Consider the following 49,232-nt stretch of genomic DNA (forward strand, 5'->3'; position numbering starts at 1 on the left):
GGGGGGGTGCGGGGGTGTCGCGGGTCGGGCGGTCCGCCCCCGGGTGCGTCCCCACACACCCCCGCCTCCCCCGCGTCTGTGTTGGTCTCGACACGCCTCCGCCCAGCGGCTACGGCGGCTCGACCGGCGTGGTCCGGCTCGAGCGTGTTGAACAACGCGTTAACGGGGCGTCACAGCGACTCGCTGATTCCCGGGATACACCGCGGTCGCGGCTAGTCTGGATCCGTGCCAGGGAGCAATCGTGTCGCCGCCGTCGTGGTGACCTTCAACCGTCTCGAGCTGCTGCAGCGACTGCTGGAGCGGCTCGACGTGGTCGACGGCCTCGACGAGGTGATCGTCATCGACAACGCCTCCACCGACGGTACGTCGCAGTGGCTCGCCGAGCTCGACGGCGCCGAGGAGCCCGGCCAACGCCAGGTCCCGGTGGTCGCCCGCACCCTGCAGCGCAACAGCGGCGGCGCCGGCGGATTCCACGACGGCCTGGAGCTGGCCATCGAGCGCGGCGCCGACCTGGTCTGGCTGATGGACGACGACGGCCTGCCCGACCCCGACTGCCTGGGGCTGCTGCTCAAGCAGACCGACCTCGACTTCTGGGGGCCGCTCGTCGTCGACGAGGGCGACCCCGGCCGCCTGGTGTTCCCGATCCGGCTCCCGGGCCGCTCCAAGGTGGTCCACCAGCTGCGCGATGTCGAAGAGGCCGCCACCGACGGCCTGATCAAGGACATCGTGATCCCGTTCAACGGAGTCCTGGTCACCCGTGACCTGGTGGAGCGGATCGGCTACCCCAGGGCGGAGTACTTCATCTGGGGCGACGACCACGAGTACCGCCTCCGGGCGGAGAAGGCCGGGGCTCGGATCGCGACCGTCGTCGGCGCTCAGGTGCGCCACCCCTCCGTCGGCGATCTCGGCACCCCGATGGCGTGGGGGCGGGCGACGTACAACCACACGCCGAGCGACCTGAAGCACTACTGCATGGCGCGCAACAACCTGCTCAACCTGCGCGACTACCGAGGGTGGCCCTTCGCTTTGGCTTTCGTGGCCAAGACTCTATGGTTCTACCTGCTCACCAAGCCGCAGCCGAAGCGGATCCGGCTCTCTGCACAGGCATGGTGGGCGGCTGTCCGGGGGGACTTCAGTGGACACGAGAGGTTCCTTCGTTGAGCACCACCCGTGAGACGGTCGCGATCGTCGTCGTCACCTACAACCGCGCCGACATGCTGCGTGGGCTGCTCGACGGGCTCACCAAGCTCGACCAGCCCGCCGACGCCGTGATCGTCGTCAACAACGCCTCCACGGACCACACCGCGCAGGTCCTCGCCGAGGCGATCACGCCCAACCTCCAGGTCATCGACAGCCCGGAGAACCTCGGCGGCGCCGGTGGCTTCCACCTTGGCACCAAGGCCGCGGTCGAGCAGGGCTGGGACCGTCTCTACCTGATCGACGACGACGTCGTCCCGGCCCACGACTGTCTCGAGGTGCTGCTCGCCCAGGACGAGGACTGCCTCTTCTCGGTGCGCGAGGACCGCAACGGCAACCTGATCGAGCTGGCCGCGCTGAAGTTCGACCTGCGCAACCCGCTCGCGATCAAGCCCAAGACCGCCGCGGTCATGGACACGTACCCGACCCGCGACGCCATGCCGGAGCGGGTGCCGGTGGAGAACGTCGCCTTCGAGGGCTTCATGATCCGCCGCACCGTCCTGGAGGAGATCGGTCTCCCCGACCCCTCCTACTTCATCTTCTACGACGACGTGGATCTCGCGATCCGCGCCCGCCGCTCCGGCCGCACCATCTGGGCCGTACGCGACGCGGTGCTCGTGCGACAGCTCGACTTCAGCCAGCAGCACGACCTGGCCGGCTGGAAGGGCTTCTACATGTACCGCAACCTCTTCGTCGTCCACCTCCGCTACGGCGAGAACGTCCTCGTACGTCTCAAGCCCTGGCTCATCACCGCGGCTGTGGTCCTCCTCAGCCCGCTGCGTGGCGGCAAGCACGAGGCCGTCAACGTGATCAAGGCCCTGCGCGCCGCGCGGGGCATGCGAACGCTGCCTGTTTCAGCACCCTCCACCTCCTCCTGACCGACCCCTTACCCACAGAGACCTAGACTGAGCGATCGTGTCCTTCCCTGAAACCACTCCTGACCTCGTCGTCGTCGGCTCCGGCCTCTTCGGCCTGACCATCGCCGAGCGCGCCGCCACCGAGCTGGACAAGAAGGTGCTCATCATCGAGCGCCGCCCGCACATCGGTGGGAACGCCTACTCCGAGTTCGACGAGGAGACCGGCATCGAGGTGCACAAGTACGGCACCCACCTCTTCCACACCTCCAACGAGAAGGTGTGGAACTACGTGCGGAAGTTCACCGAGTTCACCGACTACAAGCACAAGGTGTTCGGGAAGTACAAGGGGCAGGTCTACTCCCTGCCGATGAACCTCGCGCTGATCAACTCCTTCTTCGGGAAGTCGCACACCCCCGACGAGGCGCGCGCGCTGATCGCGGAGCAGGCCTCCGAGTTCAACACCGAGGACGCCAAGAACCTCGAGGAGAAGGCGATCTCGCTGATCGGCCGCCCGCTCTACGAGGCCTTCATCAAGGGCTACACGGCCAAGCAGTGGGAGAAGGACCCGACGGAGCTGTCGCCCGACATCATCACGCGCCTCCCGGTCCGCTACACCTTCGACAACCGCTACTTCAACGACAAGTACGAGGGTCTCCCGGTCGATGGCTACACCGCGTGGCTGCAGCGGATGGCCGACCACCCCAACATCGAGGTCCGGCTCGACACCGACTTCTTCACCGTGGTCGACGACTTCAAGGGCAAGGTCCCGATCGTCTACACCGGTCCGGTCGACGAGTACTTCGACTTCTCCGCGGGCAAGCTCTCCTGGCGCACCGTGGACCTCGAGTCCGAGACCCTCGACGTGGACGACTACCAGGGCACCGGTGTGGTGAACGCCAACGACCCCGAGGTCCCGTTCACCCGCGAGCTGGAGTTCAAGCACCTCCACCCCGAGCGCGCCGACCGCTACAAGCCCGGCAAGACGATCGTGGTCAAGGAGTACAGCCGCTTCGCCCAGGAGGGTGACGAGCCGTACTACCCGATCAACACCGCCGACAACCGCGAGAAGATCCTGGTCTACCGCGACCTGGCCAAGAAGGAGCCGATGGTGCTCTTCGGCGGCCGCCTCGGCACGTACAAGTACCTGGACATGCACATGGCGATCGCGTCCGCGCTCACCATGTTCGAGAACAAGCTCCGTCCCCACTTCGAGGACGGCACCCCGCTCACCTCCGGAGGCGTTGACGAATGAGCGTGACCCGACTGCTCCAGCGGCAGATCCTGCCCCTGGACCGTGACTCCGACGTACTCCCGCTCTACGTCGACAACCAGGCCGCCATCCTCGACGCCGACAAGTACGAGGTCGGCTCCGACAAGACGGCCCAGGCGCTGAACAACGCCCAGATCCGCCAGTCGATCAACGACGGGACCCAGATCCACCCCGACCAGATCGAGTCGCGTACGACACTGCGGATCCTGAAGAGCGAGCGGCTCTCGCTCGGCACCTACTTCAACGCGTTCCCGGCCAGCTACTGGCGCCGGCACACCGTGGTCGACAGCGTGAAGCTGACCGTCGCGCTTCAGGGACGCGGCGCGAGCGTCATCGTCTACAAGTCGATGGCCAACGGCCGCTCGCAGCGCGTCGACGCGGCGGACACCGGAACCAACCCCGAGGGCACCTTCACCTTCGACCTGCCGCTGAAGCCGTTCGTCGACGGCGGCTGGTACTGGTACGACGTCGTCGCCTCCGACGAGGACGCCGTCATCACCTCGGCCGAGTGGACCGCGGAGGTCCCCGACGACCGTGCCGAGCACGGCACCGTCGACATCTGCGTCACCACGATGAACAAGCCCGACTTCTGCGCCAAGCTGCTCGCGCAGATGGGCGAGGACGAGCAGCTTCGCCCCTACCTCGACACCGTCTTCGTGATGGAGCAGGGCACCAAGAAGGTCGCCGACGACGTCGAGTTCCCCGCGGCCGAGAAGGCGCTGGGCGACCTGCTGCACATCATCGAGCAGGGCAACCTGGGCGGCTCCGGCGGCTACGCGCGGGGTCAGCTCGAGTCGCTGCGCAAGGGCACCGCGACGTACGCCCTGATGATGGACGACGACGTCGTCTGCGAGCCCGAGGGCATCATCCGCGCGATCACCTTCGGTGACCTCGCCAAGCGGCCGACCATCGTCGGCGGCCACATGTTCTCGCTCTACGCCAAGTCGCGCCTGCACTCCTACGGCGAGATCGTCCAGCCGTGGCGCTTCTGGTGGCAGTCGGCCCCCGGCGTCTACGGCGACTGGGACTTCGGCGCCCGCAACCTGCGCTCGACCCGCTGGCTGCACAAGCGCGTCGACGTGGACTTCAACGGCTGGTTCATGTGCCTGATCCCGCGCAAGGTGATCGAGGAGATCGGCCTCTCGCTGCCGGTCTTCATCAAGTGGGACGACTCCGAGTACGGCCTGCGCGCCAAGGCGGCCGGCTTCCCGACCGTGTCCTTCCCGGGGGCGGCCGTGTGGCACGTCCCGTGGACCGACAAGAACGACGCTCTCGACTGGCAGTCCTACTTCCACCAGCGCAACCGCTTCGTGGCCGCGCTGCTGCACTCGATCTACGACGACGGCGGCCGTATGGTCACCGAGTCGTTCTCCCACCAGATCAAGCACCTGGTCTCCATGCAGTACTCGACGGTCCTGCTGCGCCACCAGGCGCTGCTCGACGTGCTCGCCGGCCCCGAGAAGCTGCACGAGACCCTCGCGACGCAGCTTCCGGTCGTACGCGAGATGGTCAAGGAGTACCCGGACGCGCAGCTCAAGGCCGACCGAGACGAGTTCCCGCCCGTACGCCGCCACAAGCCGCCGCGCAAGGGCAAGGAGGACACCGAGGTCCCGACCAACCGCGAGGTCAAGCTGGCCGCGCTCAAGGCGCCGATCCGGCAGATCATGAAGCCGCGCAAGCTCTCCACGGAGTTCCCCGAGGCCGAGCTCGCCGCGATGGACAACCAGTGGTACCGGATCACCAAGTACGACAGCGCCATCGTGTCGATGAACGACCAGCAGGGCGCCGCCTTCTACCGCCGCGACAAGAAGCTCTTCAACCAGATGCTGAAGGACACCATCAAGGTGCACCGGCGCCTCAAGCGCCAGTGGCCCAAGCTCGCGGAGGAGTACCGCTCCAAGCTGAGCGAGTTCACCTCGCCCGAGGCCTGGGAGAAGACCTTCGAGCCGTGGCAGGCCGCTGAGGAGAAGGGGACCGATGGCAACCGGAGTTGATGAACGCCCCGTACGGATCGTCGATGCGCCGCTGGCGCCCCCGGCGGAGAACCTCGGGCTGCTCTCGGTCTTCAAGCGCCGCTACCTCCTCAAGCTGCTCGTGCAGCGGGAGATCAGCGGTCGCTACTCCAACTCGATCCTGGGCGTCTTCTGGTCCTACATCAACCCGCTGACGCAGTTCTGCGTCTACTGGCTGTTCATGGGCAAGATCATGGGCGCCGACAAGGGGATGGACAACTATCCGGTCCACCTCTTCGCCGGGCTCGTCATCGTCCACTTCTTCACCGAGACCTTCGGCGCAGGGACGCGTTCCCTGCTCGGCAACAAGGGCCTGCTGAAGAAGATGGCGATGCCGAAGGAGATGTTCCCGGTCGCCTCGATGCTGGTCTCGCTCTATCACCTGGTGCCGGCGACCCTCATCCTCGTGGTCGTCTGCCTGTTCAGCGGCTGGACGCCCACCTGGGAGACAGTGCCCTCCTTCCTGCTCGCGCTCGGCATCGTGATGGCGCTGGGCACCGCTCTGGCCCTGGTCTTCAGCCTGGCCAACGTCTTCTTCCGGGACTTCGGCAGCGCGGTCAACATCCTGACCAACTACATCCGCTTCGGTGTCCCGATGATGTACCCGTTCTCGATGATCGAGGGCGCTCTCGGGGACAAGGCCTGGATCTACCTGCTCAACCCGATTGCGGACGCCGTACTGCTCTTCCAGCAGGCTTTCTGGGTCGGGGTGACCCCGAATCCCGAGGAGACCGCCGCCACGCACCTGCCGGAGAATCTGTGGATGTGGGGGCTGGGTGCGTTCGGTGTCTCGCTGGTCCTGCTAGTGATCGCCCAGGTGGTCTTCAGCAAGCACGAGAACAAGATTCCGGAGCGACTGACATGACCCTTCGACAGGCTCAGGACACCGGCGCCGCAGACTCGATCGTGGTGGACGGAGTCACCAAGAACTTCACGCTCCGCTACCACCGCAGCATCAAGGACATCACCGTCGCCAAGATGAAGGGGCGGGCGGTCTCCAACACCTTCAAGGCGCTGGACGACGTCACCTTCACGATCAAGCAGGGCGAGTCGGTCGGCCTGATGGGCCTCAACGGCTCGGGCAAGTCGACGCTGCTGAAGCTGATCAGCGGCGTGATGCGTCCCGACCAGGGCGTCGTGAAGACGCGAGGACAGATCGCCGGCCTGATCGCGACGGGCGCGGGTTTCCACCCGCAGCTGTCCGGTCGGGAGAACATCTTCCTCAACGCGGCGATCTACGGGCTCTCCGAGGAAGAGACGGCCGCGATCTACGACGACGTGGTGAACTTCGCCGAGCTCGGCGACCACCTCAACTCCCCGGTCGGCAACTACTCCTCGGGGCAGTACTCACGCCTCGGCTTCTCCGTCGCCGTCCACATCGACTCCGACATCTTCCTGGCCGACGAGGTCCTCGCCGTCGGTGACAAGCCCTTCAAGAAGAAGTGCATGGAGAAGATGGAGGAGATCCGTGACAGCGGCCGCACCGTGGTCTACGTCAGCCACGCTGCCGGTTCGGTCAAGCGGATGTGCGACCGCGTCATCTGCCTGGAGAAGGGCCGCCTGGTCTTCGACGGCGACGTCGACGAGGGCATCGAGTACCTCCACTACGGTGAGGACGACGCCAAGGGATCGGCCAAGCTCAAGCAGCTCGAGGCCGCCGATAGCGCCTTGGGCGCGGAAGTCTGAGCCAATTCTGGGCTGGGAGCCCGCGAGGAATTACAGATATGTAGTTCCTCGCGGGCTCTTCCGTCCTCTGTGGCTGATGTGAAAGATGTTCCCTGGTGTTACGGAACCAGGGGGTCCAAGACGTGTCTTCGCAGGCCGGAGGAGAGCAGCCGAACGAGGTCCAGCGCGCCCGGTCGCGCTATGTCGCCTCGACCCAGCAGCTGCTCGTGCTCGGGGTCGTCCTGGCCGCGCTGGTCCCGGCGAGCACCGTCGTCGACCTGAAGGTGGTCCGCCCCGGAGACGTCCCGGTCGCCGGGACTCAGACCGTCGAGCCGTCCGCTGCGCAGGTGCCTGCGGGCTCCGTCGACGCCCACCTCGAGGAGATCTCGCTGACCGCGCCTCGGGTCGGCAGGGTCACCGCGCAGGCCAAGAGGGCCGCTTCTCCGGGCGAGGCGGTGACGGTCACCAGTCTCCCGCAGCCGGTGGACGGCTTCGGGACGGTCGGACTCACCTGGGCGCCCGGGGCAGCCGTTCCGGAGGAGGCGGTCGGGGCCGACGTACGCACGCTGGTGGACGGGACGTGGAGTGACTGGCAGGCGCTGGACGTCCACCTCGACGACCATGCTCCCGACCCGGGCTCCGCGGAGGCGGACGGGTCGAGGCCGGGCACCATGGAGGCGGTCGTCGGCGAGGTCGACCAGGTGCAGACGCGGCTGCGGCTGACCGGTGCTCAGGTGCCGGCCGACCTCAGGCTGGCGGTGATCACGCCGGGCGAGGCGACCTCGAGCCGCAGCGAGTCACCCGAGATCGAGACCGGGGCCGATGACGCGCCGGAGCCGGCCGAGGGCGCCGAGAGCGCCGAGCAGGGGGAGGCCGCGACGCTGTCGGCGGCCGCGTACACCTCCAAGCCCAGCATCTACAGCCGCCGCCAGTGGGGTGCCGACGAGAGCGTCCGCGAGGCCGGCCCGCCCGACTACCAGGAGGTCCGCGGCGGGTTCGTGCACCACACCGTCAACACCAACTCCTACACGAGGGCACAGGTGCCGGGGATCATCCGGAGCATCTACCTCTACCACGTGCAGAGCCGGGGCTGGCGCGACATCGGCTACAACTTCCTGATCGACAAGTTCGGCCAGATCTGGGAGGGCCGCTACGGCGGCGTCGACCGCCCTGTCGTGGGTGCTCACACCTCGGGCTACAACAGCTACGGCTTCGGCGCCTCCGCGATCGGCAACTTCGACAGCGTCGCGCCCCCGGCCGCGCTGGTGAACGCCTTCGGGACGCTGTTCGCGTGGAAGCTGTCGCTGCACGGTGTCCGCGGCAACAAGGGCTCCACCAAAATGGGCGACCGCACCTTCTCGCACGCGATCATGGGCCACCGTGACGCCGGCTCCACCGCGTGCCCGGGCCGCCATCTCTACGCCAAGCTGAGCACGATCCGCTCGCAGGCGGGCTCGAAGCAGGCGAGCTGGGCCGCGCGTGAGCTGCAGTCGCAGATCAGCGGTCGTGGCTACCCCGACCTGGTCGCCCGGCGGGTCACCGACAAGCGGATCGTCGTGCTCCGCACCGACGGCACCGCCCACTTCGGTACGCCTCGGGCGACCAACCTGATCGGCGGCACCTCGGCGACCTTGATGAACGCCGGTGACTGGGACCGCGACGGCGACGGCGACATCCTGATCCGCCACACCGACGGAACGATCCGGGTCAACCGCGGCAACGGCACCGAGACGTTCGCCACCGGCGTCATCATCGGGCGCAACTTCCAGTCCGTCTCGGCCATCGACGTGGTCGGTGACATCACCGGCGACGGCTGGCCCGACCTCCTGGGCAAGCACTCCTCCGGCGAGATCCGGGTCTGGCCCGGGCGCGGCACCAGCACACTGGGCACCTCCTACCGGATGCGCAGCGCCGTGAGCGGCTCGACCCAGGTCATCGGCGCCGGCCGCTTCTACGCCGACGACGGCTCGCCCGAGGCGATCTTCAGGGTCTCCGACAAGCTGCTGATCTTCCGCACCAACGGCCCCGGGGGCCTGACCTCCTACTCCGACCCCGGGATCGACGCCAGCGCCTTCGACTTCATCCTCGCGACCAAGGACCTGCGCGGCGCCTCCACCGGTGGTGACCTGCTGCTGCGTCGCAAGTCCGACGGGATGTGGTTCGGCTACGAGCACAACCAGGGCGGCGGCTGGGACCGGAAGACCCAGATGGGCGTCGTGCGAGGCTACGACCAGTTCGGCTGAGCCCGCTCGGACTCGGCGAGGGCTGCCAGCCGGTCCTCGGTCGCGTTGGTGACCAGCACCAGGGAGCCGCCGCCGGCGAGCAGGGCGGCGAGGAGCTCGGCGCCGGCGGGGGAGGCCGAGGGGACCGTGGAGAGCAGCCGGGCCGCCTTCCCGTCGCCGCCGAACAGGTCCGCGTGGCTGGTCTCGACGCCGGCCCACGAGGTGGCCGCGTCCTCCGCGGTGGGCGGGTCCCAGGGGGTGAAGGCGTCCGGTTGTCCCCACACCTCGATCCCGACGTCGTGCACGCCCTGGGGGAGCGGGTCGGCGAAACGTACGCCGAAGGGGAGCAGGGAGCACGCCAGGGTCGGCCGCTTCCCGGCGTCCTCCGCCCAGGCGGGCAGCGTCTCGGGACCGCACACGACGGCGTCAGGGCCAGAGGAATCGGAACCGTCGGAGTCGGTCACCACGAGCCCGGTGTTCCAGGCGGCGCCGAGGAACACGGTGGCCAGCCAGTGGGTGGGCAGGTCGATCCGGATGCTGTCGCCGCGCTCGAGGCCGTGCTCGTCGAGGAGAAGGCCGGAGGCCTTGGCCACCCAGTTGGCGTACGTCGTGGTGGACAGCTCCTGGCGCTCGCCGCTCGCCTCGTCGTAGAAGGTCACGAACGGGCCACCGGGGTTGGTCCGCAGCGCTCGGGCGAGGGTCTCGGGGAAGCTGGTCACACCGAAACCCTAAGGTGTGCGCCATGAGCGAGCGCCAGCGAGCGACCAGCGGGTCCATCATGCCGCCACTTCCGTATTCTTCGACGTGCCCTACGGAGGTGGCGGCATGACGTTCTGGGCAGTGATCCCCGCCGGTGGTGCCGGCACGCGGCTGTGGCCGCTCTCGCGGTCCTCTGAGCCGAAGTTCCTGCGCGACCTCACCGGGCGCGGACGCACCCTCCTGCAGGAGACCTACGACCGCCTCGAGCCCGTCTCGGACGGCGTCATGGTGGTGACCGGCGCGGTCCACGAGCGGGCCGTGTGCGAGCAGCTGCCCGAGGTGCCGCACGACGCGATCCTGGCCGAGCCGAGCGGGCGCGACTCGATGGCGGCGATCGGCCTGGCCGCGGCCTTCCTGGAGCAGCGTGACCCGGAGGCGGTGATGGGCTCCTTCGCGGCCGACCACGTGATCCGCAACCTCGACAACTTCCACGAGACCGTACGCAGCGCCGCGGCGATCGCCGCGGACGGCTGGCTGGTGACGATCGGGATCTCGCCGACCTTCGCCTCGACCGCGTTCGGCTACATCGCCGAGGGCGAGCCCCTGGACGCTCACCTGGGGGCCTACCTGGTCGACGAGTTCGTCGAGAAGCCGTCTGCCGAGGTGGCGGCCGGCTATCTCGCGACCGGCCGCTACCGCTGGAACGCCGGGATGTTCGTGGTCCGTCCCACCGTCCTCCTCGATCTGCTCGCGGAGTCGGACCCCGGTTTCACCGACCGGCTGCGTGCCATCGCTACCGAGCCGTCGCGGCTCGAGGAGCTGTGGGAGACGCTGCCGAAGATCGCGGTCGACCATGCGGTCGCCGAGCCCGCTGCCGCCGCGGGCAAGGTCGCCACGGTGCCCGCCGACCTCGGCTGGGACGACATCGGCGACTTCGACTCGCTCGCGACGCTGCTCCAGGCCGCTGCCACGGCCTCGGCCGAGGGACCCACGATCCTCGGCGACCACTCGCTCGTCCACGCCCTCGACTCCACCGGCCTGGTGGTGCCGTACTCCGGCCGCACGATCGCCCTCATCGGTCTCGAGGACATCGTCGTCGTCGACACCGACGACGCCGTCCTGGTCACCACCCGCACCCACGCCCAGCAGGTCAAGAAGATCGTCGCCGCCCTCAAGGACTCCGACCGCACCGACCTCACCTGAGCCCGTCGGTCGAGCCGCCGGAGCCGCTAGGCGGAGGCGTGTCGAGACCAAGACGGTCGCTGTCGGCGCTCGACGGGACTGTGTTGGTCTCGACACGGATTCGTTCGTTCCTCACGAATCCGGCTCGACCAGCGGGGAAGATGAGAGACGGCCGCCTCCCCGGAGGGAGACGGCCGTCTCGTACGTCCGGAGGGCCAGGTCACATGGACTGGGCCTCGGGGCTGGAGGTGTAGGGGTACTTCTCCATGAAGTCCTTGATCGCCTCGCCGGAGACGCCTTCGCAGTACTGGAAGACGCCCTTCTGCGTGGAGGCCTCGGTCGGGTTGGCCGGATCGGCGGACCAGTGCGTCATGGCGATGTGGGTGCCCGAGGGGAATTCGGTCTTCTTGTCGCCGGCGACCGCGGTCTCCTTGGCGTCGGCAGCGGTCCACGGGGCCGCGATGAACTTGTAGCGGAAGTTCGAGGTGCCGGAGAACTTCTTCCCGATGGCGAAGAGCAGGTCCCGCTCGTCCTTGGAGACGGTCTCGTCGTACCAAACGATCGTGTAGCCGTGCTCCAGGTTGTGCACCAGCGCCTCGAGCTCCGGACGGTCCGCGGCGGTGTAGAACTTGCGCGACATGTCGGCCGGGGCGACGTTGGCCTCGTTCCAGTGTGGGCCGAAGGCCGGGGGAGCGGTGGTATAGGTCTGCTGGGTGCCGGTGGCGATGTGGTTCTGGTTGCCGTCGGCAGCCATCTCGGTCACCTTCTGGCAGCCGGCGGCCTTGGGGCTCTTGCCGATGTCCTGCAGTGCGACCGCGTTGTATTCACGGTCCTTGAAGAAACCGGTGATCGGGCCCCACGCGGCGGCACCCACGATCACGAGGGCGATGACGACGCAGACACCGACGATCGCCGCACCACGGACGCGCTCTGCGCGGCCCTGCTTCTTGCGGATGTCGTTGATGACCGCTTTGCGGTCTTTGTTGAGCGACTTGTTGGCCACTGTTCGGCGTACCTCGGGTCTTTTGTCGGGACGCGCAGATTCTAGGTGGTCACTGGTAGCAGAAGGGAAGTTGCCCCGTGATTATTCTCCTCGCGCTCGCTTCGCCAGCCGTGGGCGAACGCCAGCGCGGCGATCACCGCGGGGTCGGCTCCGGCGACCCGAAGCCCGTTCTGGTGTGGCACGGGAACGGTCCCGGTCACCTCCGCGACGGCCGCGGAGATCTCCTCCACGCTCGCCGGCGCACCGAACGGAGCCTGGTCCTCGGCGGCACCCTTCAGGGCGCGTACGACGGCCTCCCGGGCCCCGAAACCGAAGAAGTCCGACCCCTCGGGGCGGATGAGCGCGCTCGCTCCCGGCCCGTCGTCACCGGGCTCGCGGACGAGGTCCGCCCGGCCGCGCAGCACCGCGAACGGCCGCGCGCCCAGCTTGCCCTGGGAGATCTCGGCCGCTGACGCGATCTCGTCGACGACGGCGGGGGCGGTGACGACGAGGTCGTTGCCGTAGGCGTCGACCTGGCCGGCGAACCTCTCGAGCACCTCGAGACCGGCGGCGCCGATGGCGATGTCCGTCTGACCGTCGCGCCAGGCGCGACCGGCGGTGTCGGTGATGATCACCCCGACGTTCGCGCCGGTGCGGTCGCGGAGGGTGGCGCGCAGGGCGTGCGCCGAGGCGTCGGGGTCGAGGGGGAGCAGCACGATGTGGCCGGCCTCGACGTTGGAGGCGTCGATCCCGGCGGCGGCCATCGTCAGCCCGAGCCGGCTTCGCACGATCTGGGTCGGCCCGCGCCGGGCGACCACCCGCGTCGTCTCCCCGGGGAGCGCGTCGTCGCGGTTGCCCTCGCGCACCTGACCCTCGGCCTTGGAGACGACCTTCGAGGTGACCACCACGATGTCGCCGTCGACCAGAGGGGACTCGGGGCCGGAGTCGAGTGCAGTGAGGAGCAGGGCCGCGAGGTCGTCGCCCTTACGCACCTCGGGTACGCCGCCGGGGGCGATGACGGTGATGCCCTGCCCGCTCATCGGCCCGGCCGTGTGCCCCGTCATCGCGTGACCAGCTCGACCGCGGCGGCGGCGATGTCGGCGGTCGCGTCCTCGGAAGACATCCACAGCGGGACGGCGGCCGCCTTCAGCCCCGACTCGGTGAGCGCGGGGACCGCGGCGGCGTCGGCGGTGTCGACGAGCCAGCCGTCGAGGACCCCGCCGGAGCCCCGTGTCCCATGGTGCAGACCGACTCCGGCGGCGGTCGCGTCGACGCCGATGGCGGCGAGCATCTGCTCCGCCATGCCGCGTACGTGATGACCGCTGATGATCGGGGAGATCCCCACGACGGGAGCAGAGGTGGCGACCAGGCCCTCGCGGATCCCGGGTACGCCGAGGATGGTGCCGATCGAGACGACAGGGTTGGACGGGGGCACGATCACCAGGTCGGAATTCAGCAGCGCGTCCATCACCCCGGGGCCCGGCTTCGACTCGTCCTGCCCCACGAAGATCAGTTTCTCGACGGGAACGCCGGCGCGCAGGCGTACCCAGTATTCCTGGAAATGAACGACAGCGAGTCCACTGGGTGAATTCTCGTCCTTGATCGCGACATGGGTTTCGACGCGGTCGTCGGTCATCGGCAGCAGGCGCACACGGTCGCCCCATACAGGCTTCAGCCAGCGCTCGCACAACGCTGCGGTGACCTGCGACAACGGGAATCCGGCCTCGAGCATCTGGGTGCGCACGAGATGGGTGGCGATATCGCGGTCGCCGAGCCCGAACCACGTGCCGGGCACGTCATAGGCCTCGAGCTCCTCCTTGATCGACCAGGTCTCGGCCTTGCGGCCCCAGCCGCGCTCATGGTCGAATCCGTTGCCGAGGGTGTACATCACCGTGTCGAGGTCGGGGCAGACCTTGACGCCGTGCATCCACAGATCGTCGGCGGTATTGGCGATCACGGTGACCCGGGCATCTTCCCCAATGCCTGGGACGCGGCCGGTGGAAATGCCGTGGAGGAGCCCGGAGATGAACTTCGAGCCACCATGGCCGCCGGAGAGAACGGTGATGTCACGCATGGCTCTAGCCTCTCAGACTGGGGCCAGCACCCCTGCTCCAGCCGGTGCGGAAAGCCTGTGTTAATGCGGCCCTAGCAGATTTGAGGGTTGACTTGTGGCATCGACAGGCATGTAATTTCATCAGTGTGATTCGAAATTGAACCGGGGACCGGCAACTGTGAAGACAGTGCTTGGAAATCTCGGGAAAATTTCAGCAGGAAACTGCATCAAAGTGACGGCCTAGGTCGTAACAAGAGGCAGTTCCCGCAAAAAACGGGGGGATCGGTTACCTGCCGATGGCGTGAGGTGACTGGCCCGAGATGGGGTCACGGTCCCGAAAATAAGCTGAATAGGGTCGAAAGGTCGGAAAGACGATGAGAGAGCTGTTTCTCCTCGAGCCGGACACCGACGAAGGGGGCTGGCAGGAGCGCGCCCTGTGCGCGCAGACGGATCCGGAGGCGTTCTTCCCTGAAAAGGGTGGATCGACTCGGGAGGCCAAGAAGGTCTGCCAGACCTGCGAGGTGCGCCAGGACTGCCTTGAGTCTGCTCTGGGCAACGACGAGCGTTTCGGAATCTGGGGCGGACTCTCCGAGCGAGAGCGCCGCAAGCTGAAGAAGCGCGCAGTCTGACGCAATACCAAGCGCGAGCCAGCAAGGCCCGGACTGTCAAGGTCCGGGCCTGCTGTCTTGCTTTGCCGATTGCTCCGCAACCCATGCCCGCAGGCCCATGGGACGCCGTTCATGCCCAGGGGGATATCGCCGATCGCTCGACAGGTCCATTCGGTCTATCACCAGATGGGCACTAGGGTTGCCGATCGTGCAAGCGTCGGTCGCCCTCGTCCTCGTCTCTCATAACGGCGCCGGCTGGCTTCCGACCGTCATCGACGGGATCAGGAACCAGCAGGCTCCGGTGAGCTTTGCCGTCACGATCGACACCGGCTCGACCGACAGGTCGGTCGAGATCCTGGAGGAGACCTTCGCCCAGGTGGTCAAGCTCCCGGCGTCGACGACGTTCGCGGACGCGGCCAACGAGGCGCTCGCCATCCTCCATCAGGCGGCGCAGCCGCCGGAGTGGATCTGGTTCCTCCACGACGACTCCACCCCCGACCCGCACGCGCTCGCCAACCTGCTCAACGCCGCCGAGGAATACCCGGAGGCCGACATCCTCGGCCCCAAGATCCGGGAATGGCCCTCGCTGCGCCGGATGCTCGAGCTCGGTGTCTCGATCTCGGTCACCGGAAACCGGGAGACCGGCCTGGAGCGGGGTGAGTACGACCAGGGCCAGCACGACGAGGTACGCCGCGTCCTGGCCGTCAACACCGCCGGCATGCTGATCCGCCGCGAGGTCCTCGAATACCTGGGCGGCTTCGACAAGCACCTCCCGGTCCTCGGCACCGACATGGACCTCGGCTGGCGGGCCGCCAACGCCGGCTTCACGACCATCGCCGTCCCGGACGCGGTCGTCTTCCACGTGGAGGCGGCCCACCGCGGCGTACGCAAGACGCAGCTGACCGGACGCCGGATCCACTATCAGGAGCGCCGCGCCGCGCTCTACACCCTGCTGGTCAACAGCCGGCCGGGGACGCTGGCGCTGTGGATGATCAGGTTCTTCTTCCAGACCCTGTGGCGGATGCTCGGCTTCATCCTGGTGCGCGACCCCGGGACCGCACTCGACGACCTGGCCGCGCTGGGCTGGATCTACGGCCACACCGGCCAGATCATGCTCGCCAAGCGGCGGCGCCGGAAGCAGGCGCACGCCGACAAGGACGTGGTCAAGGCGCTGCTGCCTCCGCCGTGGCTGCCCTACCGTCACGGTCTCGACTTCGTCTCCGACGTCGCGACCGCGGTCACCCTGCAGGCCTCCGACATCGCCGAGCGACGCCAGATGGCGCAGGCCGAGGCCGATCCGGCCTCCTTCGCCGCCAAGCGGCAGGCCGAGCGGGCCCAGCTGGAGGAGGACGAGATCCCCGCCGAGACCGGGTGGCTGGTGCGTCTGTTCACCAACCCGGTCGCGGTGCTCCTGGTCGTCGTCGGCATCCTCGGCGTCATCGGGGCGCGGGCGGCGCTCGGCGGCGTGGCCGGCAGCGGCCTGGGGCCGACGCCCCAGAACGTGGGCGACTGGTGGCAGCTGCAGTTCGAGTCGTGGCACGCGATCTCACAGGGCACCGGCGTGCCCGCGCCACCCCACGTCTTCCCGCTGGCTGTGCTCGCGACGATCCTCGGCGGCAACCCGAGCCTGGCGGTCACCGCCGTCATGCTGCTCAGCTTCCCGATCGCGCTCGGCGGCGCGTGGCGGCTGCTGCGGGTCGCGGGCCGGCTGATCAGCCACCTCGGCGCCCCGCGCTGGCTGCTGCTGTGGGGGGCGACGGCGTACGCCCTGGTTCCCTACGCCAGCGGTGCCTTCGGCGACGGCCGGATCGGTGCGGTCGTCGTCGGCGCGCTGCTGCCCTGGCTGGCCCACGCCGCGCTCGGGTTCAGCGATCCCGTCGCCGACCGCCGCTGGCGCGCCGGGTGGCGCACCGGTCTGCTGCTGACCGTCATCACCGCCTTCGCGCCGATGGCGTTCCTGGTCGCGGCCGTCTTCGCGGCGGTCATCTTCATCGTCGCCCGCCGGCTGATGCCCGCCGTGCTCAGCGACCGCGACCAGTGGGGTCCGCCGGCCGCGGCTATCGCGACACCGGTCGGGCTGCTGCTGCCGTGGTGGCTGCCGTCGCTCTTCTCCGGCGGCTGGGCCGCGCTCCTGCTCGACCCGGGCCGGCTGCCCGCTCCGGCCGCGGGTGGGTTCGACCTGCTCGTGGGCCGTCTGACCGGGCTCGACGGCGCCGACCTCGGCGCCCCGTGGTGGCTGGGCCTGGCGCTGCCGCTGCTGGCCGTGCTCGCGCTGATCCCGAGCCGCACCCGCATCCCGGTCATGGTCTGCTGGATCGGCGCGGTCGCGACGGCCGTCGTCACGATGCTGCTGTCCTGGATCCCCATCCACCTCGATGCCGGCATCGCCCGGGTCGGCTGGGGCTTCCCGCTGGTCGCCATCCAGGGCTTCGCGGTGGTCGCGGCGGTGCTGGGCGCCCAGGGGGCCATCCTGGACGGCCTGAGCGGGCTGCGGAAGGTCATGGTCGGTGCGGCGGCTGCGGTCGCGGGGATCGGCGTCGTCGGGAGCCTCGGCTGGTTCGTCTACGCCGGCACCGGCGACCTCGCCGACAACACCCGGGCCCTCGGCCATACCGGGGTGCCCTCCTACATGCTCGACCCGACCTCGACCACCCTCGGCCCCGAGGACGGCGTCCTCGTGCTCCGCGGATCGGTCGACGAGGGCATCCGCTACGCCGTCCTGCGCAACGACGGGATCACCCTCGGTGAGGACGAGATCGCGCAGGTCGCCGGTGGCGCGGATGAGCTCACCGGCGTCGTACGCCGCCTGGCTGCCGACCCCGACGACGCGGTGATCGGTGATCTGGCAGCCCAGGGCGTTGCCTACATCGTGATGCCCGGGCCGGCCGACTCCTCGGTCGCCGAGGGGATCGACGCCTCCGGGTCGGTGACCCAGGCGAGCACCGTCGAGCGCTCGACGCGTGCCTGGTTGCTCGACGCCGAGCCGAGCGACCCGGGCGTGACCGAGTCGCAGTCCATCATCCGTACGATCCTGTTGGTCCTGGCCGGGATCGGGCTGTTCGTGGTCCTGGTCCTGTGCCTGCCGACGCTGATCCAGAGGAGGGAGTCGGCATGAGTCGCTCACGTGACCCCTACGACCGCTCGCACGAGCAGTCGGCCGAGGACGTCTACGGCCAGGAGCCGTGGATGCTGGACCCCTACGCCGACCCGTACGCCGGGCAGACCGCCCAGAACCCGCCGGAGGGTTACACCCCGGAGCAGCTCTACGCCCAGGAGCCCTACGTGCCGGGTCCGGAGACCGGGCAGATGCTGGCTCAGACTGGCTATCCGCCGCCCTACGAGGGCGACTACCGTACCGGCGAGTTCCAGCCCGCCTACGAGCCCGAGCTCGAGGCCTGGCCGACCGCCGATGAGATGCGGGCGGGGGAGCCGGAGCCTCAGCAGGAGTCACAGCCGGAGCGCGCCAAGGGTGGGCGGATGGCGGCTGCCGCCGCGGCAGCGGCCGCCGCGCGACCCCGGCTGCGCCGCGTACGCCGGCAGCGCGGCCGCCGCCTGGACAACACCGTGCTGGTGGCGCTGGGCCTGGTCGGCGCGATGGCTGTGGCGCTGCTCCTCAACCGGCCCCACCAGTGGGAGCAGCCGAAGCTGGCCGCCGACAGCAGCGCGCCGACGGCGGCTACCGTGGTGTGCCCCGGCAAGCCGAAGTCCGGCGCTGACCAGGTGGCCGTCACCAACGCCGCCGACGGGTCCGGCAAGGTCACGCTGAGCGGTCCGGGCGCGGGCGACGGGGCGCAGGCCACCGTCGGGTCCGGCAAGGTCACCAGCGCGTCGGTCAAGCCCGGCTCGGTCGTGGTCAAGGCGGGCAAGGAGGTTGCCTCCGGCCTGGTCGCCGGACGTTCGACGACCAAGCCGCTCGCGGCGACGGGATGCGTGCCTCCGCAGGCCGAGGCGTGGTTCCCCGGCGTCGGTGCGGGTGCCACCCACAACTCGATCCTCGAGCTCACCAACCCCAACAGCGGTGCGGCCACGGTCGACATCTCGCTCTACGACGAGAAGGGCGTGGTGGCGGTCCCCGAGGACCTCCGCGGCGTCGCGATCCCCGGCAACACCACCCGCACCTTCGACCTGCTGCACGTGATCCCCCGCAAGGGCGAGCTGACCCTGAAGACCACGGTCGTACGCGGCCAGGCCGGGGTGATGGTCCGCGACCGTGCCGTCGCGCTCGAGACGCAGGGTGGCAGCGAGGACTACTTCCCGGGCCAGTCGGCACCGGCCGAGACCAACCTGCTGGTCGGCTACCCCAACAAGTCCGCCAGCCGCATGCTCACCGTCGCCAACCCGGGCGATGCCCAGGTGAGCGCGGAGCTGCGCCTGCTCACCCCGAAGAACGTGCTCACCCCGGAGGGCGCTCCGGAGATCAGGGTGCCGCCCAACGGGCAGACGCAGGTCGACCTGACCAAGCTGCTCGGCAAGGACAGCGCCGACGACGCGTACGGCGTCGAGATCGTCGCCTCCGGCCCCGTCGCCACCGCGATGCGCTCGGTCGACCGCGGCGACGTCGTGGTCACCACGGCCACCGAGACCATCTCGGAGCCCACCGCGGTGGTCGTTCCGGCCGGCGCAGCCGTCGGTAAGAAGCGAGTCGTGATCTCCGGCCCGGTCGCCAAGACCGGGGCCAGCGGCACCGTCAAGGTGGTTCCGATGACCGCGAAGGGCAAGGCGCTCAAGGCCAAGTCCGTCGAGGTCGGCCCGGGGGTGGGCGCCGAGGTCGAGGTGCCCGCGGAGGCAGCGCTGATCCAGCTCGTGCCCGAGGGGGTCGAGGTCGATGCGGCCGTGGTGATGAGCGGGGATGGCGATGCGGTCGTGCCGTTCCGGCCGTTGCGCTCGGAGGTGCGCACCGCGGGGGTTGCTCCGGGGTTGCCGTTGCCGTTGGAGCCCTGAGTCTTTTCAGCTCGCATCGGTCGATGTGTTTTTGTGGTTGGTGTTTGCCGCCGACCCTTGCTTGGAGGGTGTTCTCGGCGGCGTCCGGAGTAAAGGACGGCCTTCGGCCGCCGGCTGACGCCGGTCGCCTTCGGCGATCATCTCGACAAGCTCGATACATCGCCTTGACACCGGGATCCGCCGAGAAAAGATTGGCTGGCTATCGGGCCGGCGGCAGGGGTTTGGCGCGGCGATGTGGGTTGGGCACGGGCTTGGGGTCTGAGGGTGAACGAATTTTCGTTCATGCCGATGCCGCTGTGGGCCGGTGTCTAGCTGGGGTGAACGAAAATTCGTGCGGCGAGGTGGGGTGAAGAAACTTTCGTTCACCCCAGGGAGCGTCTACGTCTGCGGGGGTGAAGGAATTTTCGTTCCCCGTGGGGCGTCCACCTCCCGAGGAACGATTGCCGCGGCCTACCCCAGCCCCCAAAATCCAGCACCAAAGCGCCGGCAAAAGACGACCAGCCTCAGGGCTGATACCGCGGATCGACATCCTCGGCATCGATCCCGAGCAGATCGGCAACCTGCTCGACAACGACCATGAGCACCATCGCCTCGACCTCGGAGCGCGTGTGGCAGCGGTGCTCGATCGGCCGCCGGTAGATCACCAGCCGCGCGGGTTTCGCACCTGAGCCACGCTCGAGCGACCCGAGCGGGATGTGGTCGTCGACGGTCCAGTCCTTCGGGATGTCCGGCGACTCCTCCACCGCGTACTCGATCAGACCCAGCCGTGACTGCCAGCGACTGTCGATCTCGGTGACGATGGCGAGCGCGATGTCGTCGAAGCGCTCTCGGCGGGTGCGCAGGACCGGCACCTTCGGGTCGGTCGGGACGGCCACCGGGCCACGTCTGCCACGGCCGTGCCGATCCCTGTGCCTGGTCATGTACGCGAGCCTAACTGCGCGGCCGGCCTCAGGGGAGTACGGTTCACTCGTGACTGCTCGTCGTTGTTCGCGTACCGCCTGCCAGCGTCAAGCCGTCTGCACGCTCACCTATGTGTACGCCGACCAGACGGCCGTTCTCGGCCCGCTGGCGACCTATGCCGAGCCGCACGCCTACGACCTGTGCGAGGAGCACGCCGAGCGGCTCTCCGCGCCCAGGGGCTGGGAGGTGGTCAGGCTGGCCCGCGAGCCCGTCGACCCGCAGCCCAAGGGCGATGACCTGCTCGCGCTGGCCGATGCCGTCCGTGAGGCCGCGAGGCCGCCGGCTCCGTCCCCGCGAGGACCCGTCGGGGCCTCTGGGAAGGACGACGCCGAGGAGCCGGGGGCGAACGACGGCCAGTCCCGCCCCGGCGGCACTCGCCGCGGGCACCTCCGCGTGCTGACCTCGGAGTAGGACGACTAGAGTTCCGGACATGCCGGAGAGAGTCGACCCCGACATCGCCAACGCCGTCTTCAAGGCGTACGACGTCCGTGGCACCGTCCCTGACCAGATCGACGAGAACCTCGCCCGACTCGCCGGACGCGCCTTCGTGCACGTCGTCGGCGCCCGCGGAGGGGAGATCGTGGTGGGCCACGACATGCGCCCCAGCTCCCCGGCGCTCTCCGGAGCCTTCGCCGAGGGTGCGACCGAGGCAGGCGCTGACGTGACGATGATCGGGCTGGCCTCGACCGACGAGCTCTACTTCGCCTCCGGCCACCTCGGCCTGCCGGGTGCCATGTTCACCGCCAGCCACAACCCGGCGCAGTACAACGGCATCAAGCTGTGCCGGGCCAACGCGGTCCCGGTCGGTGCCGAGAGCGGCCTCGACGAGATCCGTGACCTGGTCATCTCCGGTGACGCCCCGGTCGCCGTGGTCGCCGGCAGCATCAGCGAGACCGACGTGCTGGAGGCGTACGCCGCGCACCTGCTCGGTCTGGCCCCGGTCAAGGGCCGCCGGCTCACCGTCGTCGCCGACGCCGGCAACGGCATGGCCGGCCACACCGCGCCCGCTGTCTTCGGTCGTCTGGGCGAGGAGGCCGTCGAGCTGATCCCGATGTACTTCGAGCTGGACGGCACCTTCCCCAACCACGAGGCCAACCCGCTCGACTCGACCACGCTGGTCGACCTGCAGGCCAAGGTGCGCGAGACCGGCGCCGACGCCGGCCTGGCCTTCGACGGCGACGCCGACCGCTGCTTCCTGGTGGACGAGAAGGGCGAGGTGGTCAGCCCGAGCGCGATCACCGCCCTGATCGCCGAGCGTGCTCTGGCCCAGGAGCCGGGCGCGACGATCATCCACAACCTGATCACCTCCCGCGCGGTTCCGGAGATCGTCACCGAGCTCGGTGGCACCCCGGTACGCACCCGCGTCGGCCACTCCTACATCAAGGCCGTGATGGCCGAGTCCGAGGCGGCCTTCGGCGGCGAGCACAGCGGCCACTTCTACTTCCGCGACTTCTGGCGCGCCGACTCCGGCATGCTCGCCGCTCTGCACGTCCTCGGCGCCCTTGCCGAGACCGAGAGGCCGCTGAGCGAACTGCTGGCCGCCTACGCCCGCTACCCGATGAGCGGCGAGATCAACTCCACCGTCCCCGACCAGGCTGCCACCGTGGCCGAGATCGAGAAGGCGTACGCAGGACGTGAAGGTGTCACCGTCGACAAGCTCGACGGCCTGACCCTCTCCCACGCCGACTGGTCCTTCAACGTCCGTGCCTCCAATACGGAGCCGCTGCTGCGGCTCAACGCGGAGGGCAAGGACATACTCACCATGGAGCGAGTGCGTGACGAGGCGCTCGCCATCATCCGAATGACCGACCCCAACGAAAGGCGGCCCTCAGCATGAGCGCCCTTGGCCTGAGCGAGAAGCTGCTCGAGATCATCGTCTGCCCGCAGTGCCACGGAGATCTCCTCCCTGTCGAGGCTGCTGCGCCCGACCAGGATGGCGAGCTGGTCTGCCAGGGCGAGTGCGGCCTGGCCTACCCCGTCCGAGACGGCATCCCCGTCCTGCTCATCGACGAGGCCCGTCCGACCAAGAGCGAGTGAGGCAGCGATGACCTGGTTCGACGAGTCCAGGCTGGACGACGAGCGGGCGCTGGCCGGGATCGACCTGCTGCTGCGGTCGCTGGCCGAGTCCGGAGCCCGGGTCCGCCGGGAGGCGGCGGGAGCCGCAGAGCCGCTGCACGAGGCCGTACGCCGCGCCGCAGAGTCCGGCCGACCCCGAGCCGTCGTCGCCGCAGGTCCTGACTCGCGCCTGCTGCGCGCTGTCCTCGAGCCGTTCTGCCCGGTGCCGTTCGTCGCCTGGCCCGCCCCGGGTCTGCCGGGCTGGGCCGGGAGCCTCGACCTCGTGGTCGTGCTGGCCCCGACCGGCTCCGACCCGGGCGAGGCCTCGGCCGCCGCCGAGGCCGTCCGTCGTGGTGCCCAGCTGGTCGTGGCCGCTCCGGAGAGGTCGCTGGTCGCCCAGCACGCCGAGGGTCGAGACAGCACCCTGCTCCCGGTCGAGGGCGGCGACACGCTCGCGATGGCGATCCTGATGCTCACCTACCTCAACTCGGTCGGTCTCGGTCCCGAGGCCGACGCGGACAAGGTGGCCGACGCTCTCGACGACGTCGCCACCGCCTGCTCGCCGCATCGCGACATCTCGGTCAACCCGGGCAAGATCCTGGCGATCTCGCTGGCCGACTCGCTCCCGGTCGTGTGGGGTGGCTCCGTGCTCGCCGCCCGCGCCGCCCGTCGTGTTGCCGAGAACCTGCGCCGGGCCAGCGGCCGTGGTGCCATCGCCGGCGACGCCGATGACCTGCTCCCGGTCCTCGAGGCGGCCCGGCCCCGCAACGTCTTCGACGACCCCTTCGCCGAGGAGCAGGCATCCGTACGTCCCGTTCTGGTCATCCTCGACGACGGCGCGACCGACCCGATCATGGTCGAGCAGCGACGTTCGCTCACCGAGTCCGCGGACGCTCGGGGCGTACGGGTAGAGGTCGTCGAGGCGAACGCGAGCACGGAGGTCGCCCGCTACGCCTCGCTGCTGCTCCAGGGGACATACTCCGCAGAGTATTTGCGTTTGGGTTTGGTTAACGACGATTAATTCCGTATGACGGACAGATCCCTGTGATCTGTCTCATACCTTGCGCTCAGATCCGTTGGCGGTATGTCGTCATCGTGGAAGACCCCTGGACGCGGGGGAGTGGCAACTGTTTGATTTGGCAACAATTCAGACACGTCGCAGTCACCCGCCCCTGGAACAGGATCCCCCTCCCATGAGCCAGACCAAGTTCGTCGTTGCTGGTGCTCTCGCCCTCCTGGGCGCGATCGTCTTCAGCGGCCGACTCTCCGAAACTGCCCCGCCGGCGACCGACGAGGCGAGCGCGGCGACCGGCGGCACCCTCCGCATCGGTGTCGACAGCGCCGAGCCGGCGTACTACAAGGTCGACGGCGTGACCAAGGGCTTCGACTACCAGATGGCGCGCAGCGTCGCCGAAGGCATGGGTGCCGAGCCGGAGTTCGTCGAGATGGAGTTCAACGAGCTCTTCGCGGCCCTCGAGGCGGGCAAGATCGACATGATCGGTGCCCAGGTCACCAAGACCGAGGAGGCGGAGCGGAGGTACGACTTCAGCACTCCGTACTTCGTGACGTACGTGTCGTTCCTCGCCCCGAAGGGCTCGACGATCAAGACTCGCGACGACATCGACGGCAAGAAGATCGTCGTGGTCGAGGGCACCGTCCAGGAGCGCTACCTCGAAGAGCAGTACGAGGACGTCACCGTCATCAAGGCCGAGAACGCGGACGCGGCGGTCAGGTCGATGGGGCGCGGCGAGGCTGACGCGTTCTTCTACGGCGCCCCCTACGCCGAGTCGATCATCGCGGGCGCCCCGATCCCGCTGACCGAGCCGATCGTCTACCAGGCCGAGGACGCCCCCATCGGCTTCGTGGTTCGGGAGGGCGACGAGCGCAAGGAACAGATCGACGGGGTCATCGAGGACATGGTCCTCGACGGGGAATGGGTGAAGATCAAGACCGACTACTTCGAGGCGGTCCCGCTCTCTGAGATCTTCAGGGAGAAGGGTGCCTGATATGCGGCGTTACCGTGTTTGGGTCCGTTCGCCTCGGCGGGCATGTCGAAGGTGGACGATGCGCTTGATCCGGGTCACGCAGCGCGGTGAAGGTTCGGTCACGGATCGTGACAGTGATCGTCGAAAACCTGGACGTGAGGCAGCAGACAGGTGTTTGATGCAACATCGTCCGGCCATCCGTGGCCAGCACGTCTCGGATTCTCGGCGCCGACGTGACGGGCATGCCCCACCATCCCGAAAACACAGGACTTCCGCATGAATCACATCAAGTTCGTCATTGCCGGCGCCCTGGCCCTCCTAGGGGTCCTGGTCATCGGCGGCTATTTCGCTGACCCGGCCCCGAAGGCGACCGATCAAGAGAGTGCCGCCGCCGGTGGCACGCTTCGGATCGGTGTCGACGGCACCGAGCCGGCCTTCTACAAGGTCGACGGCGTGACCAAGGGCTTCGACTACGAGATGGCGCTCGGTGTCGCCGAAGGATTGGGTGCCAAGCCGGAGTTCATGGTGATGGACTTCAGCGACCTCTTCACCGCCCTCGAGGCCGGTGAGATCGACATGATCGGCGCCCAGGTCACCGAGACCGCGGAGCGGAAGCAGGACTTCGACTTCACCGCGCCCTACTTCGTCACCTATCTGTCGTTCCTCACCCCGGAGGGCTCGCCCATCAAGAATCGCGACGACGTCAAGGGCAAGAACATCGCCGTCGTCGAGGGCACCATCCACGAGCGCTACCTCGACGAGCAGTACGAGGACGTCAACGTCATCAAGGCCAAGGACGAGGACTCCGCGGTCAAGGCGATCGAGAGCGGCGAGGCCGACGCGTTCTTCTACGACGCGCCCTACACCGCGCCGATCATCAACCGCGCGCCGATCACCTTGAAAGAGGCGATCGTCTACCCGGCCGACGATGCTCCGATCGGGTTCGTCATGCAGAAGGGTGACCAGCGCAAGGAGGCGATCGACGGGGTCCTCGAGCAGATGATCCTCGACGGGGACTGGCTGAAGATCAAGAAGGAGTACTTCAAGGAGTATCCGCTCTCGGACGTCTTCAAGGACAAGGGCGTCTGAGCCTGACGCCGCTCGCCCCGCTTTGGGGCGCCTGAAGACCATTAGCCTACGATGCCCGCTGGCCTGGATCGCCCCAGGTCACAGCGTCTCGGCGCACCCCTCCCCCCACCCAGGACGTCGTATGAAATCCCTGAAGTTCATCCTTGCGGGCGCGGTCACCCTTCTGGTGATCCTGATCGTGGTCTCCAACACGGTCGAGACGACCGGCCCCTCCTCCGCCAGGCGCAGCAGCGCAGCCGATGACGGTCAGCTGAAGGTCGGTGTGCTGGACAGCGCCCCGGTCTACTACACCGAAGGTTCCGCCGCCAAGGGCTTCGACTACGAGGTGGCCCTCGGCGTCACCGAGTCGCTCGGCATCAAGCCGTCGTTCGTCCCGATGGACTTCGCCGACCTCTTCACTGCGCTCGACGAGGGCGAGATCGACATGATCGCCTCCCAGGTGAGCGTGACCGAGGAGCGCGAGGAGGCGTACGACTTCTCGCACCCGTACTTCGTCACCTACCTGTCCTTCACGACCCCGAAGAACTCCCCGATCAAGAAGCTCAAGGACGTCAACGGCACCCGGGTCGCCATCGTGGACGGCACCGCACAGGAGAGCATCCTCAAGGCGCGCTTCCCCAAGGCCGAGATCGTGAAGCGGAAGAACGAGTCGGCCGCGCTGGAGGCGGTCGCCGCGGGCAAGGCGGACTCGTTCTTCTACGACGCGCCGTTCACCGAGGGACTGATCAAGAACGCCCCGATCCCGATGGAGGAGCGGATCGTCTTCCCCTCCGACAAGGCCCCCATCGCCTTCGTCTTCCGCAAGGGCGACGGGCTCAGGGGCCAGGCGGACAAGGCGATCGACGAGATGATCGTCAACGGGGACTGGCTGCGGATCAAGACCGACTACTTCAGGGAGTACCCGCTCTCGGAGCGGTTCCGGGAGCAGGGCGTCGAGTAGCACGACCTGCCCGCTAAGGTTCGAGTCATGAGCGAGCGCCAGCGAGCGACAGTGGGCCTCAGGCCGTCGCCTCCGTATTCTTTGCCCTTCGCGACGGAGGCGACGGCATGAGCGAGCGACAGCGAGCGACAGTGGGCCTCAGGCCGTCGCCTCCGTATTCTTTGCCCTTCGCGACGGAGGCGACGGCATGAGCGCCGGACTCTTCGCACTCCTCGACGACGTAGCTGCCATCGCCAAGCTGGCGGCTGCGTCCGTCGACGACGTCGGCGCTGCCGCCGGCAAGGCTTCGGCCAAGGCCGCCGGTGTCGTCATCGACGACACCGCGGTGACGCCGCAGTACGTCCACGGTATCGCCGCCGAGCGCGAGGTGCCGATCATCAAGAAGATCGCCTTCGGCTCGCTGCGCAACAAGCTGCTGATCATCTTGCCGGTGGCGCTGATCCTGGCGCAGTGGGCGCCGTGGGCGATCACGCCGATCCTGATGCTCGGTGGGGCGTTCCTCGCCTTCGAGGGCGTCGAGAAGGTCTTGGAATGGGTCCGCCCGCACGAGGAGGCCCACGAGACGCCGGTCGCCCTGGAGGGGCCCGAGGCCGAGAAGACCATGATCGCGGGTGCCGTACGCACCGACCTGATCCTCTCCACCGAGATCATGGTGATCGCGCTCAACGAGGTCATCGACCAGGGCTTCTGGATGCGTCTCGGCGCCCTGGTGGCGGTCGCCTTCCTGATCACGCTCGTGGTCTACGGCGTGGTCGCGCTGATCGTGAAGATGGACGATGCCGGCCTCTCGCTCTCCCAGCGCCCCAGCGCCTTCGCCCAGCGGCTCGGCCTGGGCATGGTCTCGGCCATGCCGAAGGTGCTCGCCGTGATCTCGGTGGTCGGCACCATCGCGATGCTCTGGGTCGGTGGCCACCTGATCCTGGTCGGCGTCCACGACGTCAACGGTCTCGCCGCCGGTCACCCCGGTTGGGCGTGGCCCTACGACACCGTCCACCACCTCGAGGAGGAGGTCCACCACGCCCTCGGTGCCGTCGGCGCGGCCGCCGCCTGGCTGGTCAACACCTTCTTCTCCGCGGTCGTCGGGCTCGTCGTCGGTGCGATCGTGGTCGGCGTACTCCACCTGCTGCCGTTCAAGAAGAAGCACTGACGCACCTGCGGCTACCCAGCCCCGGCGGCTCGCGCCTCCCCGGCCTCGATCTCGGCCATCAGGTCGATGACGTAGCGGGCGAATTCGATCTGGATGGTGTGGCGTGGGGCGGCGTAGTACTGCTCCAGGTGAGCCTCCTCGTCGGCCTTCAGGATGCGCTCCTGCTCCTCGACAGGTGGAAGCGCATAGCTCCCGGTGAGCAGGCGGGCCAGGAGCTTGGACTGCTGCTCGGCGAGGTTGACGATGGTGGGGGAGGACTGGGCGAGCCCCATGAAGTAGAGGTGGTCGGCGCCCGGCTTGATCATCCGCTTGAACAGCGGATAGCGGTGGTCGGCATCGGGATGCAGCGAGACCTCGCGATCAGCTCGGCGAACACCTCCGAGACCGGCTTCCCGGTGGCGCCACGGACCAGGCCGTCGACCAGATGCCCGTAGGAGACCATGTGGTACCCCGAGCCCGGCTCGAACCAGGGTTCCTGTCGGGCGAGCATCTCGTTGGCGAGCGGCAGGTCCAGGAGCGCCTCGGTGGAGAGCGGCTCGGTCCACCCGGACATGCCGGAGGTGTGCGAGAGCAGGTGACGGACGAGAACCCGCTCGTCGGCGAACGAGGGCCAGTAGTCCGCGACCGGAGCGTCCAGGTCCAGGTGGCCACGGTCGGCGAGCACGAGCGCGGTCAGAGAAGCCATCGTCTTGGTCACCGACCAGACCCGGACGATGGTGTCCTCCTGCCAGGCCTCGCCCGGCCGGGCCTCACCACCCCACAGGTCAGCCACGAGGTCGCCGTCATGGACCACCGCGACGGAGGCACCGAGATCGGCTCCGGAAGAGAGGTTGCGCGCGAGCCGGTCGCGCAGAAGCTCGTACGCAGGGGCGCAGACGCCCTGGACCGTGTGCGGGTCAGGTGTGGGTGCCGTCATGCTCGCCAATAATAGAAACTTGTTCTAGGTTTCGACAGGGTTACGGGCGAACTGTTGGTTGCGGATTACCGCTCCCGTCAACCAGCGCTTGTAGTCTGAGAGCAACCTGCGTGGGAGATCCCGCTGATGCGCAGATGCGCGACGCAGGCCCGCATTAATTTCGGTAAGGAATAACCATGGACTACAAGGTTGCCGACCTGAGCCTGGCCGAGTTCGGCCGCAAGGAGCTCTCCCTCGCCGAGCACGAGATGCCGGGCCTGATGGCCATGCGCGAGCGCTACGGCAAGGACCAGCCGCTCAAGGGCGCCCGCATCGCCGGCTCGCTGCACATGACGATCCAGACCGGCGTCCTGATCGAGACGCTGACCGCGCTCGGCGCCGATGTGCGCTGGGCCACCTGCAACATCTTCTCCACCCAGGACCACGCCGCCGCGGCCGTCGTCGTCGGCACGGGCACCGCCGAGGACCCCCAGGGCACCCCGGTCTTCGCCTGGAAGGGCGAGACCCTGGCGGAGTACTGGGACGAGGCCGAGAAGGTCTTCGACTTCACCGACGAGGCCGGCAACAAGGTCGGTCCGAACATGCTCCTCGACGACGGCGGCGACATCACGCTGCTCGTCCACAAGGGTGTCGAGTTCGAGAAGGCCGGCGCGGTGCCGGGCCAGGACTCCACCGACAACGAGGAGTTCAAGGAGGTCCTCCGGGTCCTCGACCGTTCGCTGAAGAACGACCCGCAGCGCTGGACCAACATCGCCAACGGCATCAAGGGCGTCACCGAGGAGACCACCACCGGTGTCCTGCGCCTCTACGACCGGTTCAAGGAGGGCTCGCTCCTCTTCCCGGCGATCAACGTCAACGACTCGGTCACCAAGTCGAAGTTCGACAACAAGTACGGCTGCCGCCACTCGCTCATCGACGGCATCAACCGCGCCACCGACGTGATGATCGGCGGCAAGGTCGCGGTCGTCTGCGGCTACGGCGACGTCGGCAAGGGCTCGGCGGAGTCGCTGCGCGGCCAGGGTGCTCGCGTCATCATCACCGAGATCGACCCGATCTGCGCGCTGCAGGCCGCGATGGACGGCTACGAGGTCCGCCGCCTGGAGTCGGTCGTCGAGACCGCCGACATCTTCGTGACCACGACCGGCAACTTCGACATCATCCGGGTCGAGCACTTCGAGAAGATGAAGAACCAGGCCATCGTCGGCAACATCGGCCACTTCGACAACGAGATCGACATGGCCGGCCTCGCCAAGATCCCGGGCATCGTCAAGGACGAGATCAAGCCGCAGGTCCACCAGTGGATCTTTCCCGACGGCAAGAAGATCATCGTGCTGTCCGAGGGCCGCCTTCTCAACCTGGGCAACGCCACCGGCCACCCGAGCTTCGTGATGTCGAACTCCTTCACCAACCAGACGCTGGCGCAGATCGAGCTCTTCACCAAGACAGACGAGTACCCGATCGGCGTCTACGTCCTGCCCAAGGCGCTCGACGAAGAGGTCGCCCGCCTCCACCTCGGCGCCCTCGGCGTCGAGCTCACCGAGCTCAAGCAGGATCAGGCCGACTACCTCGGCGTCCCGGTCGAGGGTCCGTACAAGTCGGACCACTACCGCTACTGATCACCGTCTGAACCCGCGCCGAGTCGGCGCGTTCTGACCGAAAACCCTGCCGAGTCGGCTCGTCATGACGAGCCGACTCGGCAGGGAATCGGGTCAGGACGCGCCGACTCGCGCGTTGTGGGGTGGCTCATGTGACACGTCGCACGCACCGGGTGACAGAATCGGACACATGGCCGATCGCAGTGCTTCCGACCAGCCCGCCAAGGGAAAGGTCCTCGTTGTCGATGATGATGCCTCGCTGAGCGAGATGCTTGCGATCGTGCTGAGACAAGAGGGGTTCGACTCACAGCTGGTCGCTCGTGGTGACATGGCGCTGCCGGCGTTCCACGACTACAAGCCCGACGTGGTGCTGCTCGACCTGATGCTTCCCGGGATGGACGGCATCGAGGTGTGCAAGCAGATCCGCAAGGAGTCGGGTGTGCCGATCGTCATGCTCACCGCGAAGGGCGACACGGTGGACGTGGTGGTCGGGCTCGAGTCCGGGGCCGACGACTACGTGGTCAAGCCGTTCAAGCCCAAGGAGCTGATTGCCAGGATCCGGGCGCGGGTCCGCAGGCACGGCGACGCCGTGCCCGAGGTGCTGGAGATCGGCGATCTCACCATCGACGTGGCCGGCCACCAGGTCACCCGTGACGGTGAGCAGATCCAGCTCACGCCGCTGGAGTTCGACCTGCTGGAATGCCTGGCCCGCAAGCCTCACCAGGTCTTCTCCCGCGAGGTGCTGCTCGAGCAGGTGTGGGGCTACCGCCACGCCGCCGACACCCGGCTGGTCAACGTGCACGTCCAGCGGCTGCGCTCCAAGGTCGAGCACGACCCGGAGAACCCCGAGATCGTCGTCACCGTCCGTGGTGTCGGCTACAAGGCAGGGCCCGTGTGACACTCCAGCAGGTCGTCCGCACCGCGGCCCGGACGCCCAAGAAGCTCCTGACCACCTGGCGCCGGTCGATCCAGACCCGCGTCGTGGTCTACACCGTCCTCCTCACCGCGGCCGCCGTCAGCCTGGTCGGGCTGATCCTGCTCGAGCAGATCGGCGACGAGCTGGTTCAGGACCGCGTCGCCGCGGCGAAGGCGGAGGCCTCCGAGGAGCTCTCCGCGGCCCGCGCGAGCATCGCGGAGACCTCGGGCGCCAACGGCGGCACCCCGCTGCAGCGCAACGACCTGGGCGACCCGATCATCCAGCGCAGCCTCTCGCGTGGCTACGGCGTCGTCATGGCCGGCCCGGTGACCTCGACCTCCGGCCGGATCAGCGACGACGGCGTCGAGTGGACGCCCGGTGTGGACGTACGCAGCGTCCCGCGCACCCTCGAGGACCGCTTCCAGACAATCCGCGCCGAGCCGGCCTGGACCTACACCCGGATCTCCTACGACGACGGCGAACGGTCCTCGACCCCCGGCATCGTGATCGGGTCGCAGCTGGAGTTGCACGACGACACCTACAACGTCTACTTCCTCTTCCCGATGGACCAGGAGCAGGAGACGCTCGGCGTCATCACGCGTGGGCTGCTGGCCGCGGGGGCGATCCTGATCCTGCTGATCGGCGTCGGCAGCTGGGCTGTGACCCGCCACGTCGTCACGCCCATCCGGATCGCCCGCAGGACCGCCGAACGGCTGGCCGCCGGGCGCCTCGAGGAGCGGATGGTCGTCCACGGCGAGGACGACCTCACCGGCCTGGCGCTCTCGTTCAACCAGATGGCCAGCGGGCTGCAGAACCAGATCCGGCAGCTCGAGCACCTCTCCCGCGTCCAGCGACGGTTCAGCTCCGACGTCTCCCACGAGCTGCGTACGCCGCTGACCACCGTCCGCATGGCCAGCGACGTCCTCTACGAGGCCAGGGACACCTTCGACGCCCCGACGGCCCGGGCGGCCGAGCTGCTGCAGACCGAGCTGGACCGGTTCGAGACGCTCCTGGGCGACCTTCTCGAGATCAGTCGCTTCGACGCCGGCGCGGCCGTGCTCGACCTCTACGACACGGACCTGACCGCGTTGGCCCACGCCGTCGTGGAGGCCTACACGACGCTCGCCGACAAGCGCGACATCGAGCTGAAGGTCGTCGCTCCGGATCATCCCTGCACGGCCCAGGTCGACCATCGCCGAGTCGAGCGGATCGTACGCAACCTGGTGGCCAACGCCACCGACCACGCTCTGGTGGGCCAGACCGTGACCATCCGGATCGACGCCGACGAGCACGCGGCGGCGCTGACCGTGCGCGACCACGGCGTCGGGCTCGCGCCGGGGGAGACCGCCCTGGTCTTCAACCGGTTCTGGCGCGCCGACCCCGCCCGTGACCGTTCCAGCGGCGGCACCGGGCTGGGCCTGTCGATCTCCCTCGAGGACGCCCATCTCCACGGTGGCTGGCTGCAGGCCTGGGGCCGCCCGGACCAGGGTGCCCAGTTCCGGCTCACGCTTCCGCGCTATGCCGGGGCGGCGCTGCGGCACAGCCCGCTCCCGCTCGTCCCAGCAGATGCCCGTGACACGTTGGAGGCGTCGTGAGAACGTCCCTCGCCCTGATCCTGACCGCGCTCGCGCTCCTCGTCTCGGCGTGCTCGGACGTGCCCGACTCCGGGCGGGTCCAGCGCCTCGACCTGGACGAGCCGGCCGCGCAGGAGGAGGTCATCCCCTACAACCCCGGCGCCCCGCGTCCGGGGGCATCCCCGGGCGAGATCGTCGACGGGTTCCTCGACGCGATGAAGGCCACCCCGATGAGTACGGCCTACGCCCGCCGCTACCTCACCAAGGACGCGGCGATGAACTGGGCGCCGGCCGGTCGCACGCTGGTCTACGGCGAGCTGGGCAGCCACGTCGGCTCCTCCCCGCGGGTGTCGGTGGAGCTCGAGGACGCCGGCTGGCTCGACGAGCGGGGCGTGTGGCGTGGCGGGCTGGCCGCCTCGCAGGCGATCCTCGACTTCGAGCTGACCCGTGCCGAGGGTCAGTGGCGGATCAGCGCGGCCCCGAACGCCCTGGTGGTCGAGGAGGACTGGTTCCTGACCCACTTCGCCCGCAGCAACCTCTACTACGTCGAACCGACCGGGCACACCCTGGTGCCCGAGCCGATCTTCGCCCCCAAGGGCGCCTCGTACTCCACCACCCTCGTCTCGAGCCTGCTGAGCGGCCCGGGGGAGGAGGCGCAGGGCGTGATCCGCAGCGCCCTCCCGGCGATGGCGGACGAGCCCCGCTCGGTGGACGTACGCGACGGGGTGGCCGAGGTCGATCTCGCCGGTGACCTGGGTGAGCACAGCTCCGAAGACCTCCAGCTCATGGGAGCCCAGCTGGCCTGGACGCTGCGCCAGGACGCCAGCGTGGAGCGCATCCGACTCACCATCGACGGCGAGCCGGTGGTGCTGCCGGGCTACGGAGAGACGTTCAGCGTCGACAGCGGCGGCGGCTACGACCCCAACGGCAACACCGCCAGGGTCGACCTCTATGCGCTCCGTGACGGAGCGCTGGTGACCAGCACCGGCGAGAACGGCGACCCGTGGGTGCCCGTGCTCGGCGGCTGGGCGAAGTCTCACGGCGTGACCGACGCCGCCGTCGACGCCGACGCCTCGACCGCCGCCGCGGTCACCGCCGACCGCACCGGCATCCTCGTCGGGAAGCTGTCCAGCGACGGCGAGATCACCGAGGCTCCGGTGAACGGTACCCGGCTGCTGAGGCCCTCCTGGGACCTCGCCGGCCGGCTGTGGCTGGTCGACAAGGACTCGACCGGAGCCCGGGTGATGTACGTCGACGGCGACCGCCGCGTCCGCGTCGCCATTCCCGGCGTGACGGGAGAGAACGTGACCCGTTTCCTGGTCTCCCGCGACGGCACCCGGTTCGTCGCGGTGATCGGCGGCGAGTTCTCGGACCGGATCGTGGTCAGCCGGCTGCGGGCCAGCCCGAAGGGCGAGATCACGACGGCGACGTCGGCCGTCCTGCTGCCGCATCCCGATGCGTCGACCATGCAGGTCACCGACATCGGCTGGACCTCGCCGACCACGATCGTCGCGGTCCAGCAGATCGGCTCGACCGCGCTCTTCCAGTCGGTCTCGCTCGACGGTGCGCCGAGCAGCGAGCGCTACACCGTCAGCGACCGGGTCACCGGAGTCGTCGGCTCCCCGGTGGCCTCAGCCCGCCTCTACGCCGTCTCCGGCACCACCCTGCTGGACCCGCTCGACAGGTTCGACCTCGGGATGCCGTCCAACATCTCCGACGTCACCTACCAGGGCTGATCTCCACAGCCTTATCCACAGGTACGCAGCCCCCGGTTGCCCAGCGGCACCCACCCTGGTCGACTCGGGCCCATGACTCTCCGCCTCGAGCTCGCCGACGCCTGGCACGACCTGGTCGTGGGCGGCCGCTGCGTCGGCTGCCGGCGACCGGGCCGACTGCTGTGCCGCGACTGCCGCGCCGGCCTCCCGGACCGGGCCGCGCCGAGCCTGCCGACCCCGGCGCCGGCGGGCATCGTCCCGGCCTTCGCGGCCGGGCCGTACGAGGGCACCCTCAAGCAGCTGGTCATCGGGCTCAAGGAGCATCAGCTCCTCGGCCTCCGTAGGCCGCTGGCCGGCCTGCTCGCGCTCTCCGTCCTCGAGGCGATGGCGACGACCGGCACCGGTCCGATCGTCCTCGTCCCGGTCCCGTCACGACCGGCCTCCGTGCGCGAGCGCGGCCTGGACAGCACTGCGGTGATCACGCGCCGGGCAGCCGCGATGCTGAGGCAGCACGGTCTCGGCGTACGTCATCACCTGCTGCTCCGCACCAGACCCGGCGTCGCGGACCAGGCCGGTCTCGACTCTCGGCAGCGCCAGGCCAACTTGGACGGCTCGATCACCTGCCCCGCGTCCGGCATCCGGACACTTGCCAAGAAGATCCCGCGAGCGACGCTGATCGTCTGCGACGACGTGATCACCACCGGCGCGACCGCGCGGGAGGCTCAACGAGCGCTGGAATCGGTCGGTCTCGGGGTGAAGGCGATCGCGACCGTAGCGGCCACCCAGCGTCGGTCTCGCGTTCAAATGTAGGAAACCGTCATGTAATTCTGTTGAAGGGCTTTCGTGGGGAACATCGGCGAACTACCGTCACTACATGGAGTCCGCCTGGGTCCGTGGTTGCGTCGCAGAGAGGTCCGCGTTGCGGGCATCCGAGCGGCAAGCCGATGCCAGTCGCAGGCGAAACGGTCCACGTAACCCTACGCACCCAGATTCTGGGGCAAGGGGATCACGGTGCGGCTTAGAGATAAGTCCTGCCCTTGTCCTCCCGTCAGATACGGGAGCCAGCAGGGAGAAGGTGGAGTGGCACCAAGCTGCTAAGCCTCTGCAGGCGATTGTGGGGTCGAAGACCAGGTCGGCCGGGCGGACTCCGTACCCCGGAGGTCACATGCGCTGACCATCCGGGAGTCCGCCAACCCCGAAACACCGGGAGGTACCGATGGAAGTTGTCGTCACGGCTCGCAACGCCGAGGTCTCAGACCGCTATCGCGCTCACGTAGCAGAGAAGCTCGCGAAGCTCGAGAAGCACGACCACCGCATCATCAGGATCAACGTGGAGGTCGACAACGAGCCCAACCCGCGTCAGCACAAGGGCGCCGTCCACGTCGAGCTCACCGCATACTCGAAGGGTCCGGTCATCCGGGCCGAGGCGTGTGCCGAGGACAAGATGGGGGCGCTGGACCTGGCTGTCGACAAGATGGCTTCTCAGATGCGCCGCGCCGCCGACCGCCGCAGAGTCCACCGCGGACGACGCACTCCGGTATCCGTCGGGCAGGCACTGGCGGGCATCGAGCCCGACGGCCTGGCCACGACGTCCGAGTCCGAGACGTTCGAGGAGGACACGGTTCGGGAGCACCAGGTCGGTCCGATCACGGTGACGGGGGAGGGGCCCTTGGTGGTCCGGGAGAAGACGCACACCGCGGAGCCGATGACGCTCGACCAGGCCCTCTACGAGATGGAGCTGGTCGGACACGACTTCTACCTCTACATCGACAAGGACTCGATGAGGCCGGCGGTCGTCTACCGCCGGCGGGGATACGACTACGGCGTGATCGCGCTCAACCGCGCAGACCTCGTCTGACGGCTGTGACGAGCGACCGCTCGTAAGCACGTCGGCCGGGACTCATCCATCCCTCAGATGGATGAGTCCCGGCCATTCTCTTTGTCATCATGAGTTACGTGCCATGATGCATTCGTGTCATCTACATCTGGTGCCGATCGTGAGCCGGTCCGCGTCCTGGTTGTCGACGACCAGGAGCTCTTCCGAAGGGGCCTGGTCGCGCTGCTGGCGAGCGAGCCCGGCATCGAGGTCATCGGCGAGGCCACCAACGGCATCGAGGGCACCGAGCGTGCGGCGGCTTCGGCTCCGGACGTCGTGCTGCTCGACGTACGCATGCCCAAGCAGACCGGCCTGGAGGCCTGCGTCGCCATCAAGGATGCCGTCCCCTCGGCCAACATCATCATGCTGACCGTCTCCGACGAGGAGGCCGACCTCTATGACGCGGTCAAGGCCGGCGCGATGGGCTACCTCCTCAAGGACTCCTCGATCGACCAGGTCGCCCAGGCGATCCGGGTGGTCGCCGATGGGCAGTCGCTGATCAGCCCCTCCATGGCGGTCAAGCTGATGGAGGAGTTCAAGCAGATGTCCCGGCCGGACCGGTCCCCGGTCCCCGGGCCCAAGCTCACCGACCGCGAGCTCGAGGTCCTCGGCCTGGTCGCCAAGGGCCTCAACAACCGCGAGATCGCCAAACGACTGTTCATCTCGGAGAACACGGTCAAGAACCACGTACGCAACATCCTGGAGAAGCTCCAGGCCCACTCGCGCATGGAGGCGGTCATGTACGCCGTGCGTCAGAAGCTCCTCAACGTCGACTGAGTCGACTGAGTCGGCTCGGCTAGGCTGTCGCCAGCGTCGCGTGCCGGTGACAGACCGTGTCAGGCATGGAGGCGCCGGACACGAAGGAGCACGACTGATGTTGTCGTCCCCTTCGCCCTCACGTGACTGAGGGCGAGAAGACCAGGCTGATCGCCTGGAGCAACGAGATGCGCGAGGTGCATGAGCGCCTGCGCAAGGCTCTGCGGGTGACGCAGGAGGCCATCGCCGCCGGAGATCCCGCCGAGCCGGCGGCTCGCGACCTGCTGCTGTTCTGCCATGGGTTCTGCGCGGCCCTGACCGGCCATCACGAGGGCGAGGACCGGGAGCTCTTCCCTGCGATCGCCCGATCACACCCGGAGCTGCGCGAGACGATCCACTATCTCGAGCAGGACCACTCCATGATCGGCCATCTCCTCGGCGGCCTCCAGGCGGCCGTCGACAGGGCCGCCACCCCCGAGGACCTCGGGAAACACCTCGAGGGCATCGCCGCGATCATGGAGTCCCACTTCCGCTTCGAAGAGCGCAAGCTGCTCGGGTTGCTGGAGAACCTGGAGCTCGAGATCGACCCAGGTAGGGTCTTCGGGCCGCTCTGACGAGCCGGTTCCGGACGAGGCTTGTCCGGAACCGGCTCTACAGTCGGAGTCGTGCCTCGCTCTCAGACACTCAGCCGCTCCCAGGCCCGCCGGATCGCGCTCGCTGCGCAGGGGTTCGCCGACAAACCCCATGCCATGCCGACGATGCGTACGTTCCAGCGCACCCTCGAGCGCACCGGAGTCCTCCAGGTGGACTCGGTCAACGTCCTGCAGCGCGCGCACTACATGCCGCTCTACAGCCGGATGGGGGCGTACGACACCGGGCTGCTGCACCGCGCCAGCACGGGCCACCGGGACCGCAGGATGGTCGAGTACTGGGCCCACGTGCAGGCGTTCATGCCGGTCGAGCTGTGGCCGCACATGCAGTGGCGGATGGACCACTACCGCGCCCAGAAGGGCTCGAAGTGGTGGGGCAGCGTGCCGGACGGGATGAAGGAGAAGGTGCTGGCCCTGGTGGCCGAGCAGGGGGCGCTCACCGCGCGCGGCGCGGCCAAGGCGCTCGACGACGCCGGCCCGCAGACCAAGGACCACTGGGGCTGGAACTGGTCCGACTCGCGCAAGACGCTCGACATCCTCTACATGTTCGGCGAGCTGGCGATCTCGCACCGCAACGACCAGTTCGAGGTCGCCTACGACCTGCCCGAGCGCGTCATCCCGCGGATCCATCTCGACGCGCCGACGCCGACGAAGGAAGAAGCCCACCTCGAGCTCGTACGCCGCGCCGCGCGGTCCCACGGCGTCGGCACCGCCAAGGACATCGCCGACTACTTCCGGATGCGCGTGGACGACACGACACGCGCGCTGAACCAGCTCATCGACGCCGGCGAGGTGGAGCCGGTCGCGGTCGAGGGCATCCGCAAGCAGGCGTACCTCTCCTCCGGGTCCCGCCTGCCGAGGCGCATCGAGGCTCGCGCGCTGCTGAGCCCGTTCGACCCGCTGGTCTGGGAGCGGGAGCGCACCGAGGCGCTGTTCGACTTCTTCTATCGGATCGAGATCTACACGCCCGCGCCCAAGCGGATCCACGGCTACTACGTGCTGCCGTTCCTCCTCGGTGAGCACATCGTCGGCCGGATCGACCTGAAGGCCGACCGCAAGCGCGGAACGCTGCAGGTCAAGGGCGCCTATGCAGAGCCGAAGCGGAGCCCGAGGCAATCAGCAGAGCCGGGCGCGCCCGTCGAGACGGCCATCGAGCTGGCGGCTGAGCTCGAGCGGCTCGCCGGCTGGCTGGGCCTGAGTGCCATCGAGGTCGATCCCAAGGGCGACCTGGCACCCCTGCTTGCGCCGTTGGTGTGAGTGGGTGACCGGGAGGTGGGTAGAGTGAGCGTGCTATCCGTCTGCCGCTAGTAGGAGCCCGCCACCGTGGCAATTCTCGACAAGATCCTTCGCCTCGGCGAAGGCAAGATCCTTCGCGAGCTCGAGGCCATCTCGAAGGCCGTCAATGCGATCGAGGACGAGTTCGTCGCGATGAGCGATGACGAGCTGCGCGGGATGACCGACGAGTTCAAGCAACGCCTGGAGAACGGCGAGGACCTCGACGACATCATGGCCGAGGCGTTCGCCACGGTCCGCGAGGTCACCAAGCGCGTCCTGGGTCAGCGTCACTACGACGTGCAGATCCAGGGCGGCGCGGCGCTCCACCTCGGCAACATCGCCGAGATGAAGACCGGTGAGGGCAAGACCCAGACCGCGGTGCTGCCGGCCTACCTCAACGCGCTGGCCGGCAAGGGCGTCCACGTCGTCACGGTCAACGACTACCTGGCCAAGTTCCAGGCCGAGATGATGGGACGCATCTACGGCTTCCTCGGCCTCAGCGTCGGCGTGATCCTGCCGCAGATGACCCCGGCGCAGCGCCGCGAGGCCTACAACTGCGACATCACCTACGGCACCAACAACGAACTCGGCTTCGACTACCTGCGCGACAACATGGCCTCCTCCATGGAGGACCTGGTCCAGCGCGGCCACTTCTTCGCGATCGTCGACGAGGTCGACTCGATCCTCATCGACGAGGCCCGCACGCCGCTGATCATCTCGGGTCCGACCGAGGACGACGTGAAGTGGTACGACGAGTTCGCCACGATCGCCAAGAGCCTGGTCCGCGACGTCGACTACGAGGTCGACGAGAAGAAGCGCACCATCGCCGTCCTCGAGCGGGGCATCACCAAGGTGGAGGACCACCTCGGCATCGAGAACCTCTACGAGGCGGTCAACACGCCGCTCATCTCGTTCATGAACAACTCGATCAAGGCCAAGGAGCTCTTCCGCCGCGACAAGGAGTACGTCGTCGCCAACGACGAGGTCCTGATCGTCGACGAGCACACCGGCCGCATGCTCGCCGGTCGCCGCTACAACGACGGTCTGCACCAGGCGATCGAGGCCAAGGAGGGTGTGAAGGTCCGCGAGGAGTACCAGACCCTCGCGAGCATCACCCTGCAGAACTACTTCCGCCTCTACGAGAAGCTCTCCGGCATGACCGGTACGGCGATGACCGAGGAGTCGGAGTTCGACAAGATCTACAAGCTCGGTGTGGTCCCGATCCCGACCAACAAGCCGATGATCCGCAAGGACCAGCCCGACCTCGTCTACCGCACCGAGGAGGCGAAGTACGAGGCCGTCGCCGACGACCTCGTCGAGCGCCACAAGAAGGGCCAGCCGGTGCTGGTCGGCACCGTCTCGGTGGAGAAGTCCGAGTACCTCGGCAACATCCTCAAGAAGCGCGGCGTCCCGCACACCGTCCTCAACGCGAAGTACCACGCCGACGAGGCCAAGATCGTCGCGCTGGCGGGCCACAAGGGCGCGGTCACCGTCGCCACCAACATGGCCGGCCGAGGCACCGACATCATGCTCGGTGGTTCGGTCGACTTCCTGGCCGACCAGGAGCTCCGTAAGCAGGGCCTGGAGCCCGCGGGCGAGACCGCGGAGGCGTACGAGCAGGCTTGGGCGCCGACGGTCGAGCGGATCAAGGCGCAGGTCAAGGCCGAGCACGAGGAGGTCACCAAGCTGGGTGGTCTCTACGTCCTCGGCACCGAGCGCCACGAGTCCCGCCGTATCGACAACCAGCTGCGTGGTCGTTCCGGCCGTCAGGGCGACCCGGGCGAGTCCCGCTTCTACCTGTCGCTGGAGGACGACCTGATGCGCCTGTTCAAGGGCGAGTGGGTCGACCGCATCCTGACCACGCTGAAGATCCCCGACGACGTGCCGATCGAGGCCAAGTCGGTGACCAAGTCGATCGCCAACGCGCAGACCCAGGTCGAGGGCCAGAACTTCGAGTCCCGCAAGAACGTGCTCAAGTACGACGACGTCATGGACCGCCAGCGCAAGGTCATCTACGCCGAGCGCCGTGAGGTGCTCGAGGGCGCCGACCTCGAGGAGCAGATCCGCGGCTTCATCGACGACGTCGTCGAAGGCGTCGTCACCGGAGCGACCCAGGACTACGCCGAGGAGTGGGACCTCGACCAGCTGTGGACCGACCTCCGCCAGATCTGGCCGGTCTCGGTCGAGCCGAAGAAGCTGATCGCGGACGCCGGTGGCAGCAAGGACGACCTCGACCGCAGCGAGCTGATCGAGATCCTCAAGAAGGACGCCCAGGAGGCGTACGACCGCCGCGAGGAGGAGATCGGCTCCGAGGGCATGCGCGAGGTCGAGCGCCAGGTCGTGCTCTCCGTGCTGGACCGCAAGTGGCGCGAGCACCTCTACGAGATGGACTACCTGCGCGAGGGCATCGGGCTGCGGGCGTACTCCCAGCGTGACCCGCTGGTGGAGTACCAGCGCGAGGGCTACGACATGTTCACCGCGATGATGGACGGCATCAAGGAGGCCGCGGTCGGCTACCTGTTCAACCTGGAGGTCCAGGTCGAACAGGCCGAGCAGGAGTTCCACTACCACCCCGACGGCACCCGTCACGCCGGTCCGATGCACGAGGGTGCGCTCGCCGAGCCGCCGGTCAGCGTCGGTCAGGCCGGTGGCCTCCAGGACATCTCCGCCGCGCTGAGGGCCGAGGCGGCAAAGGCTTCGGCCAGCGCCCCGCAGGTCACCGCGAAGGGTCTGCAGAGGCCTGCTGCCCCCAAGCACCTGGCCTTCTCCGGCCCGGACGAGCAGGGCCAGGCCGAGGCGCAGGGCAACACCGTCAGCAACGCCGACGACCCCTACTCCAAGGTCGGCCGCAACGAGCAGTGCCCCTGCGGCTCGGGCAAGAAGTTCAAGCAGTGCCACGGCCGCCCCGGCGGCCCGACCGGCCTCACCACCCGCGTCAACGGCTGAGGTCGCACTCGGTCTCGAACCACAGGAGCGCTGTCCGTACCGAGGTACGCACAGCGCTCCTGTGGTTCATTCGTACGGCCCGAAGTTGAGGACCGTGCAGATCCAGTTCTCACCGCTCTGCTCGAACCGGAGGGCCATCGCGCGGTGGCCGTGACCGAACTTGATGTTGACGGTGGCCTCGACGATGGTCTCGGTGACCATGTGGAGGTGCCATCGATAGACGCGGGGGCGGACCGGCTGGTGGCGGCCCAGGCCGGGCTCGTACGCCCCGCTACGGGCGGTGAGGGCGGCGCGGTATCGCAGGTCGGCGACGACCTCCTTGGTCGTCCAGCGGACCAGCTGGCTCGCTGGACGGTCCCCGCCGACGACCTCGGCGATCTTCTGCGCGAACTGTGGGATCCACGCGCTCAGGTGGCCGCGGGCGGGGACGATGGGGATCGGCTCGGCCAGCAGTGCGTCATCCTGCCCGCTCCGGTCTGGCTGCGGCGGATCCAGGCGTGGCTGTAGGTCGAAGGCGAGCATGCCCTGGACATCAGCCAGAGGCACCTCGGCAGGGCGTTGCGGATCCGGCTCGGCTGCCGGATCAGGGTCCCGAGATGGTAGAGCGCTCATGGGCGCAAACTCCTTTCTACGCAGGCAACCTTCTCTTACCCGTTATTCGCGGTTCTAAACCGGCGAGTAACAGAAGGTGCTGCTGCGAGGAAGGAGACAGGAGGGACGGAGCTACGTCGCCTGGTCGTCGTAAGGCGGCTTCTCGCCGGCCAGAAGAGGCTTGGGCGCCTTGGCGCGCGCCTCTTCCTCCTCGATGTCGGCGAGGGCTTCCTGGATCTGCCTGCTGACGATGCGACGCGGGTCGAGGTCGCGCAGCTCGAGGTCCTGATACGCGGGCCCGAGCTCTCCGCGCAAGTCGTCTCGCGCGTTGTTGGCCAGGTTGCGCACCTGGTGGAGGAGGCGGGCGATCTGCCGTGCCATGTCGGGGATCTTGTCCGGTCCGAAGACCAGGATGGCGATCACGACGATGACGGCGAGCTCCGCGAAGCCGATGCCGAACACGCGCCGAACCTACAGGGTCAGAGCTTGGAGGTGGGAGTGAGGCCCAGTTGCATGCCCGCGAGCCCGCGGCCGCGGCCCGAGATCGTACGTGCCACCTCGGCCAGCACCTTCGCCGACTCCGCGGTCGGGTCGGCCTCGACGATCGGCTTCCCGGCGTCGCCGGCCTCGCGCAGGGTCTGCTCCAGCGGGATCTGACCGAGCAGCGGCACCTTCGAGCCGAAGCGCTGGGAGAGGGTGTCGGCGACCCGCTGGCCACCGCCGGAGCCGAAGACCTCCATCTTGGAGCCGTCGGGCAGCACGAGCCAGGACATGTTCTCCACGACGCCGACGACGCGCTGGTGCATCATCTCGGCCATGGTGCCGGCCCGCTCGGCCACCTCGGCGGCGGCCTCCTGCGGGGTGGTGACCACGACGATCTCGGCGTTGGGCAGGTGCTGGCCCAGCGAGATGGCCACGTCGCCGGTGCCCGGGGGCAGGTCGAGCAGCAGCGCGTCGAGGTCGCCCCAGTAGACGTCGGAGAGCATCTGGACCAGGGCCCGGTCGAGCATCGGGCCGCGCCAGGCGACGACCTGGTCACGACGCGGCTTCAGCATCCCGATCGAGATCACCGAGACGCCCGAGGCGGTCGGGACCGGCATGATCAGGTCGTCGACCTGGGTCGGCCGGGAGTCGGCCACGCCCAGCATCGCGGGCACCGAGTGGCCGTAGATGTCGGCGTCGACGATGCCGACCTTGAGGCCCTGGGCGGCGAGCGCGACGGCCAGGTTGACCGTGACCGACGACTTGCCGACACCGCCCTTGCCCGACGCGATCGCGAAGACCTTGGTCAGCGAGCCCGGCTGGGCGAAGGGGATCTCCCGCTGCGCCTGGCCGCCGGTGAGCCCGTTGCGCATCTCGGTGCGCTGCTCGTTGGTCATCACGCCGAGCTCGAGGTCGACGCCGGTGACGCCGTCGACCTTCTCCAGCGCCGCGGTGGTGTCGCGGTTGATCGTGTCCTTGAGCGGGCAGCCGGCGACGGTCAGCAGCACCTTGACGCTGACGACGCCTGCGTCGTCGATCGAGACGGAGTCGACCATCCCCAGCTCGGTGATGGGTCGTTTGATCTCCGGGTCCTGAACGGTCGCCAGGGCTGCGTTGACACGGTCGAGAAGCGGGCTGCTCACGGTATGCAAGCCTACGTCGTGCGTGGGGACTCTCCTGCATCGCCCGAGGGCTGGTCGATCGGACCGCGGTGACGGTCGCGCTCATCGAGCTCCTCGAGGAGCAGTCGAAGCTCGGAGCGGAGGTAGTCGCGGGTGGCGACCTCGCCGAGGGCCATCCGCAGCGACGCGGTCTCGCGGGCGAGGAACTCCATGTCGGCCTTGGACTGGGAGGCGACCCGCCGGTCCTGCTCGGCGATCGCCCGGTCGCGGTCCTCCTGGCGGTTCTGCGCGAGCAGGATCAGCGGCGCGGCGTACGAGGCCTGCAGGCTCAGAGCCAGGGTCAGGAAGATGAACGGGAACTCGTCGAAGCGCCACTCGCTCGGAACCAGGAGGTTCCAGGCGACCCAGATGACCACGACCATGGTCATCCAGGCGATGAACCGGGCGGTGCCCATGTAGCGGGCGAAGGCCTCGGCGAAGGAACCGAAGGCGTCGGCACGGAAGGTGGGCCGCCGGACCAGGGGGCGGCGCAGCTCGCGCGGGGTGTCGAGGCGGCCGCGGGCGGCGCGGGCGTCAGCCACGTCGCACCATCTCCGGCGTGATCACCTTGTTGGGACGGGTGTCGGGCCTGGTGTCGGGACGGGGCTCGGTGGCCGACTCCTGACGGGCGAGGTTCTCGCGCCAGTTCTCCGGGAGCAGGTGGTCGAGCAGGTCGTCGACGGTGACCGCGCCGGCCAGGTGGCCGTTCTCGTCGACGACGGGAGCGGCGACCAGGTTGTACGTCGCCAGGTGGGCCGCGACCTGCTCGGTGCTGTCCTCGGGGCGCAGCGGCTCCAGCGACTCGTCCAGGGCCCCGGCGACCAGTGTCGAGGGTGGCTCGCGCAGCAGCCGCTGGATGTGGGCGATACCGAGGAACTTGCCGGTCGGCGTCTCCAGCGGGGGACGGCACACGTAGACCAGGGCCGCCTGGGCCGGGGTGAGGTCGGGGTTGCGTACGAGCGCGAGCGCGTCGGCGATCGTCGCGTCGGGGCCGACGATGACCGGCTCAGGGGTCATCATCGAGCCGGCGGTGTCCTCCTCGTAGGACATCAGCCGCAGTACGTCCTTGGCGTCCTCCGGCTGCATCAGCTCGAGCAGCAGGGTGGCGGTCTCCTCGGGCAGCTCGGCGATGAGGTCGGCGGCATCGTCCGGCGACATCTCCTCGAGCACGTCGGCGGCACGCTCGGAGTCCAGGGCCCGCACGATGGCGACCTGGTCGTCCTCGGGCAGCTCCTCGAGCACCTCGGCGAGGCGCTCGTCGTCGAGGGCGGCGACGACCTGTCGGCGGCGCTCGGGCGGGAGCTCGTGGATCATCGTCGCGGCATCGGCCGGACGCATGTCGTGGATCGCCTGGACCAGGTGGGTCGCGGCCTGGGTGGGGGAGCGGCTGGCCAGCCCCTCGACGTCGTTCCACTCCACCACGTGCGTCTGCCCGCGGCGGCGCAGGCCCTTGGCAAGCTCCTGCACGGCGACCCGCGAGAGCAGCCAGTCGCGGTTACGGGCCTGCTCCATGCCGATGTCGTAGACGGTTCCGACGACGCCGGTCGGGCGGATCGTGACCTGCCGATCGAACATCTGGCCGATCACCAGGGTCTCGGTCGAACGCTGCTGGAATCGGCGCATGTTGAGCAGCCCGGTCGTGTAGATCTGGCCGGAGTCGATGCTGGTCACCCGGGTCATCGGCACGAAGATGCGCCGCCGCCCGAAGACCTCGACGACCAGGCCGAGCACGCGCGGCTGCCGGGCGTCCGATCTGACCGTGACCACGAGATCTCGCACCTTGCCGACCTGCTCACCGAGCGGGTCGAAGATCGGAAGGCCGACCAGGCGTGCCGCGTAGACGCGGTTGGGCGAGGTGCTCACGGGCCCACGTTATGACATGTGTCCAGACAGATCGCGTCGGCGCTCGCTCGGTGGCAGGGAACGTCGATTCGATGATCTATCCGAACCCGCGCCGGAGCGGAGTCGACGATCGGGCTGGGGCTTGTGTTACAAAAGTTGTCTATGTGGCCAGCGTGATCGGTCGCCGCTGCTGTGAGAGGGACGAGAACAGATGCGTACACAACCTCATGTCACGTCTCCCGCGGGCCGGGTGGCCAAGGCCCTGCTCTCCACGGGGCTTGTCATCGGGCTCTTCGGTGGCGCGCTCGTCGCCGTGCGTGACTCGACCGCTCCGGCCCCGACGGACCTGGAGACCGTCGCCTACGCGCCACCGCGCTACCGGATGGTCCAGGCCAACATCAGGGCCAGCATGGGCACGGCGAAGTTCAAGAAGGACGTACGCGAGGTCGTCGACACCGCGCCCGACTTCATCGCCTACAACGAGGTGAACGGCCGCCGCACCGCGGACCTCGAGCCGGGGCGCTATCGCGTGTGGCGCAAGGGCGGCAACGCCTACAGGTCCGCGACGGCGGTGGCCTGGGACAACGACAAGTGGGCCGCGACCTCGAAGGGCATCCACCGGATCAGCAACAAGCGCGGCAAGGCGGCCGACCAGCGCCTGCACTGGGGCATCAGGTACGCCAACTGGGTCACCCTCGAGAACCGGGCGACCGGCCGGAACGTCTCGGTGGTCGCGGTGCACTTCGCGCCGAAGTCCAAGTACTACGGCGACCTGGTCCGTCCCTCCGCCCGCGCGCTCAACGTGCTCGTCAAGGCGCTGGCCCGGCGGGGACCGGTGATGGTCGGCGGCGACCTGAACGTGCAGTACGGCGGCTCGCGCTACCCGCGTGAGATCTTCGCCGCGCAGCACCTGGTCCCGAGCTACGACGTCACCGAGCAGGCGCCGGTCACACATGGCCGGGACTCGACCATCGACTACGTGCTGGCCCGCGGGATCGCGCGGTTCGCCACCGGCAACCAGCGCGCCTTCGGGCTCGAGTCCGACCATCACGCGGTCCGTGTCGACTTCTCGCCGCTGCCCGTGACCTCCACCGAGGGCTCCGCCCGGGTCCGGTTCGGGCCGGGTGTCGTGGTCACCGACCCGGGGCTGAGTGCCGCCGATGAGCAGAGCGTGCTGCGTACGGTCCTGAAGTCGATCAACAGCACCAAGCGGGGTCAGGTCGTCCGCCTGGCCACCCGCGCGCTGAGCAACGGCAAGGTGCTCCGGGCGCTGAAGCGGGCCAAGTCGCGTGGTGCGCACGTCCAGGTCGTCACCGCGGAGCGGACCACGACCGCCGAGATGCGGTCGCTGCAGCGGGTCCTCGGCAAGGACGTCGACAAGAAGAGCTGGGCGGTGCCGCGCCCGGACGGCTACGACGGCGCCGGCCTGCGGGCGACCGTCCTGCTGATCAGCAGGACAGGTGTCACCCCGACGTTCGCCTTCGGCTCCAGCACCCAGATGTCCAACTCGGCCGGCGCCGGGAAGCGATCGGGCTACGTGAGCGTCACCCAGGCGTCGTACGACAAGCTCCTCAAGCCGTTCTTCTCGGCAGTCGGACGCCGGGTCTGAGGGACGTAGGATCGCGATGTGGTGGGAGTCACCCTGTCACTGATGGTTACTGATTGGTAACCTGCCGCAGTGACACGTCGTGGTGGTCTCGACAGGCTCGACCACCGAGTTAGGAGTACAGCATGGGTCGCCTTGCCGAGACCGAAGGTCTCACCGACATCCAGGAAGAGATCCTGAAGACCGTCCGCCAGTTCGTGGACGAGAAGGTCATTCCGGTGGCCCAGGAGCTGGAGCACGCCGATGAGTACCCGACCGAGATCGTGGAGGGCCTCAAGGAGCTGGGCATCTTCGGTCTGATGATCCCTGAGGAGTACGGCGGTCTGGGCGAGTCGCTGCTGACGTACGCGCTGTGCGTCGAGGAGATCGCGCGCGGCTGGATGTCGGTCTCGGGTGTCATCAACACCCACTTCATCGTGGCCTACATGCTGATGCAGCACGGCACCGAGGAGCAGAAGCAGAAGTACCTGCCGAAGATGGCGACCGGCGAGGTACGCGGCGCGTTCTCGATGTCCGAGCCGGGTCTCGGCTCCGACGTGAGCGCGGTCTCCACCAAGGCGACCAAGCTCGAGGACGGGTCCTACAGCATCACCGGTCAGAAGATGTGGCTGACCAACGGTGGCTCCTCCACGCTGGTCGCGGTGCTGACCAAGACCGACGAGGGCGCCGAGAGCGTCTACAAGAACATGACCACCTTCCTGGTGGAGAAGACCCCGGGCTTCGGCGAGACCGCCCAGGGCGTCACGGTGCCCGGCAAGATCGACAAGATGGGCTACAAGGGCATCGACACGACCGAGATGATCTTCGAGGGTCACAAGATCTCGGCCGACCAGATCCTCGGTGGCGCCCCGGGCAAGGGCTTCTTCCAGATGATGGACGGTGTCGAGGTCGGCCGGGTCAACGTCGCGGCTCGTGCCTGCGGCCTGGCGATCCGTGGCTTCGAGCTCGGCATCGCCTACTCCCAGCAGCGTCAGACCTTCGGCAAGAAGATCGCCGAGCACCAGGCCATCCTGTTCCGTCTGGCCGAGATGGGCACCAAGGTCGAGGTCTCCCACAACATGATGGTCCGCGCCGCGCGGCTGAAGGACACCGGCAAGCGGATGGACGTCGAGGCCGGGATGGCCAAGATGGTCGCCTCCGAGTACGCCAACGAGGTCGTGGAGGACTCCTTCCGCATCCACGGCGGCTACGGCTACTCCAAGGAGTACGAGATCGAGCGGCTCATGCGCGAGGTCAAGTTCATGCTCATCGGTGAGGGCACCAGCGACATCCAGAAGATGATCATCGGCCGCAGCCTCCTGAAGGACTACAAGTCCTGACCCATCGGCCGGACCTCCCGCCGAATCTGTAGAAGTGGGCGACGAGGTCCGGGTTGCCGGTGTCATCGTCGGTCGGGTCGCCTCCACGAAGGTCGAGGGACGCACGGCCCGCGTCGTACCGCGATCTCGGCCTGGGCGGCGATCCGCT

43 protein-coding genes are annotated in these 49,232 nt (G+C 68.3%); 31 read left to right on the forward strand and 12 right to left on the reverse strand.

Going from position 1 to position 49,232, the window contains the following annotated elements; translation table 11 throughout:
• The first annotated feature begins 225 nt into the window (after positions 1-225).
• The 7 genes from ABZ796_RS03315 to ABZ796_RS03345 all read left to right on the forward strand — a co-directional run bounded on the left by ABZ796_RS03315 (position 226) and on the right by ABZ796_RS03345 (position 9,244).
• Positions 226-1,161 carry a glycosyltransferase family 2 protein gene (locus ABZ796_RS03315; protein ID WP_357334617.1) on the forward strand — a complete coding sequence of 312 codons (936 nt, stop codon included), beginning with the start codon at positions 226-228 and terminating at the stop codon, positions 1,159-1,161.
• On the forward strand, positions 1,158-2,075 hold the full coding sequence (locus ABZ796_RS03320) for a glycosyltransferase (RefSeq protein ID WP_357334618.1): 918 nt from the start codon (positions 1,158-1,160) through the stop codon (positions 2,073-2,075). Before ABZ796_RS03315 ends, ABZ796_RS03320 begins: the two co-directional genes overlap by 4 nt.
• 37 nt (positions 2,076-2,112) lie before the next feature.
• Complete coding sequence (gene glf / locus ABZ796_RS03325) at positions 2,113-3,306, forward strand: UDP-galactopyranose mutase (RefSeq protein WP_357334619.1); 1,194 nt, start codon at positions 2,113-2,115, stop codon at positions 3,304-3,306.
• A complete protein-coding gene (locus ABZ796_RS03330; protein WP_357334621.1) occupies positions 3,303-5,318 on the forward strand; it encodes a glycosyltransferase in 2,016 nt (671 codons plus the stop codon). The genes glf and ABZ796_RS03330 overlap by 4 nt, the downstream gene beginning before the upstream one ends.
• Positions 5,302-6,201, forward strand: a complete 900-nt coding sequence (locus tag ABZ796_RS03335) for an ABC transporter permease (RefSeq protein WP_357334622.1) — start codon at positions 5,302-5,304, stop codon at positions 6,199-6,201. Before ABZ796_RS03330 ends, ABZ796_RS03335 begins: the two co-directional genes overlap by 17 nt.
• Positions 6,198-7,022, forward strand: coding sequence for an ABC transporter ATP-binding protein (locus ABZ796_RS03340; protein WP_357334624.1), 825 nt, complete (start codon positions 6,198-6,200; stop codon positions 7,020-7,022). Before ABZ796_RS03335 ends, ABZ796_RS03340 begins: the two co-directional genes overlap by 4 nt.
• Before the next feature lie 122 nt (positions 7,023-7,144).
• Positions 7,145-9,244, forward strand: coding sequence for an N-acetylmuramoyl-L-alanine amidase (locus ABZ796_RS03345; RefSeq protein WP_357334626.1), 2,100 nt, complete (start codon positions 7,145-7,147; stop codon positions 9,242-9,244).
• Here the strand turns inward: ABZ796_RS03345 and ABZ796_RS03350 are convergent.
• The gene (locus ABZ796_RS03350) at positions 9,226-9,942 is read right to left on the reverse strand and encodes a TIGR03089 family protein (RefSeq protein WP_357334627.1); all 717 of its coding nucleotides are present in this window, start codon (positions 9,940-9,942) and stop codon (positions 9,226-9,228) included. The two genes, ABZ796_RS03345 and ABZ796_RS03350, sit on opposite strands and share 19 nt — an antisense overlap.
• Before the next feature lie 106 nt (positions 9,943-10,048).
• On the opposite strand from ABZ796_RS03350, the gene ABZ796_RS03355 reads away from it, so the two are divergent.
• Positions 10,049-11,125, forward strand: a complete 1,077-nt coding sequence (locus ABZ796_RS03355) for a mannose-1-phosphate guanylyltransferase (protein WP_357334629.1) — start codon at positions 10,049-10,051, stop codon at positions 11,123-11,125.
• A 199-nt stretch (positions 11,126-11,324) separates the two neighbouring features.
• Here the strand turns inward: ABZ796_RS03355 and ABZ796_RS03360 are convergent, their stop codons facing one another.
• The 3 genes from ABZ796_RS03360 to cofD are packed head-to-tail and all read right to left on the reverse strand — an operon-like array spanning position 11,325 to position 14,160.
• Positions 11,325-12,107, reverse strand: a complete 783-nt coding sequence (locus ABZ796_RS03360; RefSeq protein ID WP_357334631.1) for a DUF3105 domain-containing protein — start codon at positions 12,105-12,107, stop codon at positions 11,325-11,327.
• A gap of 41 nt (positions 12,108-12,148) precedes the next feature.
• The gene (locus ABZ796_RS03365; protein ID WP_357334632.1) at positions 12,149-13,150 is read right to left on the reverse strand and encodes a coenzyme F420-0:L-glutamate ligase; all 1,002 of its coding nucleotides are present in this window, start codon (positions 13,148-13,150) and stop codon (positions 12,149-12,151) included.
• The gene (cofD, locus tag ABZ796_RS03370) at positions 13,147-14,160 is read right to left on the reverse strand and encodes a 2-phospho-L-lactate transferase (RefSeq protein ID WP_357334634.1); all 1,014 of its coding nucleotides are present in this window, start codon (positions 14,158-14,160) and stop codon (positions 13,147-13,149) included. Before cofD ends, ABZ796_RS03365 begins: the two co-directional genes overlap by 4 nt.
• A 353-nt stretch (positions 14,161-14,513) precedes the next feature.
• Here cofD and ABZ796_RS03375 point away from each other — a divergent pair, with 353 nt between their 5' ends.
• The 3 genes from ABZ796_RS03375 to ABZ796_RS03385 all read left to right on the forward strand — a co-directional run bounded on the left by ABZ796_RS03375 (position 14,514) and on the right by ABZ796_RS03385 (position 19,688).
• On the forward strand, positions 14,514-14,768 hold the full coding sequence (locus ABZ796_RS03375) for a WhiB family transcriptional regulator (protein WP_008361238.1): 255 nt from the start codon (positions 14,514-14,516) through the stop codon (positions 14,766-14,768).
• Between the two features lie 187 nt (positions 14,769-14,955).
• Positions 14,956-17,862 carry a glycosyltransferase family 2 protein gene (locus ABZ796_RS03380; RefSeq protein ID WP_357334636.1) on the forward strand — a complete coding sequence of 969 codons (2,907 nt, stop codon included), beginning with the start codon at positions 14,956-14,958 and terminating at the stop codon, positions 17,860-17,862.
• On the forward strand, positions 17,859-19,688 hold the full coding sequence (locus tag ABZ796_RS03385) for a DUF5719 family protein (protein WP_357334638.1): 1,830 nt from the start codon (positions 17,859-17,861) through the stop codon (positions 19,686-19,688). The genes ABZ796_RS03380 and ABZ796_RS03385 overlap by 4 nt, the downstream gene beginning before the upstream one ends.
• Before the next feature lie 503 nt (positions 19,689-20,191).
• Here the strand turns inward: ABZ796_RS03385 and ABZ796_RS03390 are convergent.
• Positions 20,192-20,608 carry a metallopeptidase family protein gene (locus tag ABZ796_RS03390; protein ID WP_357334640.1) on the reverse strand — a complete coding sequence of 139 codons (417 nt, stop codon included), beginning with the start codon at positions 20,606-20,608 and terminating at the stop codon, positions 20,192-20,194.
• On the opposite strand from ABZ796_RS03390, the gene ABZ796_RS03395 reads away from it, so the two are divergent.
• The 8 genes from ABZ796_RS03395 (at position 20,607) to ABZ796_RS03430 (ending at position 27,864) form a co-directional block, all read left to right on the forward strand.
• Entirely contained in the window at positions 20,607-21,059 is a 453-nt protein-coding gene (locus tag ABZ796_RS03395; RefSeq protein ID WP_357334642.1) for a DUF3499 domain-containing protein, read from the forward strand. The genes ABZ796_RS03390 and ABZ796_RS03395 overlap by 2 nt on opposite strands.
• A 19-nt stretch (positions 21,060-21,078) precedes the next feature.
• The gene (locus ABZ796_RS03400) at positions 21,079-22,485 is read left to right on the forward strand and encodes a phosphomannomutase/phosphoglucomutase (protein ID WP_357334643.1); all 1,407 of its coding nucleotides are present in this window, start codon (positions 21,079-21,081) and stop codon (positions 22,483-22,485) included.
• Positions 22,482-22,685 (forward strand): Trm112 family protein, encoded by a 204-nt coding sequence (locus ABZ796_RS03405; protein ID WP_357334645.1) that lies wholly within the window; start codon positions 22,482-22,484, stop codon positions 22,683-22,685. Before ABZ796_RS03400 ends, ABZ796_RS03405 begins: the two co-directional genes overlap by 4 nt.
• A gap of 7 nt (positions 22,686-22,692) precedes the next feature.
• A complete protein-coding gene (locus ABZ796_RS03410; protein ID WP_357334647.1) occupies positions 22,693-23,724 on the forward strand; it encodes an SIS domain-containing protein in 1,032 nt (343 codons plus the stop codon).
• A 172-nt stretch (positions 23,725-23,896) separates the two neighbouring features.
• Positions 23,897-24,709: an ABC transporter substrate-binding protein gene (locus tag ABZ796_RS03415; protein ID WP_357334649.1), complete on the forward strand. Its 813-nt coding sequence runs from the start codon at positions 23,897-23,899 to the stop codon at positions 24,707-24,709.
• Positions 24,710-24,964: 255 nt separating this feature from the next.
• Positions 24,965-25,777 carry a transporter substrate-binding domain-containing protein gene (locus ABZ796_RS03420; protein ID WP_357334651.1) on the forward strand — a complete coding sequence of 271 codons (813 nt, stop codon included), beginning with the start codon at positions 24,965-24,967 and terminating at the stop codon, positions 25,775-25,777.
• Between the two features lie 121 nt (positions 25,778-25,898).
• Complete coding sequence (locus ABZ796_RS03425) at positions 25,899-26,717, forward strand: transporter substrate-binding domain-containing protein (protein WP_357334652.1); 819 nt, start codon at positions 25,899-25,901, stop codon at positions 26,715-26,717.
• 187 nt (positions 26,718-26,904) lie between these two features.
• Positions 26,905-27,864 carry a DUF808 domain-containing protein gene (locus tag ABZ796_RS03430; protein WP_357334654.1) on the forward strand — a complete coding sequence of 320 codons (960 nt, stop codon included), beginning with the start codon at positions 26,905-26,907 and terminating at the stop codon, positions 27,862-27,864.
• A gap of 11 nt (positions 27,865-27,875) precedes the next feature.
• Here ABZ796_RS03430 and ABZ796_RS03435 read toward each other — a convergent pair whose 3' ends face one another.
• Together ABZ796_RS03435 and ABZ796_RS03440 are read right to left on the reverse strand one after the other, a co-directional pair.
• Entirely contained in the window at positions 27,876-28,169 is a 294-nt protein-coding gene (locus tag ABZ796_RS03435; RefSeq protein ID WP_357334655.1) for a hypothetical protein, read from the reverse strand.
• Positions 28,166-28,780, reverse strand: coding sequence for a serine hydrolase domain-containing protein (locus tag ABZ796_RS03440; protein ID WP_357334657.1), 615 nt, complete (start codon positions 28,778-28,780; stop codon positions 28,166-28,168). The genes ABZ796_RS03435 and ABZ796_RS03440 overlap by 4 nt, the downstream gene beginning before the upstream one ends.
• 176 nt (positions 28,781-28,956) lie before the next feature.
• Here ABZ796_RS03440 and ahcY point away from each other — a divergent pair, with 176 nt between their 5' ends.
• The 10 genes from ahcY to secA all read left to right on the forward strand — a co-directional run bounded on the left by ahcY (position 28,957) and on the right by secA (position 42,083).
• Positions 28,957-30,396: an adenosylhomocysteinase gene (gene ahcY, locus ABZ796_RS03445; protein ID WP_357334659.1), complete on the forward strand. Its 1,440-nt coding sequence runs from the start codon at positions 28,957-28,959 to the stop codon at positions 30,394-30,396.
• A 169-nt stretch (positions 30,397-30,565) separates the two neighbouring features.
• Complete coding sequence (gene mtrA, locus ABZ796_RS03450; protein ID WP_357334660.1) at positions 30,566-31,273, forward strand: MtrAB system response regulator MtrA; 708 nt, start codon at positions 30,566-30,568, stop codon at positions 31,271-31,273.
• Complete coding sequence (gene mtrB / locus ABZ796_RS03455; protein WP_357334662.1) at positions 31,270-32,886, forward strand: MtrAB system histidine kinase MtrB; 1,617 nt, start codon at positions 31,270-31,272, stop codon at positions 32,884-32,886. Before mtrA ends, mtrB begins: the two co-directional genes overlap by 4 nt.
• Positions 32,883-34,601, forward strand: coding sequence for an LpqB family beta-propeller domain-containing protein (locus ABZ796_RS03460; protein ID WP_357334664.1), 1,719 nt, complete (start codon positions 32,883-32,885; stop codon positions 34,599-34,601). The genes mtrB and ABZ796_RS03460 overlap by 4 nt, the downstream gene beginning before the upstream one ends.
• A gap of 72 nt (positions 34,602-34,673) precedes the next feature.
• On the forward strand, positions 34,674-35,390 hold the full coding sequence (locus tag ABZ796_RS03465) for a ComF family protein (protein WP_357334666.1): 717 nt from the start codon (positions 34,674-34,676) through the stop codon (positions 35,388-35,390).
• A 406-nt stretch (positions 35,391-35,796) separates the two neighbouring features.
• Positions 35,797-36,438: a ribosome-associated translation inhibitor RaiA gene (gene raiA, locus ABZ796_RS03470; RefSeq protein WP_350659377.1), complete on the forward strand. Its 642-nt coding sequence runs from the start codon at positions 35,797-35,799 to the stop codon at positions 36,436-36,438.
• A 114-nt stretch (positions 36,439-36,552) separates the two neighbouring features.
• The gene (locus ABZ796_RS03475; RefSeq protein WP_357334667.1) at positions 36,553-37,233 is read left to right on the forward strand and encodes a response regulator transcription factor; all 681 of its coding nucleotides are present in this window, start codon (positions 36,553-36,555) and stop codon (positions 37,231-37,233) included.
• A gap of 122 nt (positions 37,234-37,355) precedes the next feature.
• A complete protein-coding gene (locus ABZ796_RS03480; RefSeq protein ID WP_357334669.1) occupies positions 37,356-37,826 on the forward strand; it encodes a hemerythrin domain-containing protein in 471 nt (156 codons plus the stop codon).
• A gap of 51 nt (positions 37,827-37,877) precedes the next feature.
• A complete protein-coding gene (locus tag ABZ796_RS03485) occupies positions 37,878-39,119 on the forward strand; it encodes a crosslink repair DNA glycosylase YcaQ family protein (RefSeq protein WP_357334671.1) in 1,242 nt (413 codons plus the stop codon).
• Between the two features lie 66 nt (positions 39,120-39,185).
• Positions 39,186-42,083, forward strand: a complete 2,898-nt coding sequence (gene secA, locus ABZ796_RS03490) for a preprotein translocase subunit SecA (RefSeq protein ID WP_357334672.1) — start codon at positions 39,186-39,188, stop codon at positions 42,081-42,083.
• A gap of 66 nt (positions 42,084-42,149) precedes the next feature.
• Here secA and ABZ796_RS03495 read toward each other — a convergent pair whose 3' ends face one another.
• The 5 genes from ABZ796_RS03495 to ABZ796_RS03515 all read right to left on the reverse strand — a co-directional run bounded on the left by ABZ796_RS03495 (position 42,150) and on the right by ABZ796_RS03515 (position 46,180).
• A complete protein-coding gene (locus ABZ796_RS03495; protein ID WP_357334674.1) occupies positions 42,150-42,695 on the reverse strand; it encodes an Rv3235 family protein in 546 nt (181 codons plus the stop codon).
• A gap of 111 nt (positions 42,696-42,806) precedes the next feature.
• Positions 42,807-43,136 carry a sec-independent translocase gene (locus ABZ796_RS03500; protein ID WP_008364136.1) on the reverse strand — a complete coding sequence of 110 codons (330 nt, stop codon included), beginning with the start codon at positions 43,134-43,136 and terminating at the stop codon, positions 42,807-42,809.
• Positions 43,137-43,153: 17 nt separating this feature from the next.
• Positions 43,154-44,299, reverse strand: coding sequence for a P-loop NTPase (locus ABZ796_RS03505; RefSeq protein WP_357334676.1), 1,146 nt, complete (start codon positions 44,297-44,299; stop codon positions 43,154-43,156).
• Between the two features lie 11 nt (positions 44,300-44,310).
• Positions 44,311-44,859 (reverse strand): DUF1003 domain-containing protein, encoded by a 549-nt coding sequence (locus tag ABZ796_RS03510; RefSeq protein ID WP_357334678.1) that lies wholly within the window; start codon positions 44,857-44,859, stop codon positions 44,311-44,313.
• The gene (locus ABZ796_RS03515; RefSeq protein WP_357334679.1) at positions 44,852-46,180 is read right to left on the reverse strand and encodes a CBS domain-containing protein; all 1,329 of its coding nucleotides are present in this window, start codon (positions 46,178-46,180) and stop codon (positions 44,852-44,854) included. Before ABZ796_RS03515 ends, ABZ796_RS03510 begins: the two co-directional genes overlap by 8 nt.
• A gap of 190 nt (positions 46,181-46,370) precedes the next feature.
• On the opposite strand from ABZ796_RS03515, the gene ABZ796_RS03520 reads away from it, so the two are divergent.
• A complete protein-coding gene (locus ABZ796_RS03520; RefSeq protein ID WP_357334681.1) occupies positions 46,371-47,768 on the forward strand; it encodes an endonuclease/exonuclease/phosphatase family protein in 1,398 nt (465 codons plus the stop codon).
• A gap of 122 nt (positions 47,769-47,890) precedes the next feature.
• Positions 47,891-49,084 (forward strand): acyl-CoA dehydrogenase family protein, encoded by a 1,194-nt coding sequence (locus tag ABZ796_RS03525; RefSeq protein WP_350715448.1) that lies wholly within the window; start codon positions 47,891-47,893, stop codon positions 49,082-49,084.
• Positions 49,085-49,232: the final 148 nt, after the last annotated feature.

The organism is Nocardioides sp. NPDC047086, assembly GCF_040643685.1.
Classification (GTDB): domain Bacteria; phylum Actinomycetota; class Actinomycetes; order Propionibacteriales; family Nocardioidaceae; genus Nocardioides.

What these genes read in the sequence shown, in the direction of transcription:
- ABZ796_RS03330 (WP_357334621.1), top strand. Translation starts at nt 3,303, where the DNA reads ATGAGCGTGACCCGACTGCTCCAGCGGCAGATCCTGCCCCTGGACCGT.
- ABZ796_RS03400 (WP_357334643.1), top strand. Translation starts at nt 21,079, where the DNA reads ATGCCGGAGAGAGTCGACCCCGACATCGCCAACGCCGTCTTCAAGGCG.
- ABZ796_RS03410 (WP_357334647.1), top strand. Translation starts at nt 22,693, where the DNA reads ATGACCTGGTTCGACGAGTCCAGGCTGGACGACGAGCGGGCGCTGGCC.
- ABZ796_RS03395 (WP_357334642.1), top strand. Translation starts at nt 20,607, where the DNA reads ATGTACGCGAGCCTAACTGCGCGGCCGGCCTCAGGGGAGTACGGTTCA.
- ABZ796_RS03495 (WP_357334674.1), bottom strand. Translation starts at nt 42,695, where the DNA reads ATGAGCGCTCTACCATCTCGGGACCCTGATCCGGCAGCCGAGCCGGAT.
- cofD (WP_357334634.1), bottom strand. Translation starts at nt 14,160, where the DNA reads ATGCGTGACATCACCGTTCTCTCCGGCGGCCATGGTGGCTCGAAGTTC.
- ABZ796_RS03525 (WP_350715448.1), top strand. Translation starts at nt 47,891, where the DNA reads ATGGGTCGCCTTGCCGAGACCGAAGGTCTCACCGACATCCAGGAAGAG.
- ABZ796_RS03375 (WP_008361238.1), top strand. Translation starts at nt 14,514, where the DNA reads ATGAGAGAGCTGTTTCTCCTCGAGCCGGACACCGACGAAGGGGGCTGG.
- ABZ796_RS03390 (WP_357334640.1), bottom strand. Translation starts at nt 20,608, where the DNA reads ATGACCAGGCACAGGGATCGGCACGGCCGTGGCAGACGTGGCCCGGTG.
- raiA (WP_350659377.1), top strand. Translation starts at nt 35,797, where the DNA reads ATGGAAGTTGTCGTCACGGCTCGCAACGCCGAGGTCTCAGACCGCTAT.
- ABZ796_RS03340 (WP_357334624.1), top strand. Translation starts at nt 6,198, where the DNA reads ATGACCCTTCGACAGGCTCAGGACACCGGCGCCGCAGACTCGATCGTG.
- ABZ796_RS03520 (WP_357334681.1), top strand. Translation starts at nt 46,371, where the DNA reads ATGCGTACACAACCTCATGTCACGTCTCCCGCGGGCCGGGTGGCCAAG.
- mtrA (WP_357334660.1), top strand. Translation starts at nt 30,566, where the DNA reads ATGGCCGATCGCAGTGCTTCCGACCAGCCCGCCAAGGGAAAGGTCCTC.
- ABZ796_RS03435 (WP_357334655.1), bottom strand. Translation starts at nt 28,169, where the DNA reads ATGATCAAGCCGGGCGCCGACCACCTCTACTTCATGGGGCTCGCCCAG.
- ABZ796_RS03425 (WP_357334652.1), top strand. Translation starts at nt 25,899, where the DNA reads ATGAAATCCCTGAAGTTCATCCTTGCGGGCGCGGTCACCCTTCTGGTG.
- ahcY (WP_357334659.1), top strand. Translation starts at nt 28,957, where the DNA reads ATGGACTACAAGGTTGCCGACCTGAGCCTGGCCGAGTTCGGCCGCAAG.
- ABZ796_RS03440 (WP_357334657.1), bottom strand. Translation starts at nt 28,780, where the DNA reads ATGACGGCACCCACACCTGACCCGCACACGGTCCAGGGCGTCTGCGCC.
- ABZ796_RS03465 (WP_357334666.1), top strand. Translation starts at nt 34,674, where the DNA reads ATGACTCTCCGCCTCGAGCTCGCCGACGCCTGGCACGACCTGGTCGTG.
- ABZ796_RS03430 (WP_357334654.1), top strand. Translation starts at nt 26,905, where the DNA reads ATGAGCGCCGGACTCTTCGCACTCCTCGACGACGTAGCTGCCATCGCC.
- ABZ796_RS03385 (WP_357334638.1), top strand. Translation starts at nt 17,859, where the DNA reads ATGAGTCGCTCACGTGACCCCTACGACCGCTCGCACGAGCAGTCGGCC.
- ABZ796_RS03405 (WP_357334645.1), top strand. Translation starts at nt 22,482, where the DNA reads ATGAGCGCCCTTGGCCTGAGCGAGAAGCTGCTCGAGATCATCGTCTGC.
- ABZ796_RS03365 (WP_357334632.1), bottom strand. Translation starts at nt 13,150, where the DNA reads ATGACGGGGCACACGGCCGGGCCGATGAGCGGGCAGGGCATCACCGTC.
- ABZ796_RS03355 (WP_357334629.1), top strand. Translation starts at nt 10,049, where the DNA reads ATGACGTTCTGGGCAGTGATCCCCGCCGGTGGTGCCGGCACGCGGCTG.
- ABZ796_RS03420 (WP_357334651.1), top strand. Translation starts at nt 24,965, where the DNA reads ATGAATCACATCAAGTTCGTCATTGCCGGCGCCCTGGCCCTCCTAGGG.
- ABZ796_RS03415 (WP_357334649.1), top strand. Translation starts at nt 23,897, where the DNA reads ATGAGCCAGACCAAGTTCGTCGTTGCTGGTGCTCTCGCCCTCCTGGGC.
- ABZ796_RS03335 (WP_357334622.1), top strand. Translation starts at nt 5,302, where the DNA reads ATGGCAACCGGAGTTGATGAACGCCCCGTACGGATCGTCGATGCGCCG.